Raw genomic sequence first — 56,450 nt, 5'->3', positions numbered from 1 at the left:
CTTCCGGACGGTTTTGCCGTCGAGTCCATTGAGAAATTACAGATTCCTCAGCTCGAAGGCGAACGTCATCTGGTGATAATTAAGCCAAACAATTTTTAAAAATTTAATAAAAAATGTGGAATTTGTGCTGTTCTGTCAGTGTTAAAAAACAGCACAACACAACGGATTTTGCCGGAGAGAATTTAACCGTGTTTTTACTAAGGGTTTTCTAATGGTTAACTTCCTCACCATTGTTCACCCTGAAGATAATCAACCACGAAAATATCAGCCTGCTAAAAGTGGAAAGCAGCAACCAGAATGCAATGTTAAATATTTATTAAGAATGTCAATAAAAGGTTTTTATTGTATACGGGGCTGTTTTGAAAATAGTTGCGACATTTTATCTTTAATTTCAGAAAGATGAAATTAAGCGATTTACGAGTTTGATAAATACAACCTTATCGCAAATGTGTATTTTGTGATCTCGTGCACGCTTTGTAGTCAACGTTTTCGCGCTGTTTGCAGTTTTGCTCGAAGGTCGGGGCTTTCATCAAAAGTTGAAAAATAGCGGCGGGGAAAAATATTTAAACATTTATTCACCTTTTCGCTACTTAATGTTTGAAATCACGGGTGCGCACCGTATAATTTGACCGCTTTTTGATGCTTGACTCTGAGCCTTAAAGGACGTTTTATACGACACGCGGCATACCTCGAAGGGAGCAGGAGTAAAAACGTGATGTCTGTGTCGCTCTTGAGTAGAAACGTTGCTCGTAAGCTTCTGTTCATTCAGTTTCTGGCTGTGATAGCAAGTGGACTGCTGTTTAGCCTCAAAGACCCCTTCTGGGGCATCTCCGCCGTGTGCGGGGGTTTGGCGGTTGTGCTGCCAAACGTGTTGTTTATGATTTTTGCCTGGCGTCATCAGGCGCATACACCTGCCAAAGGCCGCGTGGCCTGGTCCTTCGCCCTCGGCGAAGTGTGTAAGGTGTTGCTGACCTTTGCTCTACTGGTGATGGCGCTGGCGGTTTTGAAAGTGGTATTCATGCCGCTGATAGCTACGTGGGTTTTGGTGCTGGTGGTACAAGTTCTGGCTCCAGCTGTAATCAATAACAAAGGGTAAAAGGCATCATGGCTTCAGAAAATATGACGCCGCAGGATTACATAGGTCACCATCTGAATAACCTTCAGCTGGACCTGCGTACATTCTCGCTGGTGGATCCGCATAACCCCCCGGCCACCTTCTGGACGATCAACATCGACTCCATGTTCTTCTCGGTGGTTTTGGGTCTTCTGTTCCTGGCCATGTTCCGCGGTGTTGCTAAAAAGGCGACCAGCGGTGTTCCAGGGAAATTCCAGACGTTCGTTGAGATGATCATCGGCTTCGTCCATGGCAGCGTGAAAGACATGTACCATGGTAAGAGCAAGCTGATTGCGCCACTGGCACTGACCGTGTTTGTGTGGGTCTTCCTGATGAACCTGATGGACCTGCTGCCAATTGACCTTCTGCCGTTTATCGGCGAGCACATCTTCGGCCTGCCTGCGCTGCGTGTGGTTCCGTCTGCTGACGTGAACATCACCCTGTCGATGGCGCTGGGCGTGTTTATCCTGATTCTTTTCTACAGCATCAAAATGAAAGGCGTAAGCGGCTTTGTGAAAGAGCTTACCTTGCAGCCGTTCAACCACTGGGCGTTTATTCCGGTCAACCTGATCCTGGAAGGCGTTAGCCTGCTGTCCAAACCTGTTTCACTGGGTCTGCGACTGTTCGGCAACATGTATGCGGGTGAGCTGATTTTCATTCTGATCGCGGGTCTTCTGCCGTGGTGGTCACAGTGGGTTCTGAATGTGCCGTGGGCCATTTTCCACATCCTGATCATTACGCTGCAAGCCTTTATCTTCATGGTTCTGACGATCGTCTATCTGTCGATGGCGTCTGAAGAGCACTGATTTTTTACCAACACTACTACGTTTTAATTGAAACAAACTGGAGACTGTCATGGAAAACCTGAATATGGATCTGCTGTACATGGCTGCCGCTGTGATGATGGGTCTGGCGGCTATCGGTGCTGCGATCGGTATCGGCATCCTCGGGGGCAAATTCCTGGAAGGCGCTGCGCGTCAACCTGATCTGATTCCTCTGCTGCGTACTCAGTTCTTTATCGTTATGGGTCTGGTGGATGCTATCCCAATGATCGCTGTAGGTCTGGGTCTGTACGTGATGTTTGCTGTCGCGTAGTAGTTGTTTTAAAACCCCAAGCCACAGAAATTTAAGAGGTATTGTGCTGTGAACATGAACGCAACAATCCTCGGCCAGGCCATCGCGTTTATTATCTTTGTCTGGTTCTGCATGAAGTATGTATGGCCGCCTTTAATGGCTGCCATCGAAAAACGTCAGAAAGAAATTGCTGACGGTCTGGCTTCTGCAGAACGTGCAAAGAAAGATTTGGACCTTGCACAGGCCAACGCGACAGACCAGCTGAAAAAAGCGAAAGCGGAAGCTCAGGTAATCATCGAACAGGCTAACAAACGCCGTTCTCAGATCCTGGACGAAGCCAAAGCTGAAGCAGAACAGGAACGTACTAAGATCGTGACACAGGCTCAGGCTGAAATTGAAGCTGAGCGTAAACGTGCTCGTGAAGAACTGCGTAAGCAGGTTGCGATTCTGGCTGTTGCTGGCGCCGAGAAGATCATCGAACGTTCCGTGGATGAAGCTGCTAACAGCGACATCGTGGACAAACTTGTCGCTGAACTGTAAGGAGGGAGGGGCTGATGTCTGAATTTGTTACGGTAGCTCGCCCCTACGCCAAAGCAGCTTTTGACTTTGCTGTCGAACACCAAAATGTCGATCGCTGGCAGAATATGCTGGCGTTTGCCGCTGAGGTGACGAAAAACGAACAAATGGCCGAGTTGCTTTCTGGTGCATTAGCACCTGAAACCCTCGCCGCGTCGTTCATCGCCGTGTGCGGAGAGCAACTGGATGCCAACGGCCAGAACCTGATTAAGGTAATGGCAGAAAATGGTCGTCTCCGTGTGCTCCCGGATGTTCTCGAGCAGTTTGAGCACTTACGTGCCCTTAGTGAAGCTACTGCTGAAGTTGAAGTAACTTCTGCGACTGAACTGAGTCATGAACAGCTTGCGAAAATTACCGCCGCGATGGAAAAACGTCTGTCACGCAAAGTTAAGCTGAATTGCAAAATCGATAAGTCTGTAATGGCAGGCGTAATCATCCGCTCGGGTGATATGGTCATTGATGGCAGCGTACGCGGCCGTCTTGAGCGCCTTGCAGACGTCTTGCAGTCTTAAGGGGACTGGAGCATGCAACTGAATTCCACCGAAATCAGCGAACTGATCAAGCAGCGCATTGCTCAGTTCAATGTTGTGAGCGAAGCTCATAACGAAGGTACTATTGTTTCTGTAAGTGACGGTGTTATCCGCATCCACGGCCTGGCCGATTGTATGCAGGGTGAGATGATTTCCCTGCCGGGTAACCGTTACGCTATCGCACTGAACCTGGAGCGCGACTCCGTAGGTGCAGTTGTGATGGGTCCATACGCTGACCTCGCCGAAGGCATGAAGGTTAAGTGTACTGGCCGTATTCTGGAAGTTCCGGTTGGCCGTGGCCTGCTGGGTCGTGTTGTTAACACCCTGGGTGCACCAATCGACGGTAAAGGTCCGGTTGAGCACGATGGCTTCTCTCCAATCGAAGTTATCGCACCGGGCGTTATCGACCGTCAGTCCGTAGATCAGCCTGTTCAGACGGGTTATAAGTCCGTTGATGCCATGATCCCAATCGGTCGTGGTCAGCGTGAACTGATCATCGGTGACCGTCAGACCGGTAAAACCGCGATGGCTATCGATGCCATCATCAACCAGCGTGACTCCGGCATCAAATGTGTGTACGTGGCTATCGGCCAGAAAGCGTCCACCATTTCTAACGTGGTTCGTAAACTGGAAGAGCACGGCGCGCTGTCTAACACCATCGTTGTTGTGGCTACCGCTTCTGAATCTGCTGCACTGCAATACCTGGCGCCATACGCCGGTTGTGCAATGGGTGAATACTTCCGTGACCGCGGTGAAGATGCACTGATCGTATACGATGACCTGTCTAAACAGGCTGTTGCTTATCGTCAGGTTTCCCTGCTGCTCCGTCGTCCACCAGGACGTGAAGCGTTCCCTGGCGACGTATTCTACCTCCACTCTCGTCTGCTGGAGCGTGCTTCCCGCGTTAACGCGGAATACGTCGAGAACTTCACCAAAGGTGAAGTGAAGGGTAAAACGGGCTCTCTGACCGCGCTGCCGATCATTGAAACCCAGGCGGGTGACGTTTCTGCGTTCGTTCCGACCAACGTAATCTCCATTACCGATGGTCAGATCTTCCTGGAAACCAACCTGTTTAACTCCGGTATTCGTCCGGCGGTTAACCCGGGTATCTCCGTATCCCGTGTAGGTGGTGCTGCTCAGACCAAGATCATCAAGAAACTGTCCGGTGGTATCCGTACCGCGCTGGCACAGTATCGTGAACTGGCTGCGTTCTCTCAGTTCGCATCCGATCTGGACGAAGCAACCCGTAAACAGCTGAGCCACGGTCAGAAAGTGACCGAGCTGCTGAAGCAGAAACAGTACGCACCAATGTCTGTTGCTCAGCAGGGCCTGGTACTGTTCGCGGCTGAACGCGGTTACCTCGAAGATGTGGAACTGGCGAAAATCGGTAGCTTCGAAGCCGCTCTGCTGGCTTACGTCGACCGTGATCACGCTCCGCTGATGCAAGAGATCAACCAGACCGGTGGCTATAACGACGAAATCGAAGGCAAGCTGAAAGCTATCCTCGATTCCTTCAAAGCAACCCAATCCTGGTAATCGTCCGGCGGCTTGTCTCAGGACAAGCCGCCTGGCATTGAGGAGAAGCTCATGGCCGGCGCAAAAGAGATACGTAGTAAGATCGCAAGCGTCCAGAACACGCAAAAGATCACTAAAGCGATGGAGATGGTCGCCGCTTCCAAAATGCGTAAATCGCAGGATCGCATGGCGGCCAGCCGTCCTTATGCAGAAACCATGCGCAAAGTGATTGGTCACCTTGCAAACGGTAATCTGGAATATAAGCACCCTTACCTGGAAGAACGCGACGTTAAGCGCGTGGGCTACCTGGTGGTGTCGACCGACCGTGGTCTGTGTGGCGGCTTGAACATTAACCTGTTCAAAAAACTGCTGGCGGATATGAAAGGCTGGTCCGATAAAGGCGTTCAGTGCGACCTCGCATTGATCGGCTCTAAAGGCGTCTCTTTCTTTAACTCCGTTGGTGGCAACATTGTCGCTCAGGTGACCGGTATGGGTGATAACCCGTCCCTGTCCGAACTGATCGGCCCGGTTAAAGTGATGTTGCAGGCCTATGATGAAGGCCGTCTGGACAGACTGTACGTTGTCAGCAACAAATTTATTAACACCATGTCTCAGGTGCCAACTCTCACTCAGATGCTGCCTTTACCGGCTTCAGAAGATGACGAGCTGAAACAGAAAGCCTGGGATTACCTGTATGAACCCGATCCGAAACCGCTGCTGGATACCCTGCTGCGTCGTTACGTTGAATCTCAGGTTTATCAGGGCGTTGTAGAAAACCTGGCCAGCGAGCAGGCCGCACGAATGGTGGCGATGAAAGCCGCGACCGATAATGGCGGCAGCCTGATTAAAGAGCTGCAGTTGGTTTACAACAAAGCTCGTCAGGCCAGCATTACTCAGGAACTCACCGAGATCGTCTCGGGGGCCGCCGCGGTTTAACCAGGTTTACGAATTACGTAGAGGATTCAAGATGGCTACTGGAAAGATTGTCCAGGTAATCGGCGCCGTGGTGGACGTCGAGTTCCCTCAGGACGCCGTACCACGCGTGTACGACGCGCTTGAGGTACAGAATGGTAACGAGAGCCTGGTGCTGGAAGTTCAGCAGCAGCTCGGCGGCGGTATCGTGCGTACCATCGCGATGGGTTCTTCCGACGGTCTGCGTCGTGGTCTGGAAGTTAAAGACCTTGAGCACCCGATCGAAGTCCCGGTAGGTAAAGCAACACTGGGTCGTATCATGAACGTATTGGGTCAGCCAATCGACATGAAAGGCGACATCGGTGAAGAAGAGCGTTGGGCTATCCACCGCGCGGCACCTTCCTACGAAGAGCTGTCCAGCTCTCAGGAACTGCTGGAAACCGGTATCAAAGTTATCGACCTGATGTGTCCGTTTGCGAAGGGCGGTAAAGTTGGTCTGTTCGGTGGTGCGGGTGTAGGTAAAACCGTAAACATGATGGAGCTGATCCGTAACATCGCGATCGAGCACTCCGGTTACTCCGTATTTGCGGGCGTAGGTGAACGTACTCGTGAGGGTAACGACTTCTACCACGAAATGACCGACTCCAACGTTCTGGACAAAGTATCCCTGGTTTACGGCCAGATGAACGAGCCACCAGGAAACCGTCTGCGCGTTGCGCTGACTGGTCTGACGATGGCTGAGAAATTCCGTGACGAAGGCCGTGACGTTCTGCTGTTCGTTGATAACATCTACCGTTACACCCTGGCCGGTACTGAAGTATCTGCACTGCTGGGTCGTATGCCTTCAGCGGTAGGTTATCAGCCTACGCTGGCGGAAGAGATGGGTGTTCTTCAGGAACGTATCACCTCTACCAAAACCGGTTCTATCACCTCCGTTCAGGCGGTATACGTACCTGCGGATGACTTGACTGACCCATCACCAGCAACCACCTTTGCGCACTTAGATGCAACCGTGGTACTGAGCCGTCAGATCGCGTCTCTGGGTATCTACCCGGCCGTTGACCCGCTGGACTCCACCAGCCGTCAGCTGGATCCACTGGTTGTTGGTCAGGAACACTACGACACCGCGCGTGGCGTACAGTCCCTGCTGCAGCGTTACCAGGAACTGAAAGACATCATCGCCATCCTGGGTATGGATGAACTGTCTGAAGAAGACAAACTGGTGGTAGCACGTGCGCGTAAGATCCAGCGCTTCCTGTCCCAGCCGTTCTTCGTTGCGGAAGTATTCACCGGTTCTCCAGGTAAATACGTTTCCCTGAAAGACACCATCCGTGGCTTTAAAGGCATCATGGAAGGCGAATACGATCACCTGCCAGAGCAGGCGTTCTACATGGTTGGTTCCATCGAAGAAGCTGTGGAAAAAGCCAAAAAACTTTAACGCCTTAATCGGAGGGTGATATGGCAATGACTTACCACCTGGACGTCGTCAGCGCAGAGCAACAAATGTTCTCCGGTCTGGTCGAGAAAATCCAGGTAACGGGTAGTGAAGGTGAACTGGGTATCTTCCCGGGTCACGCACCGCTGCTCACCGCCATTAAGCCTGGTATGATCCGCATCGTTAAACAGTTCGGTCACGAAGAGTTTATCTATCTGTCCGGCGGCATTCTTGAAGTGCAGCCTGGCAGTGTGACCGTTCTGGCCGATACCGCTATTCGTGGCCAGGATCTCGACGAAGCGCGAGCCCTGGAATCGAAGCGTAAGGCTGAAGAGCACATTAGCAGCTCTCATGGTGACGTGGATTACGCTCAGGCGTCTGCGGAGCTGGCCAAAGCGATCGCCAAACTGCGCGTTATCGAGTTGACCAAAAAAGCGATGTAACACCGGCTTGAAAAGCACAAAAGCCAGTCTGGATACCAGGCTGGCTTTTTTTTCGTCCTTAATTCATGACGAAAAAGATGTAGAATTTTAAGCACCAAACGTTTTTACTTCTCACTCAAACTACCGTCAGGATGCGTATGTCAAACAGTGCGATGAGCGTGGTGATCCTTGCCGCAGGCAAAGGTACCCGCATGTATTCCGATCTGCCTAAAGTGCTTCATACACTGGCAGGAAAGCCAATGGTGCAGCATGTTATTGATGCAGCAAATGAATTGGGCGCTCGCCAGGTTCACCTGGTCTATGGCCACGGCGGCGATCTGCTTAAAAAAACGCTGAGCGATGACAAGCTCAACTGGGTGCTTCAGGCTGAACAGCTGGGAACCGGCCACGCAATGCAGCAGGCAGCACCGTTCTTTGCCGATGACGAAGACATTCTGATGCTCTACGGCGATGTTCCGCTGATCTCCATCGACACATTGACTCGCCTGCGTGAAGCCAAACCGCAGGGCGGTATCGGTTTATTAACCGTCGTGCTGGACGATCCGACCGGCTACGGCCGCATCACCCGTGAAAACGGCAACGTCACGGGTATCGTTGAACATAAAGACGCCAGCGAAGCACAGCGCCAGATTCAGGAGATCAACACCGGTATCCTGATGGCTAACGGCGCGGACATGAAGCGCTGGCTGTCTAAGCTCAACAACAACAACGCGCAGGGTGAATACTACATCACCGACATCATTGCGATGGCGTACCAGGAAGGGCGTGAGATTGCGGCGGTTCACCCGGCGCGTATCAGCGAAACCGAAGGGGTGAATAACCGCCTTCAGCTTTCCCGTCTGGAGCGTGTTTATCAGTCCGAACAGGCCGAAAAACTGCTGCTGGCCGGCGTGATGTTGCGCGATCCGGCGCGTTTCGATCTGCGTGGAACGTTAACGCACGGGCGCGACGTTGAAATTGATACTAACGTTATCCTGGAAGGTAACGTCACGCTGGGTAACCGCGTCAAAATTGGTGCGGGCTGTGTGATCAAAAACAGCATCATCGGTGATGATTGCGAAATTAGCCCATACAGCGTGGTGGAAGATGCCCGTCTTGACGCAGCGTGCACTATTGGGCCGTTCGCGCGTCTGCGCCCGGGGGCTGAGCTGCTGGAAGGCTCACATGTTGGAAACTTCGTTGAGATGAAAAAAGCGCGTCTGGGTAAAGGCTCTAAAGCCGGTCATTTGACCTATCTGGGCGATGCGGAAATTGGCGACAACGTGAATATTGGCGCAGGAACGATTACCTGCAACTATGACGGCGCGAATAAGTTTAAAACCATCATCGGTGATGATGTGTTTGTCGGCTCCGACACTCAGCTGGTGGCGCCTGTTACCGTGGGTAACGGCGTAACGATTGCCGCCGGGACAACCGTTACGCGCGATATCGCCGATAACGAACTGGTATTAAGCCGTGTGCCGCAGGTGCACAAGCAGGGCTGGAAACGCCCGGTGAAGAAGAAGTAACGGATTTACCCCTCACCCTAATCCTCTCCCCAAAGGGAGAGGGGATCGTTCGGTGCGGTGTTTTTCTCCCTCGCCCCTTTGGGGAGAGGGCCGGGGTGAGGGGATAATATAATCCTCCCCCCACAAGCAATACCCATAACAATAACCCCACTCTCTACAAGGCTCGGGGCGCCCGGAAAGGGCAAATACAGGTCAGCGACAACGCATGGCATAACGCCATAATCAGGAAATCTAACTATGTGTGGAATTGTTGGCGCAGTTGCGCAGCGTGATATTGCTGAAATCCTTCTAGAAGGTTTACGTCGTCTGGAATACCGTGGCTACGACTCTGCCGGTCTGGCAGTGGTGGATGCAGAAGGTCATATGACCCGTCTGCGTCGCCTCGGTAAAGTGCAGATGCTGGCCCAGGCCGCGGAAGAACACCCCCTGCACGGTGGCACCGGTATTGCGCATACCCGCTGGGCGACACACGGCGAACCGTCTGAAGGCAACGCGCACCCGCATGTGTCTGAACACATCGTGGTCGTGCATAACGGCATTATCGAAAACCACGAACCGCTGCGCGAAGAACTGAAAGCGCGCGGCTATACCTTCGTTTCTGAAACCGATACCGAAGTGATTGCGCACCTGGTGCACTGGGAGCTGGCACAGGGCGGCACGCTACGTGACGCGGTGCTGCGCGCAATCCCACAGCTGCGCGGTGCGTACGGTACGGTGATCATGGACTCCCGCGATCCGTCCACCCTGCTGGCGGCGCGTTCCGGTAGTCCAATGGTTATCGGTATGGGCATGGGCGAAAACTTTATCGCTTCTGACCAACTGGCGCTCCTGCCGGTCACCCGCCGCTTTATCTTCCTGGAAGAGGGTGATATCGCAGAAGTGACTCGCCGCAGCGTGACGGTATTCGATACCAAAGGCGAGCAGGTGAAACGTCCTGAAATTGAATCCAATCTGCAGTACGACGCAGGCGACAAAGGCGCTTACCGTCACTACATGCAGAAAGAGATTTACGAGCAGCCAAACGCCATCAAAAACACCCTGACCGGTCGTATCAGTCACGGCGAAGTGGACCTGAGCGAACTGGGTGCCAACGCAAACGAGCTCCTCAGCAAGGTTGAGCACATTCAGATTGTGGCCTGCGGTACCTCCTACAACTCCGGGATGGTCTCTCGCTACTGGTTTGAATCGCTGGCTGGCGTGCCGTGCGATGTGGAAATCGCCTCTGAATTCCGCTACCGCAAATCCGCCGTGCGCCGTAACAGCCTGATGATCACCCTTTCTCAGTCTGGCGAAACGGCAGATACCCTGGCGGCGCTGCGTCTCTCTAAAGAGCTGGGTTACCTGGGATCGCTGGCTATCTGTAACGTGCCGGGCTCATCGCTGGTGCGTGAATCCGATCTGGCGCTGATGACCAAAGCGGGCACTGAAATCGGCGTGGCCTCCACCAAAGCGTTTACCACGCAGCTGACGGTTCTGCTGATGCTTGTGGCGAAACTGGCGCGTCTGAAAGGGCTGGATGCTTCTGTTGAGCATGACATCGTTCATGGTCTGCAGGCGCTGCCAAGCCGTATTGAGCAGATGTTGTCTCAGGATAAGCGCATTGAAGCCCTGGCTGAAGATTTCTCTGACAAGCACCACGCCCTGTTCCTCGGCCGTGGCGACCAGTACCCTATTGCGCTGGAAGGCGCGCTGAAGCTGAAAGAGATCTCCTACATCCACGCTGAAGCCTACGCGGCAGGCGAGCTAAAACACGGCCCGCTGGCGCTGATTGACGCGGATATGCCGGTTATCGTTGTGGCACCTAACAACGAACTGCTGGAAAAACTGAAGTCCAACATTGAAGAAGTTCGCGCCCGCGGTGGTGTACTGTACGTCTTCGCTGATAAGGACGCCGGTTTTGCCAGCAGCGACAACATGCACATCATCGAGATGCCGCACGTAGAAGAGGTTATTGCCCCTATCTTCTACACCGTGCCGCTGCAGTTACTGGCTTACCACGTTGCGCTGATCAAAGGCACCGACGTTGACCAGCCGCGTAACCTGGCGAAATCGGTCACCGTAGAATAATCCCTCCAGGCTCCACCTTCGGGTGGAGCTTTTTTACCCTGCCTGGTTTGTTTTTAATCAACGCATTCGCGTTTTTATTTATGACAATCTGTCATCTTCAGCTACTTTTTTCAGTGTCACATAAAGAAAATATTTCTGAAAAGTTGTTGTCATGATAGTGACTAACATGATGATAAATAAGAGATCTTTCGCTGGTTTTTAAGCTAAATTTTCATTGTCATAAAACTGTCATAATTCGTACATTTATCTGTCACCTGTTTGTCCTATTTTGCTCATCGTAGCCACTTAAACAATGATTTACGAAATCCTTGCAGGAGACATTATGAAAGTTATGCGTACCACTGTCGCAACTGTTGTCGCCGCGACCTTATCTCTAAGCGCTTTCTCTGTATTCGCAGAAGCAAGCCTGACTGGCGCTGGTGCAACCTTCCCTGCGCCGGTGTATGCCAAATGGGCGGATACCTACCAGAAAGAAACCGGTAACAAGGTTAACTATCAGGGTATCGGCTCCTCCGGTGGCGTGAAACAAATTACCGCAAACACCGTTGATTTCGGCGCATCCGACGCTCCGCTGTCTGATGACAAACTGGCTCAGGAAGGCCTGTTCCAGTTCCCGACCGTAATCGGTGGTGTGGTTCTGGCGATCAACCTGCCGGGCGTGAAGTCGGGTGAGCTGGTGCTGGACGGCAAAACCCTGGGTGATATCTACCTGGGCAAAATCAAAAAATGGGATGACGAAGCCATCGCTAAGCTCAACCCTGGCCTGAAGCTGCCTTCTCAGAACATCGCCGTGGTTCGCCGCGCGGATGGTTCTGGTACCTCTTTCGTCTTCACCAGCTACCTGGCGAAGGTGAACGAAGAGTGGAAATCTAAAGTCGGTTCCGGCTCTACCGTTAACTGGCCAACCGGTCTGGGCGGTAAAGGGAACGACGGTATCGCCGCGTTCGTACAGCGTCTGCCGGGTTCTATCGGTTACGTAGAATATGCGTACGCCAAGCAGAACAACCTGTCCTACACCAAACTGGTTTCTGCTGATGGCAAACCTGTCAGCCCGACTGAAGAGAACTTTGCCAACGCTGCAAAAGGTGCTGACTGGAGCAAATCCTTCGCTCAGGACCTGACTAACCAGAAAGGTGAAGACGCGTGGCCAATCACCTCTACCACCTTCATTCTGGTTCACAAAGAGCAGAAGAAACCTGAGCAGGGCGCAGAAGTGCTGAAGTTCTTCGACTGGGCATACAAAAACGGCGGCAAACAGGCTAATGACCTGGATTATGCCAGCCTGCCAGACAGCGTGGTTGAGCAGATTCGTGCTGCATGGAAAACCAACGTGAAAGACAGCAGCGGTAAAGCGCTGTACTAACAGGATATATTTAACGAAGATGGCGGGTGGCACTACGCTTACCCGCCCTACGGTTAACGCTGTAGGCCCGGTAAGCGTCAATGCCACCGGGCATATTCGTAAAACGTCTCAAACAGAAGAGTAATTTATGGCTGCAACCAAGCCTGCATTTAACCCTCCGGGTAAAAAAGGTGACATGATTTTCAGCGCGCTGGTGAAACTGGCTGCGCTGATTGTGCTATTGCTGCTGGGCGGCATTATCGTGTCTCTGATTTTCTCCTCCTGGCCGAGCATTCAGAAATTCGGTTTCTCCTTCCTGTGGACCAAAGAGTGGGACGCGCCGAATGATATCTACGGTGCGCTGGTGCCGATTTACGGCACGCTGGTCACCTCGTTCATCGCCCTGCTGATTGCAGTTCCGGTAAGCTTTGGTATCGCCCTGTTCCTGACGGAACTGGCACCGGGCTGGCTGCGACGCCCGCTGGGTATCGCCATTGAACTGCTGGCGGCCATTCCAAGTATCGTGTACGGCATGTGGGGTCTGTTTATCTTTGCGCCACTGTTTGCCACGTATTTCCAGGAGCCGGTGGGTAATGTTCTTTCCGCTATTCCGTTTGTGGGGGCGCTGTTCTCCGGCCCGGCATTCGGTATCGGTATTCTGGCGGCTGGTGTGATCCTCGCCATCATGATTATTCCGTACATTGCGGCAGTTATGCGCGATGTGTTCGAACAAACCCCGGTGATGATGAAAGAGTCGGCTTACGGCATTGGCTGCACCACCTGGGAAGTGATCTGGCGTATCGTTCTTCCGTTCACCAAAAATGGGGTGATTGGGGGCGTGATGCTGGGCTTAGGGCGTGCGTTGGGTGAGACCATGGCGGTGACCTTTATCATCGGTAACACCTACCAGCTCGACAGTGCTTCGCTCTATATGCCGGGCAACAGTATTACCTCCGCACTGGCGAACGAATTCGCCGAAGCGGAATCCGGGCTGCACGTGGCGGCGCTGATGGAGCTGGGTCTGATCCTGTTCGTGATTACCTTCATCGTACTGGCGATCTCCAAGCTGATGATCCTGCGTCTTGCGAAAAATGAGGGGGCACGCTAATGGCAACTCTCGAAATGCAAAGCACTGCTCAGCTTGCGGAATCCCGCCGCAAAATGCAGGCGAAGCGTCGTTTCAAAAACCGTATCGCGCTGACGCTCTCGATGGCGACGATGGCCTTTGGTCTGTTCTGGCTGATCTGGATCCTCTTCTCTACCGTGGTTCGCGGTATCGACGGCATGTCTCTGGCGCTGTTCACCGAAATGACGCCACCGCCGAACACGGCGGGTGGTGGACTGGCGAACGCCCTGGCAGGCAGCGGATTGCTGATCCTGTGGGCGACGGTATTCGGTACGCCGCTTGGCATCATGGCGGGTATCTATCTGGCGGAATATGGCCGTAAATCCTGGCTCGCAGAAGTGATTCGTTTCATTAACGACATTCTGCTCTCTGCGCCGTCTATTGTGGTGGGTCTGTTTGTTTACACCATTGTTGTGGCACAAATGGAACACTTCTCCGGCTGGGCGGGTGTGATTGCGCTGGCGCTGCTGCAGGTGCCTATCGTCATTCGTACCACCGAGAACATGCTCAAACTGGTGCCGGACAGTCTGCGTGAAGCGGCGTATGCGCTGGGTACACCAAAGTGGAAAATGATCTCCGCGATTACGCTTAAAGCCTCTGTCTCCGGGATCATGACCGGTATTCTGCTGGCCATTGCCCGTATCGCGGGTGAAACGGCACCGCTGCTGTTTACCGCCCTCTCCAACCAGTTCTGGAGCACGGACATGATGCAGCCGATCGCCAACCTGCCGGTGACGATCTTTAAATTTGCGATGAGCCCATTCGCGGAATGGCAGCAGCTGGCCTGGGCCGGGGTGCTGATCATCACCCTTTGCGTATTGTTGCTGAACATTCTGGCGCGCGTCATTTTCGCGAAGAAGAAACACGGTTAAATTTTTACGGCGCGGCAGCTCGCGGCGCCGAATGAGGAAATGAGTCAATGAGTATGGTTGATACTGCCCCGGGTAAGATTCAGGTTCGTGATTTGAACTTCTACTACGGCAAATTCCATGCCCTGAAGAATATCAACCTGGATATCGCGAAGAACCAGGTAACGGCATTCATCGGTCCGTCCGGCTGTGGTAAATCCACGCTGCTGCGCACCTTTAACAAAATGTACTCGCTCTATCCAGAGCAGCGTGCCGAAGGCGAAATCATCCTGGACGGTGAAAACATTCTGACCCAGGCTCAGGATATCGCCCTGCTGCGCGCCAAAGTGGGCATGGTTTTCCAGAAACCGACGCCGTTCCCGATGTCGATATACGACAACATCGCGTTTGGTGTACGCCTTTTTGAAAAGCTCTCCCGTGCCGATATGGACGAGCGCGTGCAGTGGGCCTTGACCAAGGCCGCATTATGGAACGAAACCAAAGATAAGTTGCACCAGAGCGGTTACTCTCTCTCCGGCGGGCAGCAGCAGCGTCTGTGCATTGCGCGTGGAATCGCGATCCGCCCGGAAGTGTTGCTGCTGGATGAGCCGTGTTCAGCGCTGGACCCGATCTCAACCGGTCGTATCGAAGAGCTGATCACCGAGCTGAAGCAGGATTACACCGTGGTTATCGTGACCCACAACATGCAGCAGGCTGCGCGTTGCTCCGACCACACGGCATTTATGTACCTGGGCGAGTTGATTGAGTTCAGTAACACGGACGATCTGTTCACCAAGCCCGCTAAAAAGCAAACAGAAGACTATATCACCGGTCGTTACGGTTGATTCAGGAGCGCGCTATGGACAATCTCAATCTTAATAAACACATTTCCGGCCAGTTCAACGCAGAGCTGGAAAGTATTCGCACTCAGGTCATGACCATGGGTGGCATGGTCGAGCAACAGCTTTCTGATGCGATCACGGCGATGCACAACCAGGACAGCGAACTGGCGAAGCGCGTTATCGAAGGCGATAAAAACGTCAACATGATGGAAGTGGCGATTGACGAAGCGTGTGTGCGCATCATCGCCAAGCGTCAGCCGACGGCGAGCGACCTGCGTCTGGTGATGGCCATCATCAAAACCATCGCCGAGCTGGAACGTATCGGTGACGTTGCGGATAAAATCTGCCGCACCGCGCTGGAGAAATTCTCTCAGCAGCATCAGCCGCTGCTGGTAAGCCTGGAGTCGCTGGGCCGCCACACGGTGCAGATGCTGCACGACGTGCTGGATGCCTTTGCGCGTATGGATCTGGATGAAGCGGTACGTATCTACCGTGAAGACAAGAAAGTCGACCAGGAGTATGAAGGCATTGTGCGCCAGCTGATGACCTACATGATGGAAGATTCACGTACGATCCCAAGCGTACTGACCGCCCTGTTCTGCGCGCGCTCTATCGAGCGTATCGGCGACCGCTGCCAGAACATTTGCGAATACATTTTCTACTTCGTGAAAGGTCAGGACTTCCGTCACGTGGGCGGCGACGAACTGGACAAACTGCTGGCGGGTAAAGATCCGAAAGAGTAATCAGTGGTTAAAATGCCCGGTGGCGCTGCGCTTACCGGGCCTACAAAAACCTATCGTGTAATATTCCACCCGCGCGCCTTCCACAATTCCGGCAACTGCGCCAGATCGGTAAAGGTCGTCACTTTTGGATGATCGATCGGCTTGTTGTGCGGGTCGGCACAGAAATAAAACACTTCCATTCCTGCATCAATGCCCGACTGCGCGCCCGCGGACGAGTCATCCACCAGAATACAGTTCTCTACGTTGACGTTCATTGCGTTTGCCGCATGGAACATCAGCGCAGGATCTGGCTTCCAGCGTTGAATATCGTAGCCGCTGAACAGTTTTTCCGGGAAGTGGTGCAGCATCTCAAGCTTACCCAGCGAGTGCTGCATTTTGCTGACCGGTCCGTTAGACACCACGCAGATCGGTACCGTCATGGCATCCAGCAGCGCGTTTGCGCCAGCAATGACCTCCAGCTCAGAATCGAACAGGCGTGCGACCTCGGCGCGGTACACCGGTTCCAGATCCGTTTTCGCCAGATCCACACCGTGTTCGGCGTTAATGATGTCGATGATCTCGTACAGCTTCACGCCCTTAAAGCGTTTGAACACCTCGTCGAGATTGAGCGTAATACCAAATTCCTGGAACATGGCGACATACGCGCGGGAACAAATGACCTCACTGTCGACCAGCGTACCGTCGCAGTCGAAAAATACCGCTTCAATTCCGGACATGCCTTTCCCTTTTTACAAGTTTAACGTTTACGTACTGCAGTTCAACGAGACGCAATCGTTGCCGTATAAGCAAAATCAATGAAAAAAGTATCTCGTAACCGCCACTATTGTCGCATTTTGGTATAGGATAGCGACGAATTTTCCCTCCTTGTTCGGAAATTGATGATGAGTCAACAACACACAACCCAGACATCGGGTCAGGGTCTGCTTGAGCGCGTGTTTAAACTGCGCGAGCACGGCACAACGGCACGTACCGAAGTGATCGCCGGTTTTACCACCTTCCTGACGATGGTCTATATCGTTTTTGTTAACCCACAAATTCTGGGCGTTGCTGGCATGGATACCAGCGCCGTCTTCGTGACCACCTGCCTGATCGCTGCACTTGGCAGCATTCTGATGGGCGTATTCGCTAACCTGCCGGTTGCGCTGGCTCCGGCGATGGGGCTTAACGCATTCTTTGCGTTCGTGGTAGTTCAGGCGATGGGGCTGCCGTGGCAAGTCGGCATGGGCGCTATCTTCTGGGGTGCGGTTGGTCTGCTGCTGCTGACTATTTTCCGCGTGCGTTACTGGATGATTGCTAACATTCCTGTCAGCCTGCGCGTGGGTATCACCAGCGGTATCGGTCTGTTCATCGGTATGATGGGGCTGAAAAATGCCGGTGTTATCGTCGCTAACCCGGAGACGCTGGTCAGCATCGGTCACCTGACCTCCCATAACGTGCTGCTGGGCGTGCTGGGCTTCTTTATCATCGCGATCCTCGCTTCCCGCAATATTCATGCGGCGGTGCTGGTGTCCATCGTAGTGACCACCCTACTGGGCTGGATGCTGGGTGACGTTCACTATAACGGCATTGTCTCCGCACCACCGAGCGTCTCTACCGTTATTGGTCATGTTGATCTGGCGGGTTCCCTGAATCTGGGCCTGGCGGGGGTGATTTTCTCCTTTATGCTGGTGAACCTGTTTGACTCCTCCGGCACGCTGATCGGCGTGACCGACAAAGCGGGCCTGGCGGATGAGAAAGGTAAATTCCCGCGCATGAAGCAGGCGCTGTTTGTGGACAGCATCTCCTCTGTCAGCGGTGCTTTTATCGGAACCTCTTCTGTTACCGCTTACATTGAGTCCTCTTCCGGTGTCTCCGTAGGGGGCCGTACCGGTCTGACCGCGGTTGTGGTGGGTATTCTGTTCCTGCTGGTGATCTTCCTTTCTCCACTGGCTGGCATGGTTCCACCGTATGCGGCTGCCGGTGCGCTGATTTACGTGGGGGTACTGATGACCTCCAGCCTGTCGCGCGTGAAGTGGGATGATTTAACCGAAGCGGTACCGGCGTTTATTACCGCGGTAATGATGCCGTTCAGTTTCTCTATTACTGAAGGTATCGCGCTGGGCTTTATCTCTTACTGCGTGATGAAGATTGGCACCGGTCGTTTCCGCGACCTCAGCCCGTGCGTCATCATTGTGGCGCTGCTGTTTGTGCTGAAGATTGTGTTTATCGACGCCAAATAAACATGTTTGCACCCTCTCCCGTGGGAGAGGGCTGAGGTGAGGGCATCAGCCCGCACCTCACTTAAGCCTTCACCCTCTTGATATAATCCCCAAACGCCGTCAACTGGCCAGAGAGATGGTCACGCGTGCTCTGATCCACCACTTCACCCGTCTGCGGGTCGACTTTATTCTGAATCACTCCACCCATAAATTCCGGCTTGTTCATGACCATTGCATCCAGGAATACCAGGATCTGACGCAGGTGATACTGGCAGCGCGCACCGCCAATGGCACCCATTGAACTGGTCTGAATCAGCACCGGCTTACCGGAAAGCGGCTGCTCCGGCAGGCGGGATAGCCAGTCAATTGCGTTTTTCAGACCACCCGGAACCGAGTAGTTATACTCTGGCGTCACAATCACCACCCCGTCAGCCTGGCGAATCTGCTCGGCCAGCGCTTCGACGCTCTGCGGAAAGCCTTCTTCCTGCTGCACGTCCGCATCGTAAAGGGGAATGTCACCAATGGACGGCAGGGCGCTAATCTCCATACCCGCCGGAGCCAACTGTGGCAACGTACGGGCAACCATCCCGTTAAATGAACCTTTGCGCAGGCTTCCCAGTAATGTAACGACTTTCAACGTTTCAGACATGATTACTCCTGTTTCATCATGATGACCCTGAACGGATCAGCTAAGGGTATATGCTTTTTCTGCCGGTAAACTGGTTAATCTCATCAGGCGCGCGGCGGGCTCGTTGGCACGTTCGGGCACATCCGGAAGGCTACTCCATCCCTGTTTACTGTCAAATTCCCAGATTTTCAGCCGTTCAATGGCAGGTGTCACTGCTACAGACCAGATCAGTACATCCTCAACATCGCTGAGCGCTTCTACCAGCGCGGCTTGCGTGGAGCGCAGGCGTCCGGAGCCCGGCAGGAGTTGCAGCTGACTGGCATCGTCTGACGCGCAGCCACAGAGCTTACGAATGCTCTGACGCAAGGTGATAAGCTGAGCCCGGGCTTCAGTGGGATCGTTCTGGTTGCGCACCCACAGCTGTTCATTGCTGGAGAGCGGGTAATCATCATGCGGGCTGGCGCCGTGAAAACCGCGTGTCGCGCGCTGAAGCTCCATATCCAGCCCGCAATCGCCTTCAGTGGTGAGTGCTACGCCAATAATATTGCCCGTATAGGCAATGGAGAAACGCGGCAGCTCCGGGTCGGCAAAGACCGGACGACCTTCAGGTTGGATGATGATGTCCGGCAGCTCACTGGTGCCGTACAGCATAAACAGCAGTTCAGCAAGAAGCGCCCGGGACGCCAAAAAACGCGACCGACGGTGCTCAGGAAGTTTGAGCGCTTCACTGTGACACGCTGAAGAAATTCTGGCCGATACGAGACGACCTTCTGTCAGTATCCCTCTTGCAAAGTGCGTAGCCATTTTTCGCTCCTTGATAATGGTCGTAGTCGGTTAAACGGTTACATCATTATCGCTTAACTCAACTCCTGTTTTAATCAGTAAATGATAGTAAGAAAAGGCTGAGGACCGAACTTTACATTTTCTTAGGTGAAAATTGGATCGCTGACACCCTATAACGCCTTGATGGTCTCGCGTAGCCAGAGGATTTTCGGATTATGGCTGTTCCGTTTATGCCAGATCTGCGTGAAGGGCTGGAGGACCATAAGTAAAAGGATGCAGAGCATGCTACAGCCAATCATAATCCCGATCAGCATATTGCGCGCAAACGGCGTCAAGAACGAGACCGCCATACTGACCATCGTGGAATACTGCTCGCGATTAAAACCCATGGTTTCCATCAGCAGCACCGGGGAAACGGTTACATAGGTGAGAATCGCCGCCACGCACAGGGTAGCGTTCAATAACCGGCTAATAAAAAACGGTTCAGTAGCTTTCGGCCGGATGGCTCTCTTTGAGTACGGCAATCGACTGGACAAGGGTGATTTCCTGGGGGAAATCACCCTTCAGTAACGAGGGTCACTTACCAATACAGAAGCTCGAGAAGATCCTCCCAAGCAGATCGTCCGACGTAAACTCCCCGGTGATCTCACTCAGATTCTGCTGCGCCAGGCGCAACTCTTCCGCCAGCAATTCCCCCGCCCATGCGCCAATCAGCTGCGCTTTGCCCTGCTCGAGGTGACGTGCCGCCTCTTCCAGCGCCTGCAGGTGGCGACGCCGCGCCAGGAAGCCGCCTTCCATGCTGGTGTCAAAGCCCATGCTCTGCTTGAGATGGTTACGCAGGTCGTCAACGCCCTCGCCAGTGCGGGCAGACAGACGGATAAGTGAGTGATCATTCACATCGCTGATGCCCAGCGTTTCGCCGGTGACGTCTGCTTTGTTACGCACCACGGTGATCGGCAGTTTAGCCGGCAGACGGGCGATAAAGTCCGGCCAGATCTCCGCCGGGTCAACGGCGTCGGTCGTGGTGCCATCTACCATAAACAGCACACGGTCGGCCTGCTCAATCTCCTGCCAGGCGCGCTCGATACCAATACGCTCCACTTCGTCGCTGGCATCACGCAGACCCGCAGTGTCGATGATATGCAACGGCATGCCATCGATGTGAATATGCTCACGCAGCACGTCGCGGGTGGTCCCGGCGATGTCGGTCACGATCGCCGCCTCACGGCCCGCGAGGGCGTTCAGCAGGCTCGATTTACCGGCGTTTGGACGACCCGCGATGACCACCTTCATCCCTTCACGCAGCAGGCTCCCCTGGCGCGCTTCGGCGCGAACGGCATCGAGATCGGCCATCACATCATTGAGCTGGGCTTCAATTTTACCGTCAGAGAGAAAGTCAATTTCTTCATCCGGGAAGTCAATCGCTGCTTCGACGTAGATCCTGAGGTGAGTAAGTGCTTCCACAAGGTGATTTACACGTGCGGAAAACGCGCCCTGCAACGAGTTCAGGGCGGAGCGGGCCGCCTGTTCAGAGCTGGCGTCGATCAGGTCTGCAATCGCCTCGGCTTGCGCCAGGTCGAGCTTGTCGTTGAGGAAAGCACGCTCGGAGAACTCGCCAGGCTTCGCAATACGCAGGCCCGGCAGAGTCAGAATACGTTTTAACAGCAGGTCGAGGATAACCGGGCCGCCGTGACCCTGCAGCTCCAGCACGTCTTCACCAGTAAAGGAGTTCGGGCCGGGGAACCACAGCGCAATGCCCTGGTCCAGTGGGGTACCGTCGCTGTCTTTAAACGGCAGATAATCAGCGTAGCGCGGCTTTGGCAGTTTACCCAGCACCGCTTCAGCGACCTCGCGCGCCTTCAGGCCGGAGATACGCAAAATGCCTACACCACCGCGTCCCGGTGGGGTTGCCTGGGCGACGATAGTGTCGTTATGGCTCATGGTTGCTCTCGTTCAATACAAATAAAAAAGGCGGTCAATCGACCGCCCTTATTTTAGCGTTAACTTACCGAATCAGGACTTTTTCTTTTCGCGGCTATGCAGGCCACGTTTTTCCAGACCACGGTAAATCAACTGCTGCTGGATGATGGTCACCAGGTTGCTGACGATATAGTACAGCACCAGACCTGACGGGAACCACAGGAAGAACACGGTGAAGATGACCGGCATAAAGGTCATGATCTTCTGCTGCATCGGGTCGGTCACGGTGGTCGGAGACATCTTCTGGATGAAGAACATCGTCACGCCCATCAGGATCGGCAGGATGTAGTACGGGTCCTGTGCGGACAGGTCATGGATCCACAGCGCGAACGGCGCATGGCGCAGCTCAACGGAACCCATCAGCATGTAGTACAGCGCAAGGAAGATTGGCATCTGAATCAGCAGCGGGAAACAGCCACCCAGCGGGTTCACTTTCTCTGCTTTATACAGGGCCATCATCTCCTGGCTCTGACGCTGTTTGTCATCGCCCAGACGCTCGCGCATTGCCTGAATCTTCGGCTGCAGCATACGCATCTTCGCCATGGAGGTGTACTGCGCTTTGGTCAGCGGGTACATGATGCCACGTACGATGAAGGTGATAACGATGATGGAGAAGCCCCAGTTACCCAGGAAGCTGTGGATGAACTTCAGCAGCTTGAACAGCGGCTGAGAGATGAACCACAACCAGCCGTAGTCAACGGTCAGATCCAGGTGCGGTGCAACAGCAGCCATTTTGTCCTGGATTTCCGGGCCGACCCACAGGGTGCTTGCCAGCTTACCGGTTTGACCCGGCTGAACCAGAACCGGCTGAGATTTGTAGCCGATAGCCGCAATACCGTTGCCCAGATTCGCGGTGTAGAAGTTATTGGTACCGTCGTTATTTGGGATCCATGCCGTTGCGAAATACTGCTGCAACATTGCCACCCAACCGCCTTTGGAGCTGACGTTCAGGTTTTCGTTATCGGCAATGGTGTCGAATTTGTATTTCTCATACTTCGCGTCAGGCGTGGAGTATGCCGCGCCACGGAAGGTATGCAGCGCAAAGTTGCTGCTTCCGGTGTCACGGTGAGACGGCAGATTGATGGACTGCTTCAGCTGACCAAAGGTCGATACTTCAAGCGGTTTCGCACCGGCGTTCTGTACGCTGTAGCCCACGTTCACTGCATATTCACCGCGTTTCAGGGTGAAGGTTTTAGTGAAGGTGTTGCCTGCCGCGTCGGTGTAGGTCATCGGAATAACGAGTTCGTTCTGGCCATCAGCCAGTACAAAGGTGTCGTTTTCGACGTTGTACAGTGGACGCGCACCGTTAGCCGGGTTATCCGGGCCATCACGACCGGTCAGGCCGCTCTGCGCCTGGTAGATAAACTCAGGCGTGGTTTCCAGTAACTGGAACGGCTCGGTAGACTTCAGCTCTTTCGGGTAGGTCAACAGCAGCGCCTGCTCAACATCACCACCACGGGTGTTGATAGTCAGCTCAAGCACATCGGTCTTAACCGTAATCTGTTTCCCCTGGCCACTGGCCGGTACGCCCTGGTCGGCGGCACTCCCCTGGCTGCTCGTTGTCTGCGTGGTCTGCTGCTGGGGTTGAGGATTTTTATCCTGCTCCCATGCCTGCCAGATCATGAAAGACACGAACAACAAAGCGATGATAAGAAGATTGCGTTGCGAATCCATCGTTAGTGTTCTCTGGTATCAAAGGGTCCTGGGGGGACGGGGTCGTCTCCACCTGGGTGTAAAGGGTGGCATTTTAATACGCGTTTCACCGTCAACCAACTGCCTTTTATCACTCCAAACCTGCGCAATGCCTCAATTCCGTAGCTTGAGCATGTTGGCGTGAAACGGCAGTGTGGCCCGAGTAGCGGACTAATCAGGCGTTGATAGACCCGAATGAGGGCTATCAGGACCCGCGAGCCAGGCGACAGTGGCGGCGCCATAATTTTTCCAACGCTTCCGAGAGAGCACGGTTATCGAGGTCGGCAACCCCTTTTTTCGCCACCACCACGAAATCCATAGAAGGCAGTTCGTGCTGACGTAAACGGAAGCTTTCACGCGTCAGACGTTTAATCCGGTTGCGTTCATGCGCACGCTTAACGTTTTTCTTGGCGACAGTAAGACCGATGCGGGGATGCCCCAGCGAATTTTGGCGGCCGAGGATGGTGATTTGCGGCGTGCCAGCCCGTAGTGGCTGCTGGAAGACGAAAGTGAAATGAGCGGGAGTTAACAAACGTAACTCCCTGGGAAATGCTAGCTTAACCACTCAGGGGTTAGCTTTATTACTTGGAAACGGTCAGACGAGCGCGGCCTTTAGCACGACGACGTGCCAGAACCTGACGACCATTTTTAGTAGCCATACGAGCACGGAAGCCGTGAGAACGGTTGCGCTTCAGTACAGACGGTTGAAAAGTGCGTTTCATGGCGATTTCTACCTAAACTTGAATAAATTCACTGACTTTTGCGTATACCCGAACGAGATTCGAACGACTAACGCCTCAGCGTGGGTGATTAAAGAGGCCGGATTGTAATAATTGTACACTCCGGAGTCAATTCTCTTTCCTTATTTCCCGCGTATTTCCGCACGATTTCGCGTGGAAAATGAGCAACGGACGACGCAGGAAGAAGAGCATCACGCGCCGGGTCGAGGATTATACGGTCTCATCAACAAAGCGCAAGGATCGTCCTGGATCTTCGTTAGATCATTTAAGCAAAAAATTGTCTGTTCTCATTAAATTTTCCAATATGCGGGCTAAATCGTGGGGCACTCCCGCCAGGATCGTTTACACTTACCCGGTTTCGGATCTTCCTGTGGATAAATCGGGAAGAATCTGTGAGAAACAGAAGATCTCTGGCTCAGTTTAGGCTATGATCCGCGGTCCCGATCGGGATCCAGCGATCCTGGCCGGGCTTAAACACAATATCGTTCAGGTTGTTTCAACGATGGCGTGTATAACCGCAGATAGCGGTTCGCACATCCCCCTCATTGGGTCATGTCGATGTGCGCCAACAATCATGAATATTCAATAGTTTTCTTTATATTGTTCGAGTGGAGTCCGCCGTGTCACTTTCGCTTTGGCAGCAGTGTCTTGCCCGATTGCAGGATGAGTTACCAGCCACAGAATTCAGTATGTGGATCCGCCCGTTGCAGGCGGAACTGAGCGATAACACGCTGGCTTTGTATGCGCCAAACCGTTTTGTGCTCGATTGGGTAAGGGACAAGTACCTTAATAACATCAACGGACTGCTGAATGATTTCTGCGGGTCAGATGCCCCGCAGCTGCGCTTTGAAGTGGGCACAAAGCCGGTCACCCAGACGGTGCGCGAAACCGTAAACGTGGCAGCGCCTGCTCAGGCGGCACCCGCTCCGGCTCCTCGCGTTGCTCCTGCTGCACGTCCGGGTTGGGATAATGTGCCTGCCCCGGCAGAACCGACCTACCGCTCTAACGTTAACGTCAAACACACCTTCGATAACTTCGTGGAAGGTAAATCGAACCAGCTGGCACGCGCGGCGGCTCGCCAGGTGGCAGACAACCCCGGTGGAGCCTATAACCCGCTGTTCCTCTATGGCGGCACGGGTCTGGGTAAAACGCACCTTCTGCACGCGGTGGGTAACGGCATTATGGCGCGCAAGCCAAATGCGAAAGTAGTGTATATGCACTCCGAGCGCTTCGTTCAGGACATGGTAAAGGCCCTGCAAAACAATGCGATCGAAGAGTTTAAACGCTATTATCGTTCTGTTGATGCGCTGCTGATCGATGACATTCAGTTCTTTGCGAATAAAGAACGATCGCAGGAGGAGTTTTTCCACACCTTCAATGCGCTGCTGGAAGGTAACCAGCAGATCATTTTGACCTCGGATCGTTATCCAAAAGAGATCAACGGTGTGGAAGATCGTCTGAAATCCCGCTTCGGCTGGGGCCTGACCGTGGCGATCGAGCCGCCGGAACTGGAAACCCGCGTCGCGATCCTGATGAAAAAAGCCGATGAGAACGACATTCGCCTGCCGGGTGAAGTGGCGTTCTTTATTGCCAAGCGTCTGCGTTCCAACGTTCGTGAGCTGGAAGGGGCGCTGAACCGCGTCATCGCCAATGCCAACTTTACCGGCCGCGCGATCACCATCGATTTTGTGCGTGAAGCGCTGCGCGATCTGCTGGCACTGCAGGAAAAACTGGTCACTATCGACAACATTCAGAAGACGGTGGCCGAGTACTACAAAATCAAAGTGGCAGATTTACTGTCTAAACGTCGTTCCCGCTCGGTGGCGCGCCCGCGTCAGATGGCGATGGCGCTGGCAAAGGAGTTAACCAACCACAGTCTGCCGGAGATCGGCGATGCGTTTGGTGGCCGTGACCATACGACCGTGCTGCACGCTTGTCGCAAGATTGAGCAGTTACGCGAAGAAAGCCACGACATAAAAGAAGATTTTTCCAATTTAATCAGAACATTATCATCGTGACGCTATGAAATTTACCGTTGAACGTGAACATTTATTAAAACCGCTGCAACAGGTGAGTGGCCCATTAGGTGGCCGCCCAACGCTGCCTATTCTCGGAAACCTGCTGCTTCAGGTCGCGGACGGTACGCTGTCGCTGACCGGCACAGACCTGGAAATGGAAATGATCGCGCGCGTTACGCTGACTCAGCCGCATGACGCAGGCGCGACCACGGTTCCGGCACGTAAATTCTTTGATATCTGCCGCGGGCTGCCGGAAGGCGCAGAGATCGCGGTGCAGCTGGAAGGCGACCGCATGCTGGTGCGTTCTGGCCGCAGCCGTTTCTCCCTCTCCACGCTGCCTGCTGCGGACTTCCCGAACCTGGACGACTGGCAAAGTGAAGTCGAATTCACCCTGCCGCAGGCGACGATGAAGCGTCTGATTGAAGCCACGCAGTTCTCTATGGCGCACCAGGACGTTCGCTACTATTTAAACGGCATGCTGTTCGAAACCGAAGGGGAAGAGCTGCGTACCGTGGCCACCGACGGCCACCGTCTGGCGGTCTGTTCCATGCCAATTGGCGACTCACTACCTAACCATTCGGTGATCGTGCCGCGTAAAGGCGTAATTGAGCTGATGCGTATGCTCGACGGTGGCGACACGCCGCTGCGCGTGCAGATCGGCAGCAACAACATCCGCGCTCACGTGGGTGATTTCGTCTTCACATCCAAGCTGGTTGACGGTCGTTTCCCGGATTATCGCCGCGTATTGCCGAAGAACCCGGACAAAACGCTGGAAGCGGGTTGCGATAGCCTCAAGCAGGCGTTTGCCCGCGCGGCCATTCTCTCGAACGAGAAATTCCGCGGTGTACGCCTGTACGTAAGTGAAAACCAGATCAAAATCACCGCCAACAACCCGGAGCAGGAAGAGGCAGAAGAGATTCTGGACGTCACCTACGCCGGGGCTGAGATGGAAATCGGGTTTAACGTCAGCTACGTGCTGGACGTGCTGAATGCACTGAAATGCGAGAACGTTCGCATTCTGCTGACTGACTCCGTTTCGAGCGTACAGATTGAAGATGCCGCATCACAGTCGGCTGCGTATGTTGTTATGCCAATGAGACTGTAATGTCGCTCACCCGTCTGTTGATCCGCGACTTTCGCAATATCGAAAGCGCGGATCTCGCTTTATCCCCTGGCTTTAACTTCCTGGTTGGCGCAAACGGCAGCGGCAAAACCAGCGTGCTTGAAGCCATCTATACGCTCGGCCATGGCCGGGCGTTTCGCAGTTTGCAGATTGGTCGCGTGATTCGCCACGAACAGGAATCCTTTGTCCTGCACGGGCGTTTGCAGGGTGAGGAGCGGGAAACCGCCATTGGCCTGACCAAAGACAAGCAGGGCGACAGCAAGGTGCGCATCGACGGTACCGACGGCCACAAAGTGGCGGAGCTGGCGCTGCTGATGCCGATGCAGCTGATCACGCCGGAGGGGTTTACTTTACTCAACGGCGGCCCCAAATACAGAAGAGCGTTCCTCGACTGGGGATGCTTTCACAACGAAGCCGGTTTCTTTAACGCCTGGAGCAACCTGAAGCGTCTGCTTAAGCAGCGTAACGCCGCATTGCGCCAGGTCACGCGCTACGCCCAGCTGCGCCCGTGGGACATGGAATTAATTCCTCTTGCGGAACAAATCAGCCGCTGGCGTGCCGAATACAGCGCAGGCATCGCCGAAGATATGGCCGACACCTGCAAACAGTTTTTACCTGAATTTTCTCTCACCTTCTCCTTCCAGCGCGGCTGGGAAAAAGAGACGGATTATGCCGAGGTGCTGGAGAGAAACTTCGAGCGCGACCGTATGTTGACCTACACCGCGCACGGCCCGCACAAGGCGGATTTCCGCATTCGTGCTGACGGTGCGCCGGTAGAAGACACCCTGTCGCGCGGGCAGCTCAAGCTCCTGATGTGCGCGCTGCGCCTGGCGCAGGGGGAGTTCCTCACCCGCGAAAGCGGGCGACGCTGCCTGTACCTGATAGATGATTTTGCCTCGGAACTTGACGACGCGCGGCGCGGGCTGCTTGCCAGCCGCCTGAAAGCCACGCAGTCGCAGGTTTTCGTCAGCGCCATTAGCGCTGAACACGTTATGGACATGTCGGACGAAAATTCGAAGATGTTTACCGTGGAAAAGGGTAAAATAACGGATTAACCCAAGTTGAAATGAGCGAGAAACGTTGATGTCGAATTCTTATGACTCCTCCAGTATCAAAGTCCTGAAAGGGCTGGATGCGGTGCGTAAGCGCCCGGGTATGTATATCGGCGATACGGATGACGGCACCGGTCTGCACCACATGGTATTCGAGGTGGTAGATAACGCTATCGACGAAGCGCTCGCGGGTCACTGTAAAGACATTATCGTCACCATCCACGCCGATAACTCTGTTTCCGTACAGGATGACGGCCGTGGTATCCCGACCGGTATCCATCCGGAAGAGGGCGTGTCTGCTGCAGAAGTGATCATGACCGTTCTGCACGCAGGCGGTAAATTTGACGATAACTCCTATAAAGTCTCCGGCGGCCTGCACGGCGTAGGTGTTTCCGTGGTAAACGCCCTGTCGCAGAAACTGGAACTGGTTATCCAGCGCGAAGGCAAAATTCACCGCCAGATCTATCAGCACGGTGTGCCTGAAGCGCCGCTGGCCGTGACCGGCGATACCGAAAAAACCGGTACCATGGTGCGTTTCTGGCCGAGCCTCGAAACCTTCACCAACGTCACCGAGTTCGAGTACGACATCCTGGCAAAACGCCTGCGTGAACTGTCGTTCCTGAACTCCGGCGTCTCAATTCGTCTGCGTGACAAACGCGACAACAAAGAAGACCACTTCCACTATGAAGGTGGTATCAAAGCGTTCGTTGAATACCTGAACAAGAACAAAACGCCAATTCACCCAAATATCTTCTATTTCTCTACGGAAAAAGACGGTATCGGCGTGGAAGTGGCTCTGCAGTGGAACGACGGTTTCCAGGAAAACATCTACTGCTTCACCAACAACATTCCACAGCGTGACGGTGGTACGCACCTTGCGGGCTTCCGTGCGGCGATGACCCGTACCCTGAACGCCTACATGGACAAAGAAGGCTACAGCAAAAAAGCGAAAGTCAGCGCCACCGGTGATGACGCCCGTGAAGGCCTGATTGCTGTTGTCTCCGTGAAAGTGCCGGATCCGAAGTTCTCCTCACAGACCAAAGACAAGCTGGTCTCCTCTGAGGTGAAATCGGCGGTTGAACAGCAGATGAACGAACTGCTGAGCGACTACCTGCAGGAAAACCCGAACGACGCGAAAATTGTTGTCGGTAAAATTATCGATGCGGCGCGTGCCCGTGAAGCGGCGCGTAAAGCCCGTGAAATGACCCGCCGTAAAGGCGCGCTGGACTTAGCGGGTCTGCCGGGCAAACTGGCTGACTGCCAGGAACGCGACCCGGCGCTGTCCGAACTGTACCTTGTGGAAGGGGACTCCGCGGGCGGTTCTGCGAAGCAGGGCCGTAACCGTAAGAACCAGGCCATCCTGCCGTTGAAAGGTAAAATCCTCAACGTTGAGAAAGCGCGTTTCGACAAAATGCTCTCTTCTCAGGAAGTGGCGACGCTGATCACCGCGCTGGGCTGCGGCATTGGTCGTGACGAATACAACCCGGACAAGCTGCGCTATCACAGCATCATCATCATGACCGATGCGGACGTCGACGGCTCGCACATCCGTACGCTGCTGTTGACCTTCTTCTACCGTCAGATGCCGGAAATCGTTGAACGCGGCCACGTCTACATTGCACAGCCGCCGCTGTACAAAGTGAAGAAAGGCAAACAGGAACAGTACATCAAAGATGACGACGCGATGGATCAGTACCAAATCGCGATCGCACTTGATGGTGCGACCCTGCATGCGAACTCCAGCGCTCCGGCACTGGCAGGTGAGCCGCTGGAGCGTCTGGTGTCTGAGTTCAACGCCACGCAGAAAATGATTGGTCGTATGGAGCGTCGCTATCCAAAAGCGCTGCTGAAGGAGCTGATCTATCAGCCAACCCTGACTGAAGCCGATCTGAGCAACGAGCAGGCGGTGACCCGCTGGGTGAACGCGCTGGTGAGCGAGCTGAACGAGAAAGAGCAGCACGGTAGCCAGTGGAAGTTCGACGTTCAGCAGAACGCGGCGCAGCAGTTTGAGCCGATTATTCGCGTGCGTACCCACGGCGTCGATACCGATTACCCGCTAGAGCACGAGTTTGTGACCGGCCCGGAATACCGTCGTATCTGCACTCTCGGCGAGAAGCTGCGTGGTCTGATTGAAGACGATGCGTTCATCGAACGTGGCGAACGTCGTCAGCCGGTGGCCAGCTTCGAACAGGCGCTGGAATGGCTGGTGAAAGAGTCCCGTCGCGGCCTCTCTATCCAGCGTTATAAAGGTCTGGGCGAAATGAACCCGGATCAGCTGTGGGAAACCACCATGGATCCGGAAAGCCGTCGCATGCTGCGCGTTACCGTTAAAGACGCGATTGCTGCCGACCAGCTGTTCACGATCCTGATGGGCGATGCGGTTGAACCTCGTCGTGCCTTCATAGAAGAGAATGCGCTGAAAGCGGCGAATATCGATATTTAATCGTTGTTATACAGCACGACTCAGGCCGCGCATTTAGCGCGGCTTTTTTTTGGCTCAGGCATATCCAGCGACAGCACTGACGGTAAACGGCTGGCAAGCGTATCGATGGCAATTCTGACTCTGAGTGGCAGATGCGGCGTATGTTGCCAGACTGCATGAACGTCGAAGCGTACGTCCGGCGCCTGCTTTAAAAGCGGGATGAGTTTCCCCTGCTGTATTTCTCTGCGGGCCATCCAGCAGGGCAACCATGCAATGCCGTATCCTGCCAGCGCTGCGTCGCAAATCGCCTGTAAATCATCCATATTGAGGGATGAGCGGGGAGTAAAGGTGTGCGATCTCCCTTCGTTATCCATCAGCTGCCAGGGTAACACTCTGCCTGCTCGCAGATAGTTAATGGCAGTATGGTGGGGTAAATCAGCAACGGTGTCTGGCTGACCGCTTTTTTGCAGATATTCTGGCGCAGCACAGAGCACCATGAGGTGTTCTCCCAGCCTTCTGGCGACCAGAACGCTACTGTCCTGCAGCGTGCCGTTGCGCACCGCCATATCAAACCCTTCCTCTACGAGATCCACCACGCGGTCGCTGAATGACATTTCCAGTTCAAGACCGGGATGTTCCTGCGCCAGTTCTATCAGCAGTGGCGCGACGCACTGGCGACCAAACAGCACCGGCATGGCCACACGCAGGCGGCCGCTGATCTGCTGCTTCCCCGTTTCCAGCAGCGATTCCGCGCCCCTAATCTCCTCCAGCGCGCGCAGGCAGCGCTCGTAAAAAAGCGCCCCGTTATCGGTCAGGCTTTGGCTGCGGGTGGTGCGGTGAAACAGACGGACTCCCAGCCGCTCTTCCAGGCGAGCGATGCTTTTTCCCACCGCGGAGCGCGACAAATGCAGGCGGATCGCGGCCTGCGCAAAACTGCCCGCCTCCACGGCGGCCACGAAAACGGGAATATCCTTCAGCGTACTGGTCATGGATTGTTTCCATTATGGCGTCAATAGTGGGAAAAGTTATCGCCACTGGCAACAAGGAGTCAACGGTAGACTGTCGATACTGAAGCTTATTTAACGGCAGGAGAAAAACGATGGCAGAGACAATGCAACGCTGGTCAATGAACGCTCTCGGACGGGAGAATCTTAAACTCACCCAGGAACCTGTTCCGAAGCCAGGTCCAGGCGAAGTGCGCGTGCGGGTGAATGCCGTTGCGCTCAACTATCGCGATAAAATGGTGATTGAAGGCATGATGCCGATCCCGCTTTCCTTCCCGTTCACACCGGCGTCTGACATGGCCGGCGTGGTGGACAGCATTGGTGAAGGCGTGACGCGTTTTCAACCCGGCGCTCGCGTCATCTCGACGTTCTTCCCGGAGTGGATCGACGGCAGGCCGCAGGCGGATGCCCGTCATTTGCCCTATAAAACGAGCGGAGGGTACTTCCCGGGGATGCTGGCTGAGTACGTGATCGTGAATGAAAACGGGCTGGTGGCCGCTCCGGAAACCCTGGATGACGTTGAGGCCAGCACATTACCTTGTGCAGGGCTAACCGCCTGGTTTGCACTGGTGGAGCGCGGGAACTTGCGAGCCGGACAATCGGTGCTGGTACAAGGCACCGGCGGCGTGGCGATTTTCGCACTGCAAATTGCAAAAGCACTCGGTGCAGAGGTTTACGTGACCTCGGGGAGTGATGAAAAGCTGGCGCGGGCCAAAAAACTGGGAGCCGATCGGGGTATCAACCGGCTGAAAGGCGACTGGGCTGAAGCGCTTTTAACGCTGACTCAGGATCGCGGCATTGACCACATAATTGAAACCGTGGGGGGAGAAAACCTGCAGCACTCCCTGCGTGCCGTCGCCGTTCATGGACGCATCTCGGTGATTGGCGTGCTGGCCGGGAGCGAGATTACGCTATCAGCGGGTGAGTTGTTGCTGAAATCCCCGGTTATTCAGGGGATTGGTGTCGGGCATCGCCGTGCGCTGGAAGAGTTTGTCCGCGCCGTGGAGGTGACAGGGCTGAAACCGGTCATTGAGCAGCGCTACCGTTTTGACCAGCTGGAGCAGGCGCTGGAACACCTCGATCGCGGCGCGTTTGGTAAAATCGTCCTCACCCGCGAGTGAGTCAACGTTCCCCGGGAGTGCGGAAAAGGGGTTTTCTGTTGCGCAATGTAGCTCTATTTTTGTGTGCTTAATCGCGTTAGCATGAGGTAGCACTCATTTATCCCGGGGACCTCATGGCTATCAAACTCATTGCAATCGATATGGACGGCACGCTGCTGCTGCCAGACCACACGATCTCTCCAGCCGTTAAAAACGCAATCGCCGCGGCGCGCGCAAAGGGCGTGAATGTGGTACTGACCACCGGGCGTCCGTATGCGGGCGTGCACAGCTACCTCAAAGAGCTACACATGAATCAGCCGGGTGATTACTGCATCACCTATAACGGCGCGCTGGTGCAGAAAGCGGCGGACGGCAGCACGGTTGCGCAAACCGCGCTGAATTATGATGACTATCTGTTCCTGGAAAAACTGTCCCGTGAAGTCGGGTCTCACTTCCACGCGCTCGATCGTACAACGCTCTACACCGCTAACCGCGACATCAGCTATTACACCGTGCACGAATCGTATGTCGCCACCATTCCGCTGGTGTTCTGTGAAGCAGAAAAAATGGATCCGAACACTCAGTTCCTGAAAGTAATGATGATCGATGAGCCTGAGATCCTCGATAAAGCCATTGCGCGTATCCCGGCGGAGGTCAAAGAGAAATACACCGTGCTGAAAAGCGCACCGTACTTCCTCGAAATCCTCGATAAACGCGTCAATAAGGGCACCGGCGTGAAGTCGCTTGCCGACGCGCTGGGCATTAAGCCTGAAGAGATCATGGCCCTGGGCGATCAGGAAAACGACATCGCAATGATTGAATACGCGGGTATGGGCGTGGCGATGGAAAACGCCATCCCGTCAGTGAAAGAAGTGGCGAACTTCGTCACCAAATCTAACCTGGAAGACGGCGTGGCTTACGCGATTGAGAAATTTGTCCTGTCTTAGCAGTCGCCCTTAATCATCAGCCTCGGTTATCAACCGGGGCTTTTTTTGGCCCTGAGTTTATTGAATTGTTCTTTTTGTGATCTGGATTGTAGTACAACATTAACTGATTGTACTACATTTTTACCACAGCAAAGGCGAAAGGCCTCACGTTTGTACTGCAAAAGTGAGGCGAAATTCAGCGGTCGCGGTAAAGTAGTGATGGACTTACAGAGCACAAGGACTCTCCATGACTCTCAATAAAACCGATCGCATTGTCATCACGCTGGGTACACAGATTGTGGGTGGCAAATATGTTCCCGGCTCGCCGCTGCCGGCAGAGGCAGAACTGTGTGAGGAGTTTGAAACCTCCCGCAACATCATCCGGGAAGTGTTCCGCTCGTTGATGGCGAAGCGGCTGATTGAAATGAAACGCTATCGCGGCGCGTTTGTTGCCCCGCGTAACCAGTGGAACTACCTTGATACCGATGTTCTGCAGTGGGTACTGGAAAACGATTACGACCCGCGGCTGATTGGCGCCATGAGCGAGGTACGAAACCTGGTAGAACCGGCTATCGCCCGCTGGGCGGCAGAGCGCGCCACCTCAGGTGACCTGGCGCAGATTGAGTCGGCGCTGAACGACATGATCGCCAATAACCAGAATCGTGAGGCATTTAACGAGGCGGATATTCGCTACCACGAGGCGGTACTGCAGTCGGTGCATAACCCGGTGTTACAGCAGCTTAGCGTGGCGATCAGCTCGCTACAGCGAGCAGTATTTGAACGTACCTGGATGGGTGATGAGGCCAATATGCCAAAAACGCTCCAGGAACATAAAGCGCTGTTCGATGCGATACGGCATCAGGACGGCGATGCGGCAGAGCAGGCGGCGCTCACCATGATTGCCAGCTCAACACGAAGGCTGAAGGAAATCACATGACATCACGCTACATCGCAATTGACTGGGGATCGACCAATCTGCGCGCCTGGCTGTACCAGGGCGAGCAGTGCCTGGAGAGCAGGCAATCAGAAGCAGGCGTGACGCGTCTGAACGGAAAATCCCCCGGGGCGGTGTTAGCAGAGGTCACACAAAACTGGCGCGACAGCGCCACGCCCGTGGTGATGGCGGGGATGGTGGGCAGCAACGTGGGCTGGAAAATCGCGCCTTATCTGCCTGTTCCTGCCCCTTTCTCCGCCATTGGCGAGCAGTTAACGTCCGTTGGCGACAATATCTGGATTGTTCCCGGTTTGTGCGTCTCGCGCGACGATAACCATAACGTGATGCGCGGTGAAGAGACACAGCTGCTCGGTGCGCGCACGCTTTCTCCTTCTTCTGTCTACGTCATGCCCGGCACGCACTGCAAGTGGGTCCAGGCAGATGCAGAGCATATCCACGATTTTCGCACCGTGTTGACCGGCGAATTGCACCATTTGCTGCTTAATCATTCGCTGTTGGGGGCCGGTTTACCGGAGCAGGTTCCGTCGCCGGAAGCGTTTGCTGCTGGCCTTGATCGTGGGATCGCTTTTCCTGATGTTTTGCCGCAACTTTTTGAGGTTCGCGCCTCGCACGTGCTGGGAAATCTCCCGCGCGAGCAGGTCAGCGAGTTTCTTTCTGGCCTGCTGATTGGCGCAGAAGTCGCCAGCATGCGTGAGTTCGTCGGGCGCGAGCAGGCTGTCACGATTGTCGCTGGTGCAGCGCTGACGTCGCGCTACGAGCAGGCGTTTCGCGCGATTGGCCGTGAAGTATCAACGGTACCCGGCGACACGGCATTTCAGGCAGGAATAAGGAGCATCGCTCATGCAGTGGCAAACTAGTCTTCCCCTTATCGCAATCTTGCGCGGCATTACCCCCGACGAGGCGCTGGCGCACGTCGGTGCCGTGATCGACGCCGGATTCGACGCGGTGGAAATCCCGCTCAACTCCCCCGAATGGGAAAAAAGTATTCCGACAGTGGTAGAGGCCTTTGGTGATAAAGCGCTGATTGGCGCAGGAACCGTCTTGCAGCCGGAGCAGGTGGAGAGGCTGGCAAAGATGGGCTGCAAGCTCATCGTCACCCCCAACATCAACCCCGAGGTGATCCGCCGCGCGGTGAGCTATGGAATGACCGTGTGTCCAGGATGCGCGACGGCAACCGAAGCCTTTACCGCCCTCGATGCGGGTGCGCAGTCGCTCAAAATTTTCCCCTCTTCAGCCTTTGGTCCTGACTATATCAAAGCACTGAAAGCGGTCTTGCCCGCCAGCGTGCCGGTCTTTGCCGTGGGCGGCGTGACGCCAGAAAACCTGGCGCAGTGGATTAACGCCGGTTGTGTGGGCGCGGGGCTGGGCAGCGATCTCTATCGCGCCGGACAGTCCGTTGAGCGTACCGCGCAGCAGGCGGCAGCATTTGTGAAAGCGTATCGAGAGGCAGTGCAATGAAAATAACCAAACTCACCACGTACCGTTTACCCCCGCGCTGGATGTTCCTGAAAATCGAAACCGATGAAGGCGTGGTTGGCTGGGGTGAACCGGTGATAGAAGGGCGCGCACGCACCGTGGAGGCCGCGGTGCATGAGCTGGGGGAATACCTGATTGGACAGGATCCGGCACGCATTAACGACCTGTGGCAGGTGATGTACCGGGCGGGCTTTTATCGCGGCGGTCCAATCCTGATGAGCGCCATCGCCGGTATTGACCAGGCGCTGTGGGATATCAAAGGCAAAGTGCTGAATGCCCCGGTCTGGCAGCTGATGGGCGGCCTGGTACGCGACAAAATCAAAGCCTACAGCTGGGTGGGTGGCGACCGCCCTGCGGAAGTGATCGACGGCATTACGCAGCTGCGCAATATCGGCTTCGATACTTTTAAGCTTAACGGCTGTGAAGAGATGGGCGTGATTGACAACTCGCGCGCGGTGGACCGGGCGGTGAATACCGTGGCGCAAATCCGTGAAGCTTTCGGTAACGAGATTGAGTTTGGTCTGGACTTCCACGGACGCGTCAGTGCGCCAATGGCCAAAGTGCTGATTAAAGAGCTGGAGCCCTATCGTCCGCTGTTTATTGAAGAGCCCGTCCTGGCCGAGCAGGCGGAGTACTATCCGAAACTGGCTGAACAGACCCATATTCCTATCGCCGCAGGTGAGCGTATGTTCTCGCGCTTCGAGTTCAAACGCGTGCTGGAAGCAGGCGGTATTGCGATCCTGCAACCGGATCTCTCCCATGCGGGCGGTATCACCGAATGCTACAAAATTGCCGGGATGGCAGAAGCCTACGATGTGGCGCTGGCACCGCACTGTCCGCTGGGGCCCGTTGCGCTGGCGGCCTGCCTGCACGTGGATTTTGTCTCCCGCAATGCCGTGTTCCAGGAACAGAGCATGGGTATTCACTATAACAAGGGCGCGGAATTGCTCGACTTTGTGAAAAACAAAGAAGACTTCAGCATGGAAGGCGGTTTCTTCAAACCATTAATGAAGCCGGGCCTTGGCGTGGACATTGACGAAGCCAAAGTCATTGAGCTCAGTAAAAATGCGCCGGACTGGCGTAACCCGCTGTGGCGTCATGAAGATGGCTCCGTAGCCGAGTGGTAAATCGCCGGATGGCGCTACGCTTATCCGGCCTACTCTCTCGTAGGCCCGGTAAGCGAAGCGCCACCGGGCAATAAAAACGTACATACAAAAATATAACCCTCTGTAAATTACAGGGCATGGTGAGCGGCTTCGCTATGCCCAAAATCTGGAGACAGATTGCGATGGATATTCCAGTTACTGCTACAAAGACCGGGCGTCGCCGCTACCTGACGCTAATCATGATCTTTATTACCGTGGTCATTTGCTATGTTGACCGCGCCAACCTTGCCGTGGCCTCGGCCCATATTCAGGAAGAGTTTGGGATCACCAAGGCGGAAATGGGCTACGTCTTCTCGGCGTTTGCCTGGCTCTATACGCTCTGCCAGATCCCCGGCGGCTGGTTCCTCGACCGCGTGGGGTCGCGTCTGACCTACTTCATCGCCATTTTAGGCTGGTCCGTGGCGACCCTGTTCCAGGGCTTCGCGACCGGGCTGATGTCACTGATTGGCCTGCGTGCTATCACCGGCGTTTTCGAGGCACCCGCGTTCCCCACCAACAACCGTATGGTCACCAGTTGGTTCCCGGAGCATGAACGTGCCTCTGCGGTGGGCTTTTACACCTCCGGGCAGTTTGTCGGCCTGGCGTTCCTGACCCCGCTGTTAATCTGGATCCAGGAGCTGCTAAGCTGGCACTGGGTGTTTATCGTCACCGGTGGGATCGGCATTATCTGGTCCCTGATCTGGTTCAAGGTCTATCAACCGCCGCGTCTGACAAAAAATATCACCAAAGCGGAACTGGACTACATCCGCGACGGTGGCGGCCTGGTAGACGGCGATGCGCCAGTGAAAAAAGAGGCGCGTCAACCGCTGACCCGCGCGGACTGGAAGCTGGTCTTCCATCGTAAGCTGGTGGGGGTTTATCTCGGTCAGTTTGCGGTTACGTCGACGCTGTGGTTCTTCCTGACCTGGTTCCCGAATTACCTCACCCAGGAAAAGGGGATTACCGCGCTGAAAGCGGGCTTTATGACCACCGTACCGTTCCTTGCCGCATTCTTTGGCGTGCTGCTCTCGGGCTGGCTGGCGGATAAGCTGGTCAAAAAAGGCGTCTCATTAGGTGTTGCGCGTAAAACGCCGATTATCTGCGGGCTGCTGATCTCAACCTGTATCATGGGCGCCAACTACACCAACGATCCGGTGTGGATTATGACCCTGATGGCGCTCGCGTTCTTCGGCAACGGTTTTGCCTCTATCACCTGGTCGCTGGTGTCGTCTCTGGCGCCGATGCGTCTGATTGGCCTGACCGGTGGTGTGTTCAACTTCGTCGGTGGACTCGGCGGGATCACTGTGCCGCTGGTCATCGGCTACCTGGCGCAGGACTACGGCTTTGGCCCGGCCCTGGTCTACATCTCCGCCGTGGCGTTGATTGGCGCGCTCTCCTACATCCTGCTGGTCGGCGACGTGAAACGAGTAGGCTAATCCCTGCGGATGTTTTACCCTGATGCGATAACTGCGCATCAGGGTATCCCATGAAACAAATCACCTTTGCTTCCCGCAACCACCAGCTCACCAATACCAATACCTGGACACCGGACAGCCAGTGGCTGGTCTACGATGTGCGCCCGTCCGGGGCATCGTTCACCGGCGAAACCATAGAGCGGGTAAACGTCGGTACGGGCGAGGTTGAGGTGATTTATCGTGCCACGCACGGCGCGCATGTCGGGGTGGTGACCGTTCATCCTGCACAAGACAAATACGTCTTTATCCACGGCCCGAAAAACCCGGATGCAGACTGGCAATACGATTTTCACCATCGCCAGGGCGTGATTGTCCATAACGGCCAGGCGAGCAACCTCGATGCCATGGATATCACCGCGCCCTATACCGCAGGCGCACTCCGTGGCGGTAGCCATGTACACGTCTTTAGCCCGAACGGGCAGTTCGTCAGCTTCACCTATAACGACCATGTGTTGCATGAGCGCGATCCAAAGCTCGATTTACGTAACGTTGGCGTCGCCGCACCCTTTGGCCCGGTCATCCCGCAGGGCAACCATCCTCATGAATATCCGGGCACCTTCTGGAGCGTGCTGGTAAGCCGCACGACGCCGAACCCACAGCCGGGCAGCGATGAGATCAACCGCGCCTATGAAGAGGGCTGGGTGGGCAACGGCAGGCTGGCGTTTATTGGCGATACCCTGTCTGTGAAAGGCGAAAAAGTGCCTGAACTGTTTATTGTCGATCTGCCCAAAGACGAGCAGGGCTGGAAACAGGCAGGCGATGCGCCATTGCAGGGCACGCCAGAGACGATGCCAGCACCGCCTGCTGGCGTGCTGCAGCGCCGTCTGACCTTTACCCATCAAAAGGTGTATCCGGGGCTGGTGAACGTGCCGCGCCACTGGGTGCGCAGCAACCCGCAGGGTACGCAGATTGCTTTTCTGATGCGTGATGACAACGGCATTGTCCAGCTGTGGCTGGTCTCACCGGAGGGGGGCGAGCCGCGTCAGTTAACGCATACCGAAAGCGGTATCCAGTCGGCATTCAACTGGCATCCTTCGGGCGACAGTCTGGGATTTGTGCTGGAAAATCGTATCGCCTGCTGCGATGCGCAGACCGGAGAGGTCACGTTTTTGACGTCCGATCACGGCAATCCGCCGTCTGCCGATGCGGTCGTCTTTTCCCCGGACGGGCGCGCTATTGCATGGATGGAGGAGAAAGAGGGTTTCCGCCAGCTGTGGCTAACGGAAACCGTACAGGATTAGCGTCGCGGCATCTCGGCGGGCGGGATAACGGCGTTGGTTGCCAGATTTTGCTGCTCGCTTTTCTCAACGCGCGAGCGTACGGAGCTGTCCGTGCGGAACATATCCCAGGGCAGCAAAAGCGTATCGGCCACTGCCGTGAACGGCATATCGAGGATCACCAGGGATTTGGTGCCCCAGTTCGTGTCATCATCGGAGATCATCGCCGCGCTGGCGCGCGTCCCCGGATATGTTCCTTCTTTACCGCCGGTGTGAGACATCACGCTCGAACACCCGCAAAGTAAAACCACCCCGCTGAACGTCGTCAGCTTAATCAGAACATTTTTCATCATCACTCAGTCATCGTTAATGGCACTGCATAGACCTGCAACTCTGGGTTATAGCGAGCCTTGTTGAAAATGAATAGCCCAATAACCCCGCACTGTGGCAGCCATCGCAATTTAACCCTTTGTGCTGTTGTCCCAGTCTAAGCGAGAAGCTCAAAAGTGCAAAAAAAAGTGCGAACGTCGCGGTTGAAAACACCGTTTCCAGACCCATTTTAAGAATGTAACCCGATAACGAGCACGCCTGATGGGTGTTCGGGGGCGCAATGGCCTGTCCATGGTGGAAGGCTAAAATTTCTCGCTGATTTCAGGAGCTTTTATTTATGCGTAACTTCGATCTTTCCCCGCTATACCGTTCTGCAATTGGTTTTGACCGCCTGTTTAATCATTTAGAAAATAACCAAAGCCAGAGCAACGGCTACCCTCCATACAATGTTGAGCTGGTTGATGAAAACCACTACCGCATTGCCATTGCTGTCGCCGGTTTTGCAGAGAGCGAACTGGAGATCACCGCGCAGGACAACCTGCTGGTGGTGAAAGGTTCACATACGGCCGAGCAGAAAGAACGTACCTACCTTTACCAGGGCATCGCCGAGCGCAACTTTGAACGCAAGTTCCAGTTAGCGGAGAACATTCACGTTAAAGGCGCGAATCTGGTCAACGGTCTGCTGTTTATCGAGCTGGAACGTGTGATTCCGGAAGAGAAAAAACCGCGCCGTATCGAAATTAATTAATGCCGCGGGTCGCGTCAGCGGCCCACTCAGAATTGCTTGCCGAACCGGGAGCATATGCGAATCCACAAGGATTTGCAGGAACAACTGTGCACAAAAATAAACTGTGCCGAACTCGCTTCTCAGAAGGAGATTTAGTATGCGTAACTACGATTTATCCCCCCTGCTGCGTCAGTGGATTGGTTTTGACAAACTGGCTAACGCCCTGCAGAGCACCACTGAGCACCAGACGTTTCCGCCGTACAACATCGAAAAAAGCGACGATAACCACTATCGCATCACGCTGGCGCTGGCCGGGTTCCGCCAGGACGATCTGGATATCCAGCTCGAAGGCACGCGTCTGACCGTGAAAGGGGCGCCGGAAAAACAAGAAACCGAGACCAAATGGCTGCATCAGGGTCTGGTGACTCAGCCGTTTAGCCTGAGCTTTACCCTGGCAGATCATATGGAAGTCTCCGGCGCGACCTTTACCAACGGGTTGCTGCATATTGACCTGGTCCGTAACGTGCCGGAAGCCATCGCGCCACAGCGTATCGCCATTAGCGAGCGGCCGGCGCTGAATAGCTAATGCTGTGCGGGCTGGTGCCCTCACCCCCAGCCCTCTCCCTGTGGGAGAGGGTGAAAAGTTAAAGCCCTGCCCCGGCAGGGCTTTTTTGTGCGCCATCACCCATACAACGCCCTTTACCTCTGAGAGAATCCTTAACATAACTAAGGTTATGCAAGGAAGTGGATCATGAGTGATATCGCGTTAACCGTCAGCGTGTTGGCCCTGGTCGCTGTTGTTGGATTATGGATTGGCAACATCAAAATCCGTGGCGTCGGGTTTGGGATCGGTGGGGTGCTGTTTGGCGGCATTTTTGTCGGACACTTTGCTGACAAACTCGGGCTGGTTCTCAGCGCCGATATGCTCCACTTTACGCAGGAGTTCGGCCTGATCCTCTTCGTCTATACCATAGGCATTCAGGTCGGGCCGGGCTTTTTCGCCTCATTGCGGGTTTCCGGATTACGCCTCAATCTGTTTGCCCTCGGCATCGTCGTAATGGGCGGGCTGGTCACCGCTATCCTGCATAAACTCTTCGCAATTCCGCTGCCCGTGGTGCTGGGCATTTTCTCCGGGGCCGTGACTAACACGCCCGCGCTGGGTGCGGGCCAGCAAATCCTGCGCGATTTAGGTATCGAACCCGGCATTGTCGACCAGATGGGGATGAGCTATGCGATGGCTTATCCGTTCGGGATTTGCGGCATTCTGCTCTCCATGTGGCTGGTTCGGGTGCTCTTTCGCATTAACGTCGACAAAGAGGCGAAGGACCACGAAACCACGCTTACCAACGGCCATATGCCGATCAAAACCATCAACATCCGCGTCGATAACCCCAATCTGAACAACATGGCGATTCAGGACGTGCCGATCCTGAACAGCGCCAATATTATCTGCTCGCGCCTGAAACGTGACGAAATGCTGATGGTGCCCGCGCCTGGCACCATTATCCGGCAAGGCGATCTGCTGCACCTTGTCGGGCAGCCCGGGGATTTAAACAACGCGCGGCTGGTGATTGGTCAGGAAGTGGATACCTCGCTCTCTACCCGCGGCACCGACATGCGCGTGGAGCGTGTGGTGGTGACTAACGAGCACGTTCTGGGCAAGAAAATACGCGATTTGCAGGTAAAAGAACGTTACGACGTGGTTATCTCTCGTCTCAATCGCGCCGGTGTTGAACTGGTCGCCAGCCCGGAAGCCAGCCTGCAGTTCGGCGATATTCTTAACCTGGTCGGGCGTCCGTCGTCCATTGACGCCGTGGCGGATATGGTCGGTAACGCTCAGCAAAAACTGCAGCAGGTCCAAATGCTGCCGGTGTTTATCGGTATCGGGCTGGGCGTGCTGCTTGGCTCCATTCCGCTGTATATACCGGGGTTCCCGGTGGCCCTCAAGCTGGGTCTGGCGGGCGGGCCGCTGATTATGGCGCTGATCCTCGGGCGAATCGGCTGTGTCGGTAAGCTCTACTGGTTTATGCCGCCGAGCGCCAACCTGGCGCTGCGCGAGCTGGGCATTGTGCTGTTTCTGGCGGTCGTCGGGCTAAAATCCGGTGGCGATTTTGTCGATACCCTGGTCAGGGGGGAAGGGATGAGTTGGGTCGGCTATGGCATCTTCATCACCGCGATCCCGCTGCTGACGGTCGGCATACTGGCGCGAATGTTCGCTAAAATGAACTATCTGACGCTGTGCGGCATGCTGGCGGGGTCGATGACGGATCCACCGGCGCTGGCCTTTGCCAATAGCCTGCACGCCACCAGCGGCGCGGCGGCGCTGTCGTACGCTACGGTCTATCCGCTGGTCATGTTCCTGCGCATCATCACCCCGCAGCTACTGGCGGTGCTGTTCTGGGGGATGAGTTAGCAGGTCGTCCGGGTGGATGCGCCGCAGATGGTAGTCCACCTGGTAATCACTGGTATTTCGGAACATCACGGAATAGTTAAGGAACTCGCCGCTGTCGCTGTAGGAGAGAGAGGTAATGCGCAGCAGCGGCGTTTGCTCCGGCAGGTTCATGTAACCAGCGAGTTGTTTATCGGCCAGTACCGGCGTCAGGCTCTCGTAATTGCCGCTGATTGTAATTCCGCACTCCTTCTCGATGTAATCAAACTTTGACCCTTCCAGATGCGCCAGCGAGAGGTTGCGAAACAGCTTCACGGGCATAAAGCTGTCCTCCAGCATCAGCGGTTTTCCGTCCACGTAGCGCACCCGGCGGGAAAAGTAGATCCGCTCATCCACCTGGATCCGCAGCTGGCTGGCGATGGCGGGCGGGGCGGGCATCACTTCAAACTGCAACACCTTGCTCTGTACCTCTTTGCCCTGCTGACGCAGTACCTCCACCAGCCCGGTGAGGTTGGTGGTTTCATGGTGCACATCTTTGCGTGCTACAAACGTCCCGCTGCCGTGCCGCCGCTCAACCAGCCCCCAGCTCACCAGCAGATCCAGCGCCTTGCGAATGGTCATGCGCGCCACGCCAAACTCCTGCGCCAGCGCTTTCTCACCCGGAATGGGGCTGCCGATGTTGTAGTCCGATGAATTCAGCCGTAGCCGTAATCGGTCGGCAATGGATTTGTAGATCACCAGTAGACCTCTCTGCCCGTATCAGGGCGTGGATTGCATCCTGACATGTCCATATTTACAGCGAAAAGTAGACCTGATTGGTCAAAATAAAACCATGAATGCGATCACGAATCGCAGCGGCACGCCATGTTCGCGCATCAGTAACTTCTTATGCTCACCTCAGGCCAGCACAAAACCATAAAGGCCTCTCTCCCCTACAGGTTGTTACGTGAGGATTTAAAGATGCTCAGTCAAATACAACGTTTTGGTGGTGCCATGTTTACCCCGGTGTTGCTGTTTCCCTTTGCCGGGATCGTGGTGGGAATCGCCATCATGCTTCGTAATCCGCTTTTCGTGGGCGAAGCCTTAACGGCTCCTGATAATCTGTTCGCGCAGATCGTGCACATCATTGAAGAGGGCGGCTGGGCGGTGTTCCGCAATATGCCGCTAATTTTTGCCGTTGGCTTACCGATTGGTCTGGCGAAACAGGCGCAGGGCCGCGCCTGTCTGGCGGTGCTGATAAGCTTCCTGACCTGGAACTACTTCATCAACGCGATGGGGATGACCTGGGGCCACTTCTTTGGCGTCGACTTTTCCGCCGAACCGACGGCGGGAAGCGGGCTGGCGATGATTGCCGGGATCAAAACCCTTGATACCAGCATTATTGGGGCGATTGCGATTTCCGGTATTGTCACTGCGATCCATAACCGCTTTTTCGAGAAACCACTGCCGGTTTTCCTGGGCATTTTCCAGGGCACCTCGTTTGTGGTGATTATCGCGTTTTTCGTCATGATCCCCTGCGCCTGGCTGACGCTGCTGGGATGGCCGAAAGTGCAGATGGGCATTGAGTCCCTGCAGGCGTTCTTACGCTCCGCCGGTGCGCTCGGCGTCTGGGTGTATACCTTCCTGGAACGCATTCTGATCCCAACCGGGCTGCACCACTTCGTCTACGGTCCGTTTATCTTTGGCCCGGCCGCCGTTGAGGGCGGAATTCAGGTCTACTGGGCGCAGCATCTTCAGGCGTTCAGCCAGAGCACGCTGCCGCTGAAAACCCTGTTCCCGGAAGGTGGTTTCGCGCTGCACGGTAACGCTAAGGTGTTTGGATCGGTCGGGATTGCGCTGGCGATCTGGTACACCGCCTCACCAGAAAACCGCGTCAAGGTCGCGGGCCTGCTGATCCCGGCCACGCTTACCGCCGTGCTGGTGGGGATTACCGAACCGCTGGAGTTTACTTTCCTGTTTATCTCGCCGCTGCTGTTTGCCATTCACGCCGTGCTGGCGGCCACCATGGCGACGGTGATGTACACCTTTGGCGTGGTGGGCAACATGGGCGGTGGCCTGCTGGACCAGTTCCTGCCGCAAAACTGGATCCCCATGTTCCATAACCACGCTTCAACGGTATTCACCCAGATCGGCATCGGCGTCTGCTTTACCGGCCTTTACTTCGTGGTCTTCAAAACGCTGATTGAGCGTCTGAACCTCAAAACCCCGGGTCGTGAAGAGAGTGAAATCAAACTCTACAGCAAGGCGGACTATAAGGCGGCGCGCGGACAAACCACCGCCCCGGCTGCCGCCAGCCAGCAGGTCGGCCAAGCCGCCGGATTCCTGCAGGCGCTGGGCGGCGCGGCCAACATCGAAAGCATCAACAACTGCGCCACCCGCTTGCGTATCGCGCTGGTCGACATGGCGCAAACCCAAAGCGATGAGGTGTTCAAAGCCCTCGGCGCACACGGCGTAGTGCGACGCGGCAACGGCATACAGGTGATCGTTGGCCTGCACGTTCCGCAGGTGCGCGACCAGCTGGAATCGCTGATGAAAACCCCTTTAACGAATGAACAAACCACCCTGACAGAGGCTATATCATGAAAAAATTCTCAGTTGTCATTGCAGGCGGCGGCAGCACCTTTACGCCTGGTATCGTCCTGATGCTGTTAGCCAACCGTGACCGTTTCCCGCTGCGTGCCCTGAAGTTTTATGACAACGATGGCGCACGTCAGGAAACCATCGCCGAGGCGTGCAAAATTATCCTTAAGGAACAGGCACCGGAGATTGAGTTTAGTTACACCACCGATCCAAAAGCGGCGTTTACCGATGTGGATTTCGTGATGGCGCACATCCGCGTGGGCAAATACCCGATGCGCGAAAAAGACGAGAAAATTCCGCTGCGTCACGGTGTGCTGGGTCAGGAAACCTGCGGCCCGGGTGGGATCTCTTACGGCATGCGCTCCATCGGCGGCGTACTGGAACTGGTGGATTATATGGAGCAGTACTCCCCGAACGCGTGGATGCTGAACTACTCCAACCCGGCGGCGATTGTGGCGGAAGCGACGCGCCGCCTGCGTCCGCATGCCAAAATTCTCAACATCTGCGATATGCCAATCGGTATTGAAGGGCGCATGGCGCAGATTGTCGGCCTGAAAGACCGCAAACAGATGCGCGTGCGTTACTACGGCCTGAACCACTTCGGCTGGTGGACATCGATTGAAGATCTGAACGGTAACGATCTGATGCCGAAACTGCGCGAATACGTGGCGAAACACGGCTATGTTCCGCCTTCGGAAGATGCGCATACCGAAGCGAGCTGGAACGATACCTTCGCCAAAGCCAAAGACGTGCAGGCGCTCGATCCAGATACCATGCCAAACACCTATCTGAAGTATTACCTCTTCCCGGACTACGTGGTCGCGCACGCCAACCCGGAGCGGACCCGCGCCAATGAAGTTATGGATCACCGTGAGAAGCATGTATTCAGTTCGTGCCGGGCGATTATAGAAGCCGGAAAATCCTCTGCCGGGGAGCTGGAGATCGACGAACATGCCTCCTACATCGTCGATCTGGCGACGGCGATTGCCTTTAATACCCAGGAGCGGATGCTGCTGATTGTGCCAAACAACGGGGCCATTCATAATTTTGATGCCGACGCGATGGTGGAAATTCCGTGTCTGGTGGGCCATAACGGGCCAGAGCCGCTCACCGTGGGTGATATCCCGCACTTCCAGAAAGGGCTGATGAGCCAGCAGGTGGCGGTGGAAAAACTGGTGGTGGATGCCTGGGAGCAACGCTCGTACCAGAAACTCTGGCAGGCAATCACCCTGTCAAAAACCGTACCGAGCGCGTCGGTCGCGAAAGCGATTCTGGATGACCTGATCGAGGCCAATAAGGATTACTGGCCAGAGCTGCATTAACCCTCCTGACCGGCATCGCCTGATGCCGGTCTCCTTGTCCTGGCCGATTTACGCTATGCTGAAGCCTGCCTGCAGCATGACAAGGAGCCTTCATGAAAATTTCCCGCCTCGGTGAAGCCCCGGACTACCGCTTCTCGCTGGCCAATGAACGTACATATCTGGCGTGGATCCGTACCGCGCTGGGCTTTCTGGCCGCCGGCGTCGGTCTTGATCAGCTCGCGCCCGATTTCGCCACGCCGTTGATTCGTGAAGTGCTGGCGCTGTTGCTGTGCCTGTTTGCGGGCGTACTGGCGATTTACGGCTATCTGCGCTGGCTGCGTAACGAAAAGGCGATGCGCCTGAAGCAGGATCTGCCCTATACGCGTGGGTTACTGATCATCAGTGCGATTTTGCTAACAGTGGCGGGCGTGGTGATGGTGCTGGTGGTGTATGGCGGATAGTCGCAAAGCGCGGCGCGAAGCGGACCCCGGCCTGCAGCCGGAGCGGACGTCGCTGGCGTGGCTGCGCACGCTGCTGGGGTATGGCGCGCTGATTGCCCTGGCGATTAAGCACAACTGGCACCGCACGGGGCTACCCTTCTGGATCTCACTGGTTGTGCTGGCGCTGGTGGCCATCATTTTATGGCGCTATACCCGCAGCCGTAACGTGATGGACGTGGCGCAGGACGATTTTGTGCAGCCGAAGGCGGTGCGGGATAAGTTCCTCATCGCCCTGGCCGTGCTGTCGCTATCACTGCTGTTTGCGGTAACTCACATTCAACAAATTGTGCACCTGTAGGCCGGGTAAGGCGCAGCCGCCACCCGGCATAATTACTTCCCTTTCGCCAGATACTTCGCCATCTCGTCTTCCGGCACCATGCCGCCGCCGGTCGCCCACACCAGATGGGTGACGTTGGCATCAGCCTGAACACGCAGCGGCCCGGCCATGCCCGCCAGCGCCGATGGCTCCAGACGAATCCCTTCCTCCTGCGCCAGCCAGCCGAGCATGTCGTACATGCTTTGATCGGAAAGGGTATAGAACCCGTCGAGCAGACGTTCCATCGCGCGGCCGACGAAGCCCGACGCGCGTCCGACCGCCAGCCCGTCCGCTGCCGTCACGTTGTCGATACCCAGATCTTGCACGGCAATCTCATCGTGCAGGCCGGTATAAACCCCCAGCAGCATGCACGGGGAGTGCGTGGGCTCGGCAAAGAAGCAGTGAACGTTGTCGCCAAACGCCAGCTTCAGACCAAACGCCACACCGCCAGGCCCCCCGCCAACGCCGCACGGCAGATAGACATACAGCGGGTGCTCTGCATCCACCACACGGCCCTGTTCGGCAAACTGCGCCTTCAGGCGCTCGCCGGCAACGGCATAGCCCAGGAACAGGGTGCGGGAGTTTTCATCGTCGATAAAGAAGCAGTTCGGGTCGTTTTCCGCCGCTTTTCGCCCTTGTTCCACCGCCACGCCATAATCCTGCTCATATTCCACGACGGTAACGCCATGGCTGCGCAGTTTGGCTTTCTTCCACTCGCGGGCGTCGGCGGACATATGTACCGTCACCTTAAAGCCGATGCGTGCGCTCATGATGCCGATGGACATCCCCAGGTTGCCGGTTGAACCCACCGCAATGCTGTACTGGCTAAAGAAGTCTTTAAAGCGCGGTTCCAGCAGGATGCTGTAGTCATCTTCAGTGCTCAGCAATCCCGCTTCCAGCGCCAGTTTTTCCGCGTGGGTCAGCACCTCGTAGATGCCGCCGCGCGCTTTAATCGAGCCGGAGATGGGCAGATGACTGTCTTTTTTCAGCAGCAGCGTTCCGGGAAGAGCCTTGCCAGATTCTCTCTCTATCCGTTTTTTCATGGCCGGAATAGCAACCAGCTCAGATTCGATAATCCCGCCCGTTGCCGCGGTTTCCGGGAAGGCTTTCGCCAGATATGGCGCGAAGCGGTTGAGGCGCGCATGCGCGTCGTCCACGTCGGCTTTGGTCAGCCCGACATAGGGCAACCCTTCTGCAAGCGAAGTGGTTCGTGGGTTAAGCCACGTGGTTTCTTTCAGGGCAATCAGATCCTCAACCAGAGGAAACTGTGCGGTTAAAGCAGTGATAGTTGCGTTTTCCATAATACGTCTCGTCGCGCTCAGATAATGAAAGAAAGCAGGAATGTGCCGCCAAGTGCAAGCACCGAGGCGATAAACGTCGCCGTCGTATAGTATTTGAAGGTCTCATTCAGGGTCGCGCCGCAGTATTGCTTGACCAGCCAGAAGAGCGAATCGGTCACGATCGTGCAGCCAATAGCGCCGGAACCGATGGCAATGGTGATGATCTCCGGGCTTACGTTCGGATAGAGCGGCAGCATCGGCGCCACTATTGCGGTCGCCCCCATCATCGCGACCGTAGCGGAGCCTACAGCGGCATGCAGCACCAGCGCCACCAGCCAGGCGAGCAGGATCGGATGCATGTGCAGGTTCGAGAGAATATGCGCCAGCGAATCTGCCAGCCCGCTGGTTTTGAGAATAGCGTTGAACGCGCCACCGGCACCAATAATTAACAATATGTTCGCGATAGAGCCAAAGCCGTGCTCCGTATGGGTCAGCATTGCGCCCATGCCCATATGCTGGCGGATCCCCAGCAGGTAGTAGGCGACAAATACAGCGATAAACATTGCCGTGATCGGGTTGCCGATAAACTCCAGCAGGGTATACAGCGTGCCTTCCTTCGCCATATTGAGCTCAGCGAGGGTCTTCACCAGCATCAGAACAATCGGCAGCAGCACCGTAAACAGCGTTGCCCCCAGCGACGGCAGGGTATGCTCCTCCCGCACCTTCAGGTCGGAAAATTCTGCCGGAACCGGTTTATACGGCAGACGGTTGCCGAGCAGTTTCAGGAACAGCGGGCCACCGACCAGAGATGCCACCAGACCCACCAGCAGGCCGTAAACAATCACCGTTCCGACGTCCGCACCTAATTTGTTGGTGACAAACAACGCAGCCGGATGCGGCGGTACCACGCAGTGCACCGCCATCAGTGCGGTACAGAGCGGAATGGCAAGCTTAAGCAGCGACGTATTCGTCTTTTTGGCGATGGAAAACGCCAGTGGGATCAGCAGTACCACGCCCACTTCCACGAACAGCGTAATACCGCAGATAAGACCCACCAGCACCATAATGACGTCCGCTGACAGCCAGCGGCAGCGCTGTAGGGTGATCCCGATGCGCTCCGCCGCACCGGAGACTTCCATCATCTTACCCAGAATGGTACCCAGGCCGATGACTGCTGCCAGGAAGCCCAGCGTACCGCCAATCCCGCTTTCAATGGCATTCACCATATCCAGCGGGCTCATCCCCATCATCGCGCCGACGAAAAAGCTCGCCAGCAGCAGCGCAAGGAACGGGTGAAACTTCAGTTTTACGATGGTTAAAACAATCAACACAATGCTGACAAGCAGCGTTACCACAACCCAGACCGGCGATCCCATATCTCACCTCAACCTTATGTCATCTGTGGGTATTGGACGAAAAAACGGCGTGAGCTGACAAACGATAAAAATTGCCGTTCAGGTGAGCCAGATTGGATCAACTGAGTGACTGAACTCAAAAAAGCGCACTTATTTCGCTGTTGGTTCACATAAATTCATGCCTGGGCGGTATGCTGGGCGCAGAAATAACGTGTGAGAATTGTGATGACCGATGCGAATGAAGTCAGAAACCGGCTGCTAAATGGCTGGCAACTGTCAAAAATGTACACTTTTGAAGTGGCTGCCCGGCATGAATCCTTCGCGCTGGCGGCGGCGGAACTGTCGCTCAGCCCCAGCGCGGTGAGCCACCGCATCAACCTGCTGGAAGAGGAACTGGGCATTCAGCTGTTTGTCCGCTCGCACCGTAAAGTTGAGCTGACGCAGGAGGGAAAGCGCGTTTACTGGACCCTAAAATCATCCCTCGACACCCTGAATCAGGAGATCCTGGATATTAAAAACCAGGCGCTGTCCGGTACGCTGACGGTGTATTCCCGGCCGTCAATCGCCCAGTGCTGGCTCGTCCCCATGCTGGGGGATTTTACCCGCCGCTATCCGTCGATATCTCTCACCATTCTCACCGGTAATGAGTACGTCAATATGCAGCGAACCGGCATCGATTTAGCCATCTATTTCGACGATACGCCGCCAAACTACCTTTCTCATCATTTCTTGATGGACGAGGAGATTTTGCCCGTCTGCTCGCCCGCATATGCCCGCGAGCATGCGCTGTTGAAAAACCCCGATAACCTCAGCCACTGCACGTTACTGCACGACCGTCAGGCCTGGAGTAATGATTCCGGTACGGATGAGTGGCTCAGCTGGGCGCAGCATTTTGCGATGAATATGCCGTCATCATCGGGTATTGGCTTCGATCGTTCCGATTTAGCGATAGTGGCAGCCATGAATCATGTGGGCGTGGCGATGGGGAGAAAGCGGTTGGTGCAAAAGCGCCTTGAGCGGGGCGAGCTCATCGCCCCGTTTGGCAACAAGACCCTCAAATGCCATCAGCACTATTACATCTCAACGCTTACCGGCCGTCAGTGGCCGAAAATTGACGCTTTTATTGGCTGGCTAAGAGAACTGGCAGGCTGAAGAATTATTACGCTTTGACGCTACACCAAATGCGAGAAAGCGTGCTAAATACAGGTAATGCTTTTGATTTATCCAGGGTAAACCGTGTTAAAGCCTCTTATTGCGACCGTGTTACTTCTCTCTTCCGGCTGGGCGATAGCCGCCGAGCCGCCGCTGACGGCTGCGCTTTATGCACAAAAGCTGGGTGTGGGTATGGACGTGGACTGGGCGCGCACCGAGCGCGGGATACGGGAATTCGACCCGCTGGTGGTACGCGACTTTCGCGCGAAAGGCATCAGCCATGTGCGTATTCGCGTGGCCGATGAGCCGACCGAAGCACGGCTGATCCACCTGCGTAAGCTGGTGGAAGCCTGCGAGCAGTACGGCGTGATCCCGATTATCGCGTATCAGGCGGACAGCTATAAAAACGATCCGAAAGCCGATAACGAAAAAGAGGTTACCGACTGGTGGATTGCCGTGGCGCACTATTTCGGCAAACGTTCGCCGCTGCTGGGCTTTGACCTGATTTATGAGCCTGCGGACAAGCTCAACCACAACGCAGCCTCGCTCAACCGGGTGTATGAAAAAACCATCAAGGTCATCCACAGCATTGATGCGGACCGGATGATCTTCATCGCTCCCCGCCTGCGTGCGGCCCCCGAAGATCTCCCCAGCCTCAAGCTGCCTGCGCACAGCCAAAACTTCCTGCTGGCGGAGTGGCATATCTTTCCGTGGGGGCCGCTGAAAAATAACGGCAAATACCCGTGGACCTCCGGTACGGCGGCGGAGAAAGCGGCGATTCACAATCGCATCGCGACGGCGCTGCGCTGGCAACAAAAAACCGGACACGTCAGCTGGGTCGGGGGCTGGGGCGTGGGGGAGTCAAACCGCTTTACACCCACCGCGTCGCAAATGGCCTTTGCCACGTTTATGGCCTGCGAGCTGCAAAAGGCGAAAATACCCTACGCGATTAACGCCGATTTCCAGTTTTATGACGGAGAGGAGGGGGCCTGGCGGCCAGCGCCAGAGCCGCTGCTGGAGGCGATGATTGCCCCGGCGTGTGAAAAGCCCGGCGAGAAGCCGGGCCATCATGCGGTTAAACAGGCTGCTCGTGGTGGGGAACACGCGACGCCAGCGGCAGCCAGCACAGCAAAATCAGTAGCCCCATCAGCGTCATCAGTAAACCCAAACTAGCCTGCCCGGTTTGCGGCATCATGGCGGAGAGCCAGGCCAGCGCGCCGGAACCGATGTTTTGCAAACCGCCCACCAGTGCACCCGCCGTACCCGCGAGGAACGGGAACGGCTCCATGGCGCCGCTGGTGGCAAGCGGGAACAGCATCCCCGCGCCGAAGAAGAACAGCGCCGCCGGGATCAGCAGCGTCCAGACGGTCATTACGCCAAACAGACCCGGGATCCACATCATCAGACCAGCCAGCAGGCAGCTGATAACAGACTGCCACATCAGCGTTGAGAAGCGTTTGTTCTGACGTCCGGCGAACCAGGCCCCAAAGAACGCCGCCGGGATCGGCAGGATAAACAGAATACTTACCACCATGCTGCTCAGGCCAAGCCCCGCTCCCAGCAGCACGCCAGAACAGGCTTCGAACACCGCAATGCCCGCCAGACCGCCGATCAGCATCAGCAGGTAACAGGTAAAAGCCCCGTTGCCGAACAGCGTTTTGTAGCTGGCGAGAAGCTTCGTGCGCGGTGCGTCCTGGGGACGGGTTTCCGGCATCCAGCGCGCCATACTGAAGGTGACAATCACGCACAGCACCAGCAGGAAGGCATAGCAGGCGCGCCAGGACCACATTGTGTCCAGCAGGCCGCCAATCAGCGGTGCCAGCAGCGGGCTGACCAGAATACCCATATTCAACAGGCTGTTGGCATGGCGGAGTTGCGTGCCCTGATACATATCGCGCGGTAAGGTACGCGCCATCACCCCACCGACGCCCGTGCCTACCCCCTGCAGCGCGCTGGCGGCAATTAGTACGGTCAGGCTATGGGTGGTAATAGCAATCACCGTCGCGACCATGAAAATGCACATGCCGGTCAGAATGACCGGACAGCGGCCAATGCGGTCGGACAATGGTCCGTAGAACAGCTGCGAAACGCCATAGGTCAGCAGGTAGGCGGCCATCACGCTTTGTACCGCGCCCTCGCGGACGTTGAGTTCCTTTGCCATGTCGGCAATCGCCGGAATGTAGATGGTTTGCGCCATCTGACCGACGGCCACCAGTAACACCAGCATCAACAATAAGTTAACGTTCCTTTGTTTTTTCATGTCGCTGAATACTTTTGCCAAAAGAGAAAAATGAAGAATAAGTGACTACGCATTCCCATAAATGCGCGAGGAATCTACCACAATGAGATGACAAATTAAGCATTGTCATGATGAATGAAGAAGAGGATTAAGGCAGGTTTTGTAAACAAGAACGGCAACTAATGTTGCCAGTGAATTACGCCAGACGCAGCAGGATCGCACCGGCTGCAATACCCAACGCGGCAGCGATACGCAGACCGGCAACCTTTTCTTTTAAAAGCACAAATGCGATCAGCGCACCGAAGAGTATGGAGGTTTCACGTAGCGCAGCGACAACCGCCAGCGGAGCCTGCGTCATCGCCCATAAGGCCAGGCCATACGAGCCCATGGTTCCCACCCCGCCGAGCAACCCCTTTTTCCAGTACAAACGCAGGTAGCTGGAAGCTTCGCGGCGTCGCGCCACCATTGCCCAGCACAGCAGGCAGAAGCCGTTCATAAAGAAGGTCCACAGCGTATAGCCCAGCGCGGTATCCGATAAACGTACGCCCGTTCCGTCCACCAGCGTATAGCCGGCGATAAAGCAGGCGTTCAGCAGTGCCAGCCAGATCCCCTTGCGAGACTGCAGTCGGCCATTCATCGCCATCGCGAGGATCGACAGGCAGATTACCCCGATGCCCGCCCAGGCGAGCCAGGAGAGGCTATCCCCGAGCACCAGCACGCTGATCAGCGCCACCAGCAGTGGGGCTGTTCCGCGCATCAGCGGATAGGTCTGGCTCATGTCTGAGACCTGATACGTCTTCGCCACCAGTACCGTGTACACCACCTGCAGCGCGCAGGAGACCACTAAAAATGGCCAGCTGGCTACGGAGGGTTGAGGAGAAAATGGCAATAAAACCAGTGCAATGAGCGTGGCGGAGCCGCTAACGCTGATCGCCGAGTAAAGCTTATCCGTTCCGGCTTTGACAATGGCGTTCCAGCTGGCGTGCAGCAGTGCGGCGAACAGCAAAATACAGAAAACGGAGAGGGTCATGGCGTCTTTGGCGGTGAATTGTCACTCAACTGTAACATTCACGACCTGATGTCGCCAGCCAGCTACACCGCGCAAAAGAGACGATGGGTAACCCGTGGCTCGTCTGACACCAGCCTGAAGCCTGCCCGACGGTAGAAGCCGCAGGCCGTATCGGGTGCATGGGTATTGAGGAAATCAAACCAGATGCTGGCATCGGCCATCACCACCGTTAACAGCTGTTTACCAATGCCCAGACCGCGGCACTTCTCGCTGACATAAAGATGGCGAATACGTCCGGCACGCGGCTGCTGGCTGAACGGATCGCGGTTAAGGCCGCAGACGCCCACCAGCTTGCCGTTTAAAAAGGCACCCAGCAGCTTTTCACCCGGCGCGTTAAAGCGGTTTTCACCACGCTGCCAGTTCTCTTCCAGCCTGCGCAGCATATTGAAATTCGCCGCGATGCTTTCGGCTTTCAGCGCGATATACCCGGGCTCTTCCGGCGTGATGGGTTCAATTAACAGACGCGACATAGCATTCCCTCGTTATTAAAGAGGGGCGGTTGCCCGCCCCTCTCAGGTGCGACTTGAACCTGAATCACCGAAGGTATTTCAGGACAGCATCAAGCAGTTGCAGAACAGCAACAATGAGTTTGAGGATAAGTATCACCATATCCACTACGCTCATACGCGTCTCCTTTTGGTAAAAAGGAGCACGATGCTGGCGTACCTTTCCGCCGCCTGTTGCCAGCACCTCGATTGACGTAACACAGTGTGCTCACTTCAGAGGGTTAAGGCACTGACGGCACCACCCGTTTCAGCCAGGACTTCGTTGCGTCGGTAGAACTGCGGCCCCCTCGCTCACTGCGAACATCCTCAGTATAGATAAATACTGTATGCATGAACAGTATTTTGTGGACAAAATTCGAAACCCATTCCATACTCAAAAACGTCAAAATCCGTGCCGGAATTGCGCGTTCGTCTTCGATCGCATATACTTCGTGCGTTGACGTAACACAGTGTGTTCTGCGGCAACCAACCGCAAAACCCTGAAAAAACCTCGCTCCGGCGGGGTTTTTTGTTTTCTGCTTTCTGTACAGAACGGGATGCCAGTTGATTTATTGACAACGTACCCGGCAGAAATAAGGTACATATTAATGTTTCAGTTAATAATCGGCTTTGTTGAATAAATCAGATTTCGGGTAAGTCTCCCCCGTAGCGGGTTGTGTTTTCAGGCAATACGCACGCTTTCAGGCATACCTGCTTT

56 protein-coding genes, 1 pseudogene and 1 other annotated feature (1 of these 58 running past the window's edge) are annotated in these 56,450 nt (G+C 55.3%); of the genes and pseudogenes, 39 read left to right on the top strand and 18 right to left on the bottom strand.

All coding sequences use genetic code 11. The features are described from left to right. The 17 genes from rsmG to phoU form a co-directional block, all read left to right on the top strand. Positions 1–99: the 3' end of a 16S rRNA (guanine(527)-N(7))-methyltransferase RsmG gene (gene rsmG, locus ACOTZF_RS21525; RefSeq protein WP_013099403.1), read on the top strand. 525 nt of this gene lie to the left of the window's left edge; only the last 99 of its 624 coding nucleotides appear in the window; its start codon lies beyond the left edge, outside the window; it ends in the stop codon at positions 97–99. A gap of 616 nt (positions 100–715) precedes the next feature. After that, positions 716–1,096 (top strand): F0F1 ATP synthase subunit I, encoded by a 381-nt coding sequence (atpI, locus tag ACOTZF_RS21520; protein WP_008500194.1) that lies wholly within the window; start codon positions 716–718, stop codon positions 1,094–1,096. Between the two features lie 8 nt (positions 1,097–1,104). After that, complete coding sequence (atpB, locus tag ACOTZF_RS21515; protein ID WP_062729987.1) at positions 1,105–1,920, top strand: F0F1 ATP synthase subunit A; 816 nt, start codon at positions 1,105–1,107, stop codon at positions 1,918–1,920. 49 nt (positions 1,921–1,969) lie between these two features. After that, entirely contained in the window at positions 1,970–2,209 is a 240-nt protein-coding gene (gene atpE, locus ACOTZF_RS21510) for a F0F1 ATP synthase subunit C (protein ID WP_000429386.1), read from the top strand. Between the two features lie 48 nt (positions 2,210–2,257). Then, positions 2,258–2,728: a F0F1 ATP synthase subunit B gene (gene atpF / locus ACOTZF_RS21505; RefSeq protein WP_013099406.1), complete on the top strand. Its 471-nt coding sequence runs from the start codon at positions 2,258–2,260 to the stop codon at positions 2,726–2,728. A gap of 14 nt (positions 2,729–2,742) precedes the next feature. Then, positions 2,743–3,276, top strand: a complete 534-nt coding sequence (gene atpH / locus ACOTZF_RS21500) for a F0F1 ATP synthase subunit delta (RefSeq protein ID WP_013099407.1) — start codon at positions 2,743–2,745, stop codon at positions 3,274–3,276. Between the two features lie 12 nt (positions 3,277–3,288). Continuing rightward, the gene (gene atpA, locus ACOTZF_RS21495) at positions 3,289–4,830 is read left to right on the top strand and encodes a F0F1 ATP synthase subunit alpha (RefSeq protein ID WP_003862367.1); all 1,542 of its coding nucleotides are present in this window, start codon (positions 3,289–3,291) and stop codon (positions 4,828–4,830) included. A gap of 51 nt (positions 4,831–4,881) precedes the next feature. Next, positions 4,882–5,745 carry a F0F1 ATP synthase subunit gamma gene (gene atpG, locus ACOTZF_RS21490; RefSeq protein ID WP_003862364.1) on the top strand — a complete coding sequence of 288 codons (864 nt, stop codon included), beginning with the start codon at positions 4,882–4,884 and terminating at the stop codon, positions 5,743–5,745. A 31-nt stretch (positions 5,746–5,776) separates the two neighbouring features. Then, positions 5,777–7,159, top strand: coding sequence for a F0F1 ATP synthase subunit beta (gene atpD / locus ACOTZF_RS21485; RefSeq protein WP_003862362.1), 1,383 nt, complete (start codon positions 5,777–5,779; stop codon positions 7,157–7,159). Positions 7,160–7,179: 20 nt separating this feature from the next. After that, on the top strand, positions 7,180–7,599 hold the full coding sequence (locus ACOTZF_RS21480) for a F0F1 ATP synthase subunit epsilon (RefSeq protein ID WP_006177560.1): 420 nt from the start codon (positions 7,180–7,182) through the stop codon (positions 7,597–7,599). 137 nt (positions 7,600–7,736) lie between these two features. Beyond that, positions 7,737–9,107 (top strand): bifunctional UDP-N-acetylglucosamine diphosphorylase/glucosamine-1-phosphate N-acetyltransferase GlmU, encoded by a 1,371-nt coding sequence (gene glmU, locus ACOTZF_RS21475; protein WP_045293067.1) that lies wholly within the window; start codon positions 7,737–7,739, stop codon positions 9,105–9,107. 237 nt (positions 9,108–9,344) lie between these two features. Further along, positions 9,345–11,174: a glutamine--fructose-6-phosphate transaminase (isomerizing) gene (gene glmS, locus ACOTZF_RS21470; RefSeq protein ID WP_020690250.1), complete on the top strand. Its 1,830-nt coding sequence runs from the start codon at positions 9,345–9,347 to the stop codon at positions 11,172–11,174. Positions 11,175–11,496: 322 nt separating this feature from the next. Further along, positions 11,497–12,537, top strand: coding sequence for a phosphate ABC transporter substrate-binding protein PstS (gene pstS / locus ACOTZF_RS21465; protein ID WP_013099410.1), 1,041 nt, complete (start codon positions 11,497–11,499; stop codon positions 12,535–12,537). Positions 12,538–12,664: 127 nt separating this feature from the next. Beyond that, positions 12,665–13,624: a phosphate ABC transporter permease PstC gene (pstC, locus tag ACOTZF_RS21460; RefSeq protein WP_013099411.1), complete on the top strand. Its 960-nt coding sequence runs from the start codon at positions 12,665–12,667 to the stop codon at positions 13,622–13,624. Further along, entirely contained in the window at positions 13,624–14,514 is an 891-nt protein-coding gene (gene pstA, locus ACOTZF_RS21455) for a phosphate ABC transporter permease PstA (RefSeq protein WP_020690249.1), read from the top strand. The genes pstC and pstA overlap by 1 nt, the downstream gene beginning before the upstream one ends. Positions 14,515–14,561: 47 nt before the next feature. Then, positions 14,562–15,335: a phosphate ABC transporter ATP-binding protein PstB gene (gene pstB / locus ACOTZF_RS21450; protein ID WP_008500183.1), complete on the top strand. Its 774-nt coding sequence runs from the start codon at positions 14,562–14,564 to the stop codon at positions 15,333–15,335. 14 nt (positions 15,336–15,349) lie between these two features. Next, entirely contained in the window at positions 15,350–16,075 is a 726-nt protein-coding gene (phoU, locus tag ACOTZF_RS21445; protein WP_008500182.1) for a phosphate signaling complex protein PhoU, read from the top strand. A gap of 50 nt (positions 16,076–16,125) precedes the next feature. On the opposite strand, the gene yieH is transcribed toward phoU, so the two are convergent. Further along, positions 16,126–16,791 (bottom strand): 6-phosphogluconate phosphatase, encoded by a 666-nt coding sequence (gene yieH / locus ACOTZF_RS21440; protein ID WP_038982282.1) that lies wholly within the window; start codon positions 16,789–16,791, stop codon positions 16,126–16,128. A gap of 165 nt (positions 16,792–16,956) precedes the next feature. Here yieH and adeP point away from each other — a divergent pair, with 165 nt between their 5' ends. Next, positions 16,957–18,294: an adenine permease AdeP gene (gene adeP / locus ACOTZF_RS21435; protein WP_023621401.1), complete on the top strand. Its 1,338-nt coding sequence runs from the start codon at positions 16,957–16,959 to the stop codon at positions 18,292–18,294. Between the two features lie 61 nt (positions 18,295–18,355). On the opposite strand, the gene ACOTZF_RS21430 is transcribed toward adeP, so the two are convergent. From ACOTZF_RS21430 to rpmH, 8 genes and pseudogenes are all read right to left on the bottom strand, one after another. Continuing rightward, a complete protein-coding gene (locus ACOTZF_RS21430; RefSeq protein WP_013099415.1) occupies positions 18,356–18,922 on the bottom strand; it encodes an NADPH-dependent FMN reductase in 567 nt (188 codons plus the stop codon). 36 nt (positions 18,923–18,958) lie between these two features. Beyond that, positions 18,959–19,705: a 4'-phosphopantetheinyl transferase family protein gene (locus tag ACOTZF_RS21425; protein ID WP_013099416.1), complete on the bottom strand. Its 747-nt coding sequence runs from the start codon at positions 19,703–19,705 to the stop codon at positions 18,959–18,961. 149 nt (positions 19,706–19,854) lie between these two features. Beyond that, positions 19,855–20,163 (bottom strand): annotated as a pseudogene (locus tag ACOTZF_RS21420) (hypothetical protein); the annotation flags it as partial. Between the two features lie 97 nt (positions 20,164–20,260). Next, complete coding sequence (gene mnmE / locus ACOTZF_RS21415; protein ID WP_129253031.1) at positions 20,261–21,625, bottom strand: tRNA uridine-5-carboxymethylaminomethyl(34) synthesis GTPase MnmE; 1,365 nt, start codon at positions 21,623–21,625, stop codon at positions 20,261–20,263. Between the two features lie 72 nt (positions 21,626–21,697). After that, positions 21,698–23,338 (bottom strand): membrane protein insertase YidC, encoded by a 1,641-nt coding sequence (gene yidC, locus ACOTZF_RS21410; RefSeq protein WP_020685445.1) that lies wholly within the window; start codon positions 23,336–23,338, stop codon positions 21,698–21,700. A 2-nt stretch (positions 23,339–23,340) separates the two neighbouring features. Next, positions 23,341–23,598: a membrane protein insertion efficiency factor YidD gene (yidD, locus tag ACOTZF_RS21405; RefSeq protein WP_001307474.1), complete on the bottom strand. Its 258-nt coding sequence runs from the start codon at positions 23,596–23,598 to the stop codon at positions 23,341–23,343. Further along, entirely contained in the window at positions 23,562–23,921 is a 360-nt protein-coding gene (gene rnpA / locus ACOTZF_RS21400) for a ribonuclease P protein component (RefSeq protein WP_028028049.1), read from the bottom strand. The genes yidD and rnpA overlap by 37 nt, the downstream gene beginning before the upstream one ends. 16 nt (positions 23,922–23,937) lie before the next feature. Beyond that, positions 23,938–24,078 carry a 50S ribosomal protein L34 gene (gene rpmH / locus ACOTZF_RS21395; protein ID WP_000831330.1) on the bottom strand — a complete coding sequence of 47 codons (141 nt, stop codon included), beginning with the start codon at positions 24,076–24,078 and terminating at the stop codon, positions 23,938–23,940. Positions 24,079–24,716: 638 nt separating this feature from the next. On the opposite strand from rpmH, the gene dnaA reads away from it, so the two are divergent. The 4 genes from dnaA to gyrB are packed head-to-tail and all read left to right on the top strand — an operon-like array spanning position 24,717 to position 30,732. Next, positions 24,717–26,114 (top strand): chromosomal replication initiator protein DnaA, encoded by a 1,398-nt coding sequence (gene dnaA, locus ACOTZF_RS21390; protein ID WP_014830027.1) that lies wholly within the window; start codon positions 24,717–24,719, stop codon positions 26,112–26,114. A 4-nt stretch (positions 26,115–26,118) separates the two neighbouring features. Further along, a complete protein-coding gene (dnaN, locus tag ACOTZF_RS21385) occupies positions 26,119–27,219 on the top strand; it encodes a DNA polymerase III subunit beta (protein WP_008500170.1) in 1,101 nt (366 codons plus the stop codon). Next, on the top strand, positions 27,219–28,292 hold the full coding sequence (recF, locus tag ACOTZF_RS21380) for a DNA replication/repair protein RecF (protein WP_013094779.1): 1,074 nt from the start codon (positions 27,219–27,221) through the stop codon (positions 28,290–28,292). Before dnaN ends, recF begins: the two co-directional genes overlap by 1 nt. Positions 28,293–28,320: 28 nt before the next feature. Next, positions 28,321–30,732 carry a DNA topoisomerase (ATP-hydrolyzing) subunit B gene (gyrB, locus tag ACOTZF_RS21375; protein WP_129253033.1) on the top strand — a complete coding sequence of 804 codons (2,412 nt, stop codon included), beginning with the start codon at positions 28,321–28,323 and terminating at the stop codon, positions 30,730–30,732. Positions 30,733–30,752: 20 nt separating this feature from the next. On the opposite strand, the gene ACOTZF_RS21370 is transcribed toward gyrB, so the two are convergent. Next, the gene (locus ACOTZF_RS21370) at positions 30,753–31,700 is read right to left on the bottom strand and encodes a LysR family transcriptional regulator (protein WP_129253035.1); all 948 of its coding nucleotides are present in this window, start codon (positions 31,698–31,700) and stop codon (positions 30,753–30,755) included. A 110-nt stretch (positions 31,701–31,810) separates the two neighbouring features. On the opposite strand from ACOTZF_RS21370, the gene ACOTZF_RS21365 reads away from it, so the two are divergent. From ACOTZF_RS21365 to ACOTZF_RS21330, 8 genes are all read left to right on the top strand, one after another. After that, on the top strand, positions 31,811–32,836 hold the full coding sequence (locus ACOTZF_RS21365; RefSeq protein ID WP_013094782.1) for a zinc-dependent alcohol dehydrogenase family protein: 1,026 nt from the start codon (positions 31,811–31,813) through the stop codon (positions 32,834–32,836). Positions 32,837–32,949: 113 nt separating this feature from the next. Continuing rightward, positions 32,950–33,762, top strand: coding sequence for a sugar-phosphatase (gene yidA, locus ACOTZF_RS21360; RefSeq protein ID WP_020685441.1), 813 nt, complete (start codon positions 32,950–32,952; stop codon positions 33,760–33,762). Positions 33,763–33,988: 226 nt separating this feature from the next. Further along, positions 33,989–34,678, top strand: coding sequence for a D-galactonate utilization transcriptional regulator DgoR (dgoR, locus tag ACOTZF_RS21355; RefSeq protein WP_003861109.1), 690 nt, complete (start codon positions 33,989–33,991; stop codon positions 34,676–34,678). After that, a complete protein-coding gene (locus tag ACOTZF_RS21350; RefSeq protein ID WP_129253039.1) occupies positions 34,675–35,553 on the top strand; it encodes a 2-dehydro-3-deoxygalactonokinase in 879 nt (292 codons plus the stop codon). The genes dgoR and ACOTZF_RS21350 overlap by 4 nt, the downstream gene beginning before the upstream one ends. Continuing rightward, positions 35,537–36,154 (top strand): 2-dehydro-3-deoxy-6-phosphogalactonate aldolase, encoded by a 618-nt coding sequence (locus ACOTZF_RS21345; protein ID WP_020685439.1) that lies wholly within the window; start codon positions 35,537–35,539, stop codon positions 36,152–36,154. The genes ACOTZF_RS21350 and ACOTZF_RS21345 overlap by 17 nt, the downstream gene beginning before the upstream one ends. Next, positions 36,151–37,299 carry a galactonate dehydratase gene (gene dgoD, locus ACOTZF_RS21340; protein WP_013094786.1) on the top strand — a complete coding sequence of 383 codons (1,149 nt, stop codon included), beginning with the start codon at positions 36,151–36,153 and terminating at the stop codon, positions 37,297–37,299. The genes ACOTZF_RS21345 and dgoD overlap by 4 nt, the downstream gene beginning before the upstream one ends. Positions 37,300–37,415: 116 nt before the next feature. Further along, positions 37,416–38,753 carry an MFS transporter gene (locus tag ACOTZF_RS21335; protein WP_161496901.1) on the top strand — a complete coding sequence of 446 codons (1,338 nt, stop codon included), beginning with the start codon at positions 37,416–37,418 and terminating at the stop codon, positions 38,751–38,753. A 50-nt stretch (positions 38,754–38,803) separates the two neighbouring features. Continuing rightward, positions 38,804–40,033, top strand: coding sequence for a DUF3748 domain-containing protein (locus ACOTZF_RS21330; protein WP_129253041.1), 1,230 nt, complete (start codon positions 38,804–38,806; stop codon positions 40,031–40,033). Here the strand turns inward: ACOTZF_RS21330 and ACOTZF_RS21325 are convergent. After that, positions 40,030–40,362 carry a YceK/YidQ family lipoprotein gene (locus ACOTZF_RS21325; protein ID WP_029883588.1) on the bottom strand — a complete coding sequence of 111 codons (333 nt, stop codon included), beginning with the start codon at positions 40,360–40,362 and terminating at the stop codon, positions 40,030–40,032. The two genes, ACOTZF_RS21330 and ACOTZF_RS21325, sit on opposite strands and share 4 nt — an antisense overlap. 248 nt (positions 40,363–40,610) lie before the next feature. Further along, positions 40,611–40,683 (top strand) — a sequence feature (ROSE (Repression Of Heat Shock gene Expression) occurs in the 5'-region of heat shock genes and acts as an RNA thermometer to modulate expression.). On the opposite strand from ACOTZF_RS21325, the gene ibpA reads away from it, so the two are divergent. The 3 genes from ibpA (at position 40,677) to ACOTZF_RS21310 (ending at position 43,479) form a co-directional block, all read left to right on the top strand. Next, complete coding sequence (ibpA, locus tag ACOTZF_RS21320; protein ID WP_006177605.1) at positions 40,677–41,087, top strand: small heat shock chaperone IbpA; 411 nt, start codon at positions 40,677–40,679, stop codon at positions 41,085–41,087. Its footprint overlaps the feature before it by 7 nt. A 136-nt stretch (positions 41,088–41,223) precedes the next feature. Continuing rightward, entirely contained in the window at positions 41,224–41,652 is a 429-nt protein-coding gene (gene ibpB / locus ACOTZF_RS21315) for a small heat shock chaperone IbpB (protein ID WP_095440329.1), read from the top strand. Positions 41,653–41,817: 165 nt separating this feature from the next. Continuing rightward, positions 41,818–43,479 (top strand): putative transporter, encoded by a 1,662-nt coding sequence (locus tag ACOTZF_RS21310; RefSeq protein WP_013094791.1) that lies wholly within the window; start codon positions 41,818–41,820, stop codon positions 43,477–43,479. Here the strand turns inward: ACOTZF_RS21310 and ACOTZF_RS21305 are convergent. Next, the gene (locus ACOTZF_RS21305; RefSeq protein ID WP_013094792.1) at positions 43,447–44,193 is read right to left on the bottom strand and encodes a GntR family transcriptional regulator; all 747 of its coding nucleotides are present in this window, start codon (positions 44,191–44,193) and stop codon (positions 43,447–43,449) included. The genes ACOTZF_RS21310 and ACOTZF_RS21305 overlap by 33 nt on opposite strands. Positions 44,194–44,415: 222 nt before the next feature. Between ACOTZF_RS21305 and ACOTZF_RS21300 the strand changes: the two genes are divergently transcribed. The 4 genes from ACOTZF_RS21300 to ACOTZF_RS21285 all read left to right on the top strand — a co-directional run bounded on the left by ACOTZF_RS21300 (position 44,416) and on the right by ACOTZF_RS21285 (position 48,134). Continuing rightward, positions 44,416–46,038: an alpha-glucoside-specific PTS transporter subunit IIBC gene (locus ACOTZF_RS21300; RefSeq protein ID WP_013094793.1), complete on the top strand. Its 1,623-nt coding sequence runs from the start codon at positions 44,416–44,418 to the stop codon at positions 46,036–46,038. After that, positions 46,035–47,357 (top strand): 6-phospho-alpha-glucosidase, encoded by a 1,323-nt coding sequence (locus tag ACOTZF_RS21295; RefSeq protein WP_013094794.1) that lies wholly within the window; start codon positions 46,035–46,037, stop codon positions 47,355–47,357. The genes ACOTZF_RS21300 and ACOTZF_RS21295 overlap by 4 nt, the downstream gene beginning before the upstream one ends. Before the next feature lie 92 nt (positions 47,358–47,449). After that, the gene (locus ACOTZF_RS21290) at positions 47,450–47,797 is read left to right on the top strand and encodes a YidH family protein (protein WP_013094795.1); all 348 of its coding nucleotides are present in this window, start codon (positions 47,450–47,452) and stop codon (positions 47,795–47,797) included. Further along, the gene (locus ACOTZF_RS21285; RefSeq protein WP_013094796.1) at positions 47,787–48,134 is read left to right on the top strand and encodes a DUF202 domain-containing protein; all 348 of its coding nucleotides are present in this window, start codon (positions 47,787–47,789) and stop codon (positions 48,132–48,134) included. Before ACOTZF_RS21290 ends, ACOTZF_RS21285 begins: the two co-directional genes overlap by 11 nt. Before the next feature lie 32 nt (positions 48,135–48,166). On the opposite strand, the gene dsdA is transcribed toward ACOTZF_RS21285, so the two are convergent. Together dsdA and dsdX are read right to left on the bottom strand one after the other, a co-directional pair. Then, on the bottom strand, positions 48,167–49,453 hold the full coding sequence (gene dsdA / locus ACOTZF_RS21280; RefSeq protein ID WP_048972031.1) for a D-serine ammonia-lyase: 1,287 nt from the start codon (positions 49,451–49,453) through the stop codon (positions 48,167–48,169). Between the two features lie 17 nt (positions 49,454–49,470). Continuing rightward, a complete protein-coding gene (gene dsdX / locus ACOTZF_RS21275) occupies positions 49,471–50,808 on the bottom strand; it encodes a D-serine transporter DsdX (RefSeq protein WP_029881850.1) in 1,338 nt (445 codons plus the stop codon). Positions 50,809–51,012: 204 nt separating this feature from the next. On the opposite strand from dsdX, the gene dsdC reads away from it, so the two are divergent. Together dsdC and ACOTZF_RS21265 are read left to right on the top strand one after the other, a co-directional pair. Further along, on the top strand, positions 51,013–51,939 hold the full coding sequence (gene dsdC / locus ACOTZF_RS21270; protein ID WP_062856156.1) for a DNA-binding transcriptional regulator DsdC: 927 nt from the start codon (positions 51,013–51,015) through the stop codon (positions 51,937–51,939). Positions 51,940–52,023: 84 nt separating this feature from the next. Beyond that, positions 52,024–53,112, top strand: coding sequence for a glycoside hydrolase family 5 protein (locus tag ACOTZF_RS21265; protein WP_129253046.1), 1,089 nt, complete (start codon positions 52,024–52,026; stop codon positions 53,110–53,112). On the opposite strand, the gene emrD is transcribed toward ACOTZF_RS21265, so the two are convergent. The 4 genes from emrD to tisB form a co-directional block, all read right to left on the bottom strand. Further along, entirely contained in the window at positions 53,015–54,199 is a 1,185-nt protein-coding gene (gene emrD, locus ACOTZF_RS21260; RefSeq protein WP_129253049.1) for a multidrug efflux MFS transporter EmrD, read from the bottom strand. The genes ACOTZF_RS21265 and emrD overlap by 98 nt on opposite strands. A 175-nt stretch (positions 54,200–54,374) precedes the next feature. Next, positions 54,375–55,208 (bottom strand): EamA family transporter, encoded by an 834-nt coding sequence (locus ACOTZF_RS21255; protein ID WP_129253050.1) that lies wholly within the window; start codon positions 55,206–55,208, stop codon positions 54,375–54,377. A gap of 62 nt (positions 55,209–55,270) precedes the next feature. Continuing rightward, a complete protein-coding gene (locus ACOTZF_RS21250; RefSeq protein WP_013094803.1) occupies positions 55,271–55,717 on the bottom strand; it encodes a GNAT family N-acetyltransferase in 447 nt (148 codons plus the stop codon). Positions 55,718–55,781: 64 nt separating this feature from the next. Beyond that, positions 55,782–55,871, bottom strand: a complete 90-nt coding sequence (gene tisB / locus ACOTZF_RS21245; protein ID WP_020684667.1) for a type I toxin-antitoxin system toxin TisB — start codon at positions 55,869–55,871, stop codon at positions 55,782–55,784. Positions 55,872–56,450: the final 579 nt, after the last annotated feature.

The organism is Enterobacter cloacae complex sp. SHL021 (assembly GCF_049237765.1).
In the GTDB taxonomy this organism is placed as follows: domain Bacteria; phylum Pseudomonadota; class Gammaproteobacteria; order Enterobacterales; family Enterobacteriaceae; genus Enterobacter; species Enterobacter cloacae.
The sequence above is the reverse complement of the archived record's forward strand: the minus strand, read 5'-3'. Positions and strand labels throughout refer to the sequence as shown.

Bases quoted from the DNA above. Each gene is read 5' to 3' on its own strand.
- atpI (WP_008500194.1), top strand. From the start codon at position 716: ATGTCTGTGTCGCTCTTGAGTAGAAACGTTGCTCGTAAGCTTCTGTTC.
- atpB (WP_062729987.1), top strand. From the start codon at position 1,105: ATGGCTTCAGAAAATATGACGCCGCAGGATTACATAGGTCACCATCTG.
- atpE (WP_000429386.1), top strand. From the start codon at position 1,970: ATGGAAAACCTGAATATGGATCTGCTGTACATGGCTGCCGCTGTGATG.
- atpH (WP_013099407.1), top strand. From the start codon at position 2,743: ATGTCTGAATTTGTTACGGTAGCTCGCCCCTACGCCAAAGCAGCTTTT.
- atpA (WP_003862367.1), top strand. From the start codon at position 3,289: ATGCAACTGAATTCCACCGAAATCAGCGAACTGATCAAGCAGCGCATT.
- atpG (WP_003862364.1), top strand. From the start codon at position 4,882: ATGGCCGGCGCAAAAGAGATACGTAGTAAGATCGCAAGCGTCCAGAAC.
- atpD (WP_003862362.1), top strand. From the start codon at position 5,777: ATGGCTACTGGAAAGATTGTCCAGGTAATCGGCGCCGTGGTGGACGTC.
- ACOTZF_RS21480 (WP_006177560.1), top strand. From the start codon at position 7,180: ATGGCAATGACTTACCACCTGGACGTCGTCAGCGCAGAGCAACAAATG.
- glmU (WP_045293067.1), top strand. From the start codon at position 7,737: ATGTCAAACAGTGCGATGAGCGTGGTGATCCTTGCCGCAGGCAAAGGT.
- glmS (WP_020690250.1), top strand. From the start codon at position 9,345: ATGTGTGGAATTGTTGGCGCAGTTGCGCAGCGTGATATTGCTGAAATC.
- pstS (WP_013099410.1), top strand. From the start codon at position 11,497: ATGAAAGTTATGCGTACCACTGTCGCAACTGTTGTCGCCGCGACCTTA.
- pstC (WP_013099411.1), top strand. From the start codon at position 12,665: ATGGCTGCAACCAAGCCTGCATTTAACCCTCCGGGTAAAAAAGGTGAC.
- pstA (WP_020690249.1), top strand. From the start codon at position 13,624: ATGGCAACTCTCGAAATGCAAAGCACTGCTCAGCTTGCGGAATCCCGC.
- pstB (WP_008500183.1), top strand. From the start codon at position 14,562: ATGAGTATGGTTGATACTGCCCCGGGTAAGATTCAGGTTCGTGATTTG.
- phoU (WP_008500182.1), top strand. From the start codon at position 15,350: ATGGACAATCTCAATCTTAATAAACACATTTCCGGCCAGTTCAACGCA.
- yieH (WP_038982282.1), bottom strand. From the start codon at position 16,791: ATGTCCGGAATTGAAGCGGTATTTTTCGACTGCGACGGTACGCTGGTC.
- adeP (WP_023621401.1), top strand. From the start codon at position 16,957: ATGAGTCAACAACACACAACCCAGACATCGGGTCAGGGTCTGCTTGAG.
- ACOTZF_RS21430 (WP_013099415.1), bottom strand. From the start codon at position 18,922: ATGTCTGAAACGTTGAAAGTCGTTACATTACTGGGAAGCCTGCGCAAA.
- ACOTZF_RS21425 (WP_013099416.1), bottom strand. From the start codon at position 19,705: ATGGCTACGCACTTTGCAAGAGGGATACTGACAGAAGGTCGTCTCGTA.
- mnmE (WP_129253031.1), bottom strand. From the start codon at position 21,625: ATGAGCCATAACGACACTATCGTCGCCCAGGCAACCCCACCGGGACGC.
- yidC (WP_020685445.1), bottom strand. From the start codon at position 23,338: ATGGATTCGCAACGCAATCTTCTTATCATCGCTTTGTTGTTCGTGTCT.
- yidD (WP_001307474.1), bottom strand. From the start codon at position 23,598: ATGGCGCCGCCACTGTCGCCTGGCTCGCGGGTCCTGATAGCCCTCATT.
- rpmH (WP_000831330.1), bottom strand. From the start codon at position 24,078: ATGAAACGCACTTTTCAACCGTCTGTACTGAAGCGCAACCGTTCTCAC.
- dnaN (WP_008500170.1), top strand. From the start codon at position 26,119: ATGAAATTTACCGTTGAACGTGAACATTTATTAAAACCGCTGCAACAG.
- recF (WP_013094779.1), top strand. From the start codon at position 27,219: ATGTCGCTCACCCGTCTGTTGATCCGCGACTTTCGCAATATCGAAAGC.
- gyrB (WP_129253033.1), top strand. From the start codon at position 28,321: ATGTCGAATTCTTATGACTCCTCCAGTATCAAAGTCCTGAAAGGGCTG.
- ACOTZF_RS21370 (WP_129253035.1), bottom strand. From the start codon at position 31,700: ATGACCAGTACGCTGAAGGATATTCCCGTTTTCGTGGCCGCCGTGGAG.
- ACOTZF_RS21365 (WP_013094782.1), top strand. From the start codon at position 31,811: ATGGCAGAGACAATGCAACGCTGGTCAATGAACGCTCTCGGACGGGAG.
- yidA (WP_020685441.1), top strand. From the start codon at position 32,950: ATGGCTATCAAACTCATTGCAATCGATATGGACGGCACGCTGCTGCTG.
- dgoR (WP_003861109.1), top strand. From the start codon at position 33,989: ATGACTCTCAATAAAACCGATCGCATTGTCATCACGCTGGGTACACAG.
- ACOTZF_RS21350 (WP_129253039.1), top strand. From the start codon at position 34,675: ATGACATCACGCTACATCGCAATTGACTGGGGATCGACCAATCTGCGC.
- ACOTZF_RS21345 (WP_020685439.1), top strand. From the start codon at position 35,537: ATGCAGTGGCAAACTAGTCTTCCCCTTATCGCAATCTTGCGCGGCATT.
- dgoD (WP_013094786.1), top strand. From the start codon at position 36,151: ATGAAAATAACCAAACTCACCACGTACCGTTTACCCCCGCGCTGGATG.
- ACOTZF_RS21335 (WP_161496901.1), top strand. From the start codon at position 37,416: ATGGTGAGCGGCTTCGCTATGCCCAAAATCTGGAGACAGATTGCGATG.
- ACOTZF_RS21330 (WP_129253041.1), top strand. From the start codon at position 38,804: ATGAAACAAATCACCTTTGCTTCCCGCAACCACCAGCTCACCAATACC.
- ACOTZF_RS21325 (WP_029883588.1), bottom strand. From the start codon at position 40,362: ATGATGAAAAATGTTCTGATTAAGCTGACGACGTTCAGCGGGGTGGTT.
- ibpA (WP_006177605.1), top strand. From the start codon at position 40,677: ATGCGTAACTTCGATCTTTCCCCGCTATACCGTTCTGCAATTGGTTTT.
- ibpB (WP_095440329.1), top strand. From the start codon at position 41,224: ATGCGTAACTACGATTTATCCCCCCTGCTGCGTCAGTGGATTGGTTTT.
- ACOTZF_RS21310 (WP_013094791.1), top strand. From the start codon at position 41,818: ATGAGTGATATCGCGTTAACCGTCAGCGTGTTGGCCCTGGTCGCTGTT.
- ACOTZF_RS21300 (WP_013094793.1), top strand. From the start codon at position 44,416: ATGCTCAGTCAAATACAACGTTTTGGTGGTGCCATGTTTACCCCGGTG.
- ACOTZF_RS21295 (WP_013094794.1), top strand. From the start codon at position 46,035: ATGAAAAAATTCTCAGTTGTCATTGCAGGCGGCGGCAGCACCTTTACG.
- ACOTZF_RS21290 (WP_013094795.1), top strand. From the start codon at position 47,450: ATGAAAATTTCCCGCCTCGGTGAAGCCCCGGACTACCGCTTCTCGCTG.
- ACOTZF_RS21285 (WP_013094796.1), top strand. From the start codon at position 47,787: ATGGCGGATAGTCGCAAAGCGCGGCGCGAAGCGGACCCCGGCCTGCAG.
- dsdA (WP_048972031.1), bottom strand. From the start codon at position 49,453: ATGGAAAACGCAACTATCACTGCTTTAACCGCACAGTTTCCTCTGGTT.
- dsdX (WP_029881850.1), bottom strand. From the start codon at position 50,808: ATGGGATCGCCGGTCTGGGTTGTGGTAACGCTGCTTGTCAGCATTGTG.
- dsdC (WP_062856156.1), top strand. From the start codon at position 51,013: ATGACCGATGCGAATGAAGTCAGAAACCGGCTGCTAAATGGCTGGCAA.
- emrD (WP_129253049.1), bottom strand. From the start codon at position 54,199: ATGAAAAAACAAAGGAACGTTAACTTATTGTTGATGCTGGTGTTACTG.
- ACOTZF_RS21255 (WP_129253050.1), bottom strand. From the start codon at position 55,208: ATGACCCTCTCCGTTTTCTGTATTTTGCTGTTCGCCGCACTGCTGCAC.
- ACOTZF_RS21250 (WP_013094803.1), bottom strand. From the start codon at position 55,717: ATGTCGCGTCTGTTAATTGAACCCATCACGCCGGAAGAGCCCGGGTAT.
- tisB (WP_020684667.1), bottom strand. From the start codon at position 55,871: ATGAGCGTAGTGGATATGGTGATACTTATCCTCAAACTCATTGTTGCT.